The organism is Pseudoalteromonas sp. C2R02 (genome assembly GCF_018860845.1).
Lineage (GTDB): Bacteria > Pseudomonadota > Gammaproteobacteria > Enterobacterales > Alteromonadaceae > Pseudoalteromonas.
In genome coordinates, this window is record NZ_JAHKQC010000052.1 from 1 (window position 1) to 57,671 (window position 57,671).

General features: G+C 33.5%; 58 protein-coding genes and 1 pseudogene (1 of these 59 running past the window's edge). 30 read left to right on the forward strand and 29 right to left on the reverse strand.

The annotated features are described in order from the left end of the window. The 4 genes from KO527_RS24025 to KO527_RS24040 form a co-directional block, all read right to left on the reverse strand. Positions 1 to 247 (reverse strand): hypothetical protein (locus KO527_RS24025; protein WP_216042778.1); only part of this gene is annotated, 247 nt, incomplete at its 3' end. Between the two features lie 568 nt (positions 248 to 815). After that, entirely contained in the window at positions 816 to 1,061 is a 246-nt protein-coding gene (locus tag KO527_RS24030; protein ID WP_216042779.1) for a hypothetical protein, read from the reverse strand. 707 nt (positions 1,062 to 1,768) lie between these two features. After that, the gene (locus tag KO527_RS24035; protein ID WP_216042780.1) at positions 1,769 to 3,754 is read right to left on the reverse strand and encodes a hypothetical protein; all 1,986 of its coding nucleotides are present in this window, start codon (positions 3,752 to 3,754) and stop codon (positions 1,769 to 1,771) included. A gap of 509 nt (positions 3,755 to 4,263) precedes the next feature. Beyond that, entirely contained in the window at positions 4,264 to 5,076 is an 813-nt protein-coding gene (locus KO527_RS24040) for an enoyl-CoA hydratase/isomerase family protein (RefSeq protein ID WP_216042781.1), read from the reverse strand. Positions 5,077 to 5,220: 144 nt separating this feature from the next. Between KO527_RS24040 and KO527_RS24045 the strand changes: the two genes are divergently transcribed. Then, positions 5,221 to 6,171 carry a LysR family transcriptional regulator gene (locus KO527_RS24045; protein ID WP_216042894.1) on the forward strand — a complete coding sequence of 317 codons (951 nt, stop codon included), beginning with the start codon at positions 5,221 to 5,223 and terminating at the stop codon, positions 6,169 to 6,171. 409 nt (positions 6,172 to 6,580) lie between these two features. Here the strand turns inward: KO527_RS24045 and KO527_RS24050 are convergent, their stop codons facing one another. Continuing rightward, a complete protein-coding gene (locus KO527_RS24050; RefSeq protein WP_216042782.1) occupies positions 6,581 to 6,952 on the reverse strand; it encodes a DoxX family protein in 372 nt (123 codons plus the stop codon). 100 nt (positions 6,953 to 7,052) lie between these two features. Here KO527_RS24050 and KO527_RS24055 point away from each other — a divergent pair, with 100 nt between their 5' ends. Together KO527_RS24055 and KO527_RS24060 are read left to right on the forward strand one after the other, a co-directional pair. Continuing rightward, entirely contained in the window at positions 7,053 to 7,928 is an 876-nt protein-coding gene (locus KO527_RS24055) for a LysR family transcriptional regulator (RefSeq protein WP_216042783.1), read from the forward strand. A 78-nt stretch (positions 7,929 to 8,006) separates the two neighbouring features. Next, positions 8,007 to 8,357, forward strand: a complete 351-nt coding sequence (locus tag KO527_RS24060) for a VF530 family protein (protein ID WP_042146365.1) — start codon at positions 8,007 to 8,009, stop codon at positions 8,355 to 8,357. 702 nt (positions 8,358 to 9,059) lie between these two features. Here KO527_RS24060 and KO527_RS24065 read toward each other — a convergent pair. Next, entirely contained in the window at positions 9,060 to 9,872 is an 813-nt protein-coding gene (locus KO527_RS24065) for a sulfite exporter TauE/SafE family protein (RefSeq protein WP_216042784.1), read from the reverse strand. Between the two features lie 391 nt (positions 9,873 to 10,263). On the opposite strand from KO527_RS24065, the gene KO527_RS24070 reads away from it, so the two are divergent. The 3 genes from KO527_RS24070 (at position 10,264) to KO527_RS24080 (ending at position 13,578) form a co-directional block, all read left to right on the forward strand. Then, entirely contained in the window at positions 10,264 to 11,241 is a 978-nt protein-coding gene (locus KO527_RS24070) for a DUF1852 domain-containing protein (RefSeq protein WP_216042785.1), read from the forward strand. A gap of 25 nt (positions 11,242 to 11,266) precedes the next feature. Beyond that, positions 11,267 to 12,295 carry a methionine synthase gene (locus tag KO527_RS24075; protein ID WP_216042786.1) on the forward strand — a complete coding sequence of 343 codons (1,029 nt, stop codon included), beginning with the start codon at positions 11,267 to 11,269 and terminating at the stop codon, positions 12,293 to 12,295. A 233-nt stretch (positions 12,296 to 12,528) separates the two neighbouring features. Further along, entirely contained in the window at positions 12,529 to 13,578 is a 1,050-nt protein-coding gene (locus tag KO527_RS24080; protein ID WP_216042787.1) for a hypothetical protein, read from the forward strand. A 61-nt stretch (positions 13,579 to 13,639) separates the two neighbouring features. Here the strand turns inward: KO527_RS24080 and KO527_RS24085 are convergent, their stop codons facing one another. Then, positions 13,640 to 14,248, reverse strand: coding sequence for a heme-binding beta-barrel domain-containing protein (locus KO527_RS24085; protein ID WP_216042788.1), 609 nt, complete (start codon positions 14,246 to 14,248; stop codon positions 13,640 to 13,642). A 354-nt stretch (positions 14,249 to 14,602) separates the two neighbouring features. Continuing rightward, positions 14,603 to 14,902, reverse strand: coding sequence for a hypothetical protein (locus KO527_RS24090; protein ID WP_216042789.1), 300 nt, complete (start codon positions 14,900 to 14,902; stop codon positions 14,603 to 14,605). A 174-nt stretch (positions 14,903 to 15,076) separates the two neighbouring features. Between KO527_RS24090 and KO527_RS24095 the strand changes: the two genes are divergently transcribed. The 5 genes from KO527_RS24095 to KO527_RS24115 all read left to right on the forward strand — a co-directional run bounded on the left by KO527_RS24095 (position 15,077) and on the right by KO527_RS24115 (position 20,013). After that, positions 15,077 to 15,646, forward strand: coding sequence for an SGNH/GDSL hydrolase family protein (locus tag KO527_RS24095; RefSeq protein ID WP_216042790.1), 570 nt, complete (start codon positions 15,077 to 15,079; stop codon positions 15,644 to 15,646). Positions 15,647 to 15,697: 51 nt separating this feature from the next. Then, positions 15,698 to 16,075 carry a DoxX-like family protein gene (locus KO527_RS24100; RefSeq protein ID WP_216042791.1) on the forward strand — a complete coding sequence of 126 codons (378 nt, stop codon included), beginning with the start codon at positions 15,698 to 15,700 and terminating at the stop codon, positions 16,073 to 16,075. Positions 16,076 to 16,134: 59 nt separating this feature from the next. Then, complete coding sequence (locus KO527_RS24105; protein ID WP_216042792.1) at positions 16,135 to 17,973, forward strand: monovalent cation:proton antiporter-2 (CPA2) family protein; 1,839 nt, start codon at positions 16,135 to 16,137, stop codon at positions 17,971 to 17,973. 19 nt (positions 17,974 to 17,992) lie between these two features. Continuing rightward, positions 17,993 to 18,424 (forward strand): GNAT family N-acetyltransferase, encoded by a 432-nt coding sequence (locus tag KO527_RS24110; protein WP_216042793.1) that lies wholly within the window; start codon positions 17,993 to 17,995, stop codon positions 18,422 to 18,424. A gap of 275 nt (positions 18,425 to 18,699) precedes the next feature. Beyond that, on the forward strand, positions 18,700 to 20,013 hold the full coding sequence (locus KO527_RS24115; protein ID WP_216042794.1) for an erythromycin esterase family protein: 1,314 nt from the start codon (positions 18,700 to 18,702) through the stop codon (positions 20,011 to 20,013). 184 nt (positions 20,014 to 20,197) lie between these two features. On the opposite strand, the gene KO527_RS24120 is transcribed toward KO527_RS24115, so the two are convergent. From KO527_RS24120 to KO527_RS24135, 4 genes are all read right to left on the reverse strand, one after another. Then, the gene (locus KO527_RS24120; RefSeq protein WP_216042795.1) at positions 20,198 to 20,488 is read right to left on the reverse strand and encodes an antibiotic biosynthesis monooxygenase; all 291 of its coding nucleotides are present in this window, start codon (positions 20,486 to 20,488) and stop codon (positions 20,198 to 20,200) included. A 26-nt stretch (positions 20,489 to 20,514) separates the two neighbouring features. Next, entirely contained in the window at positions 20,515 to 20,934 is a 420-nt protein-coding gene (locus tag KO527_RS24125; RefSeq protein WP_216042796.1) for a nuclear transport factor 2 family protein, read from the reverse strand. Positions 20,935 to 21,077: 143 nt separating this feature from the next. Beyond that, entirely contained in the window at positions 21,078 to 22,937 is a 1,860-nt protein-coding gene (locus KO527_RS24130) for a methyl-accepting chemotaxis protein (protein ID WP_216042797.1), read from the reverse strand. Between the two features lie 217 nt (positions 22,938 to 23,154). Beyond that, entirely contained in the window at positions 23,155 to 23,913 is a 759-nt protein-coding gene (locus KO527_RS24135; RefSeq protein WP_216042798.1) for a transporter substrate-binding domain-containing protein, read from the reverse strand. A 212-nt stretch (positions 23,914 to 24,125) separates the two neighbouring features. Between KO527_RS24135 and KO527_RS24140 the strand changes: the two genes are divergently transcribed. Beyond that, the gene (locus KO527_RS24140; protein ID WP_216042799.1) at positions 24,126 to 25,652 is read left to right on the forward strand and encodes a hypothetical protein; all 1,527 of its coding nucleotides are present in this window, start codon (positions 24,126 to 24,128) and stop codon (positions 25,650 to 25,652) included. Between the two features lie 90 nt (positions 25,653 to 25,742). On the opposite strand, the gene KO527_RS24145 is transcribed toward KO527_RS24140, so the two are convergent. Together KO527_RS24145 and KO527_RS24150 are read right to left on the reverse strand one after the other, a co-directional pair. After that, on the reverse strand, positions 25,743 to 26,423 hold the full coding sequence (locus tag KO527_RS24145; RefSeq protein WP_216042800.1) for an SDR family oxidoreductase: 681 nt from the start codon (positions 26,421 to 26,423) through the stop codon (positions 25,743 to 25,745). Positions 26,424 to 26,501: 78 nt separating this feature from the next. Further along, positions 26,502 to 27,344, reverse strand: a complete 843-nt coding sequence (locus KO527_RS24150; RefSeq protein WP_216042801.1) for a hypothetical protein — start codon at positions 27,342 to 27,344, stop codon at positions 26,502 to 26,504. 166 nt (positions 27,345 to 27,510) lie between these two features. Between KO527_RS24150 and KO527_RS24155 the strand changes: the two genes are divergently transcribed. From KO527_RS24155 to KO527_RS24175, 5 genes are all read left to right on the forward strand, one after another. After that, positions 27,511 to 28,419 (forward strand): response regulator, encoded by a 909-nt coding sequence (locus tag KO527_RS24155; protein WP_216042802.1) that lies wholly within the window; start codon positions 27,511 to 27,513, stop codon positions 28,417 to 28,419. A 238-nt stretch (positions 28,420 to 28,657) separates the two neighbouring features. Then, entirely contained in the window at positions 28,658 to 29,293 is a 636-nt protein-coding gene (locus KO527_RS24160) for an RNA polymerase sigma factor (RefSeq protein ID WP_216042803.1), read from the forward strand. Next, positions 29,277 to 29,672: a hypothetical protein gene (locus KO527_RS24165; RefSeq protein ID WP_216042804.1), complete on the forward strand. Its 396-nt coding sequence runs from the start codon at positions 29,277 to 29,279 to the stop codon at positions 29,670 to 29,672. Before KO527_RS24160 ends, KO527_RS24165 begins: the two co-directional genes overlap by 17 nt. Next, a complete protein-coding gene (locus tag KO527_RS24170; RefSeq protein ID WP_216042805.1) occupies positions 29,650 to 29,940 on the forward strand; it encodes a hypothetical protein in 291 nt (96 codons plus the stop codon). The genes KO527_RS24165 and KO527_RS24170 overlap by 23 nt, the downstream gene beginning before the upstream one ends. Then, positions 29,933 to 30,388 (forward strand): DUF3106 domain-containing protein, encoded by a 456-nt coding sequence (locus tag KO527_RS24175; RefSeq protein WP_216042806.1) that lies wholly within the window; start codon positions 29,933 to 29,935, stop codon positions 30,386 to 30,388. The genes KO527_RS24170 and KO527_RS24175 overlap by 8 nt, the downstream gene beginning before the upstream one ends. 25 nt (positions 30,389 to 30,413) lie before the next feature. On the opposite strand, the gene KO527_RS24180 is transcribed toward KO527_RS24175, so the two are convergent. The 3 genes from KO527_RS24180 to KO527_RS24190 all read right to left on the reverse strand — a co-directional run bounded on the left by KO527_RS24180 (position 30,414) and on the right by KO527_RS24190 (position 32,666). Next, positions 30,414 to 31,346, reverse strand: a complete 933-nt coding sequence (locus tag KO527_RS24180; RefSeq protein ID WP_216042807.1) for a hypothetical protein — start codon at positions 31,344 to 31,346, stop codon at positions 30,414 to 30,416. A 166-nt stretch (positions 31,347 to 31,512) separates the two neighbouring features. Continuing rightward, positions 31,513 to 32,151 (reverse strand): EF-hand domain-containing protein, encoded by a 639-nt coding sequence (locus KO527_RS24185; RefSeq protein ID WP_216042808.1) that lies wholly within the window; start codon positions 32,149 to 32,151, stop codon positions 31,513 to 31,515. A 110-nt stretch (positions 32,152 to 32,261) separates the two neighbouring features. Beyond that, positions 32,262 to 32,666 carry a hypothetical protein gene (locus tag KO527_RS24190; RefSeq protein ID WP_216042809.1) on the reverse strand — a complete coding sequence of 135 codons (405 nt, stop codon included), beginning with the start codon at positions 32,664 to 32,666 and terminating at the stop codon, positions 32,262 to 32,264. 172 nt (positions 32,667 to 32,838) lie between these two features. Between KO527_RS24190 and KO527_RS24195 the strand changes: the two genes are divergently transcribed. Together KO527_RS24195 and KO527_RS24200 are read left to right on the forward strand one after the other, a co-directional pair. After that, the gene (locus tag KO527_RS24195) at positions 32,839 to 34,446 is read left to right on the forward strand and encodes a hypothetical protein (RefSeq protein ID WP_216042810.1); all 1,608 of its coding nucleotides are present in this window, start codon (positions 32,839 to 32,841) and stop codon (positions 34,444 to 34,446) included. Positions 34,447 to 34,617: 171 nt separating this feature from the next. After that, entirely contained in the window at positions 34,618 to 35,349 is a 732-nt protein-coding gene (locus tag KO527_RS24200) for a transporter substrate-binding domain-containing protein (protein ID WP_216042811.1), read from the forward strand. A gap of 39 nt (positions 35,350 to 35,388) precedes the next feature. On the opposite strand, the gene KO527_RS24205 is transcribed toward KO527_RS24200, so the two are convergent. From KO527_RS24205 to KO527_RS24235, 7 genes are all read right to left on the reverse strand, one after another. Beyond that, entirely contained in the window at positions 35,389 to 36,210 is an 822-nt protein-coding gene (locus KO527_RS24205; protein ID WP_216042812.1) for a transporter substrate-binding domain-containing protein, read from the reverse strand. 81 nt (positions 36,211 to 36,291) lie between these two features. Continuing rightward, on the reverse strand, positions 36,292 to 36,696 hold the full coding sequence (locus KO527_RS24210) for a VF530 family protein (protein WP_216042813.1): 405 nt from the start codon (positions 36,694 to 36,696) through the stop codon (positions 36,292 to 36,294). A 75-nt stretch (positions 36,697 to 36,771) separates the two neighbouring features. Continuing rightward, on the reverse strand, positions 36,772 to 38,040 hold the full coding sequence (locus KO527_RS24215; protein WP_216042814.1) for an ATP-binding protein: 1,269 nt from the start codon (positions 38,038 to 38,040) through the stop codon (positions 36,772 to 36,774). Continuing rightward, the gene (locus KO527_RS24220) at positions 38,041 to 38,742 is read right to left on the reverse strand and encodes a response regulator transcription factor (RefSeq protein ID WP_252734095.1); all 702 of its coding nucleotides are present in this window, start codon (positions 38,740 to 38,742) and stop codon (positions 38,041 to 38,043) included. It lies immediately after the preceding gene. Between the two features lie 84 nt (positions 38,743 to 38,826). Then, positions 38,827 to 39,825, reverse strand: a complete 999-nt coding sequence (locus KO527_RS24225; protein WP_252734097.1) for a hypothetical protein — start codon at positions 39,823 to 39,825, stop codon at positions 38,827 to 38,829. A 117-nt stretch (positions 39,826 to 39,942) separates the two neighbouring features. Continuing rightward, on the reverse strand, positions 39,943 to 40,665 hold the full coding sequence (locus tag KO527_RS24230) for a response regulator (protein ID WP_216042815.1): 723 nt from the start codon (positions 40,663 to 40,665) through the stop codon (positions 39,943 to 39,945). Between the two features lie 31 nt (positions 40,666 to 40,696). Beyond that, entirely contained in the window at positions 40,697 to 41,971 is a 1,275-nt protein-coding gene (locus KO527_RS24235; RefSeq protein ID WP_216042816.1) for an ATP-binding protein, read from the reverse strand. Positions 41,972 to 42,164: 193 nt separating this feature from the next. On the opposite strand from KO527_RS24235, the gene KO527_RS24240 reads away from it, so the two are divergent. The 6 genes from KO527_RS24240 (at position 42,165) to KO527_RS24265 (ending at position 49,976) form a co-directional block, all read left to right on the forward strand. Then, a complete protein-coding gene (locus tag KO527_RS24240) occupies positions 42,165 to 43,673 on the forward strand; it encodes a S41 family peptidase (RefSeq protein WP_216042817.1) in 1,509 nt (502 codons plus the stop codon). A gap of 163 nt (positions 43,674 to 43,836) precedes the next feature. Continuing rightward, positions 43,837 to 44,307: a hypothetical protein gene (locus tag KO527_RS24245; protein ID WP_216042818.1), complete on the forward strand. Its 471-nt coding sequence runs from the start codon at positions 43,837 to 43,839 to the stop codon at positions 44,305 to 44,307. 145 nt (positions 44,308 to 44,452) lie between these two features. Next, positions 44,453 to 45,232 (forward strand): transporter substrate-binding domain-containing protein, encoded by a 780-nt coding sequence (locus KO527_RS24250; RefSeq protein WP_216042819.1) that lies wholly within the window; start codon positions 44,453 to 44,455, stop codon positions 45,230 to 45,232. Positions 45,233 to 45,635: 403 nt separating this feature from the next. Further along, positions 45,636 to 47,012: an AlkA N-terminal domain-containing protein gene (locus KO527_RS24255; RefSeq protein ID WP_216042820.1), complete on the forward strand. Its 1,377-nt coding sequence runs from the start codon at positions 45,636 to 45,638 to the stop codon at positions 47,010 to 47,012. Continuing rightward, positions 47,012 to 47,548, forward strand: a complete 537-nt coding sequence (locus KO527_RS24260; RefSeq protein ID WP_216042821.1) for a methylated-DNA--[protein]-cysteine S-methyltransferase — start codon at positions 47,012 to 47,014, stop codon at positions 47,546 to 47,548. The genes KO527_RS24255 and KO527_RS24260 overlap by 1 nt, the downstream gene beginning before the upstream one ends. Before the next feature lie 181 nt (positions 47,549 to 47,729). Beyond that, positions 47,730 to 49,976 carry an ABC transporter substrate-binding protein gene (locus KO527_RS24265; protein WP_216042822.1) on the forward strand — a complete coding sequence of 749 codons (2,247 nt, stop codon included), beginning with the start codon at positions 47,730 to 47,732 and terminating at the stop codon, positions 49,974 to 49,976. A gap of 65 nt (positions 49,977 to 50,041) precedes the next feature. On the opposite strand, the gene KO527_RS24270 is transcribed toward KO527_RS24265, so the two are convergent. From KO527_RS24270 to KO527_RS24285, 4 genes are read right to left on the reverse strand one after another with little or no spacing between them, the layout of a single operon-like run. Beyond that, positions 50,042 to 51,280: a HAMP domain-containing sensor histidine kinase gene (locus KO527_RS24270; protein WP_216042823.1), complete on the reverse strand. Its 1,239-nt coding sequence runs from the start codon at positions 51,278 to 51,280 to the stop codon at positions 50,042 to 50,044. Between the two features lie 2 nt (positions 51,281 to 51,282). Next, positions 51,283 to 51,966: a response regulator transcription factor gene (locus KO527_RS24275; protein WP_216042824.1), complete on the reverse strand. Its 684-nt coding sequence runs from the start codon at positions 51,964 to 51,966 to the stop codon at positions 51,283 to 51,285. 9 nt (positions 51,967 to 51,975) lie between these two features. Further along, positions 51,976 to 53,394, reverse strand: a complete 1,419-nt coding sequence (locus KO527_RS24280) for a glycosyltransferase family 39 protein (RefSeq protein WP_216042825.1) — start codon at positions 53,392 to 53,394, stop codon at positions 51,976 to 51,978. Continuing rightward, on the reverse strand, positions 53,387 to 54,400 hold the full coding sequence (locus KO527_RS24285) for a glycosyltransferase family 2 protein (protein WP_216042826.1): 1,014 nt from the start codon (positions 54,398 to 54,400) through the stop codon (positions 53,387 to 53,389). The genes KO527_RS24280 and KO527_RS24285 overlap by 8 nt, the downstream gene beginning before the upstream one ends. A 131-nt stretch (positions 54,401 to 54,531) precedes the next feature. On the opposite strand from KO527_RS24285, the gene KO527_RS24290 reads away from it, so the two are divergent. From KO527_RS24290 to KO527_RS24300, 3 genes are all read left to right on the forward strand, one after another. Beyond that, complete coding sequence (locus KO527_RS24290; protein ID WP_216042827.1) at positions 54,532 to 54,909, forward strand: GtrA family protein; 378 nt, start codon at positions 54,532 to 54,534, stop codon at positions 54,907 to 54,909. Between the two features lie 147 nt (positions 54,910 to 55,056). Further along, positions 55,057 to 55,311 carry a DUF2960 domain-containing protein gene (locus KO527_RS24295; protein WP_216042828.1) on the forward strand — a complete coding sequence of 85 codons (255 nt, stop codon included), beginning with the start codon at positions 55,057 to 55,059 and terminating at the stop codon, positions 55,309 to 55,311. A 466-nt stretch (positions 55,312 to 55,777) separates the two neighbouring features. Then, on the forward strand, positions 55,778 to 55,951 hold the full coding sequence (locus tag KO527_RS24300) for a hypothetical protein (RefSeq protein WP_216042829.1): 174 nt from the start codon (positions 55,778 to 55,780) through the stop codon (positions 55,949 to 55,951). Positions 55,952 to 55,980: 29 nt separating this feature from the next. Here KO527_RS24300 and KO527_RS24305 read toward each other — a convergent pair. Next, positions 55,981 to 56,261: pseudogene (locus tag KO527_RS24305) on the reverse strand (pyrimidine/purine nucleoside phosphorylase). Between the two features lie 261 nt (positions 56,262 to 56,522). Here KO527_RS24305 and KO527_RS24310 point away from each other — a divergent pair. Both KO527_RS24310 and KO527_RS24315 read left to right on the forward strand, forming a co-directional pair. Continuing rightward, positions 56,523 to 57,455 carry an acetoacetate decarboxylase family protein gene (locus KO527_RS24310; protein WP_042146191.1) on the forward strand — a complete coding sequence of 311 codons (933 nt, stop codon included), beginning with the start codon at positions 56,523 to 56,525 and terminating at the stop codon, positions 57,453 to 57,455. Positions 57,456 to 57,471: 16 nt separating this feature from the next. Then, positions 57,472 to 57,671, forward strand: the start of a protein-coding gene (locus tag KO527_RS24315) for an NAD(P)-binding protein (protein WP_216042830.1). The gene runs 1,978 nt beyond the window's last position; the window shows 200 of its 2,178 coding nt (coding positions 1-200); the start codon lies at positions 57,472 to 57,474; the stop codon falls past the right edge of the window.

The window sequence follows — 57,671 nt, forward strand, 5'->3', positions numbered from 1 at the left end:
AGCAAAGTCTGGGAAGTCCATACATAACGTGCCCCCAGCCGTCATTGACACTCGCAGAATCTACAATAATTGCACTTTTAGTCTGTGGTTTAGTTACGTATTTGAACCCTCTCACATTTGCATCTCTGTACCAATCAATAGCATTAGTGGATCTAAAATCATAATATACAGACTTGTTGTGGCCCACCCATTCAGCACATTTCCACTCTTTTGCTTGTGTATTAAATGAAAGTGTTGTGCACAGCAATACCGAAGCTAAAGTCAGGTTTTTACAGTTAATCACTTTATAGTTTCCTTACATTATGAATTACCTTGTACCCATAATCATAACATGTCATTTTTTAAATTTCACTTTTTATGTAAATCAATGCTATATCCGTAGCTATATATTTTTTAGTTTAAAACTTTTTTAGGTTATCGCAGACTGATTTTATGAAGTCTACTAAATATCGTTATCCATACTGTTAAGTTGGATAGACTATGTGGATATGTAACTATTTAAGCGTCTAGTGAAGTTAAGGCATCTTAGGTGGCTGATTTTTAGTATTAAGTGTGTTTGAGAAGTCTAAAAACTAGTTTTCAATAAGTAACAAGTACAAAATATACAAAAAGAATCCTGAAAGTCCAAAAAGCACTATTTCAATTGAAATATGGCCTTTTATAAAGTATCCGATGACAGTCATTAATAGAGAGCTTAAAAATGCTTTGATTGAAAATTTAGGGTTACTTTTTATGACCCTAAATGTAACCGTTAACAAGCTATTTGCTGTACTTAAAACAAGGTATGCTAGAAATAATACTAGAAAAAATTCCATTTATATAATCTCACCGATTAAATAAGTAAATATTCCACTGCTAAAAGTAATTTCAACTTGATATGGAAGTCCAAATAGATAACTTAGCATCCCCGCTGTAATGCTACCAATTACAAATCGGGCTGCCCTTAAAGGGTGATTATTAAAAGCTTTTTTTAGGAAATTAAAAGGTAAAGTAATTAAATCGATAACACCCCTAAAAATAATCATTGATAAAGATAATAAAAAGCCTGTAATTGGATCCATATTTTAATACCTTATCATGCGTAGTTTATTCTTGCATTGATGTAAACCTGAGCTTAATTGATTGTATTTAAAACTCATTGTAGGTACAAGGGCTGGTAATATAATCTTGTGTTAATATGTGGTACAAACTATATTTATAATTTAACGGTAAAAGGACTTACGTTATGAATATTGAATACCCTCCTATTATCTTGGTTAAAACTTGGCTGTCTCTTAGAGGGAAAAACCATTCTGATAAGGTACGTAATAGAGCTAATCAAAATATTATTAATGTTTTCAAAAGTTTGGAATGTGAATTTTCTTTCGTTTTCATAATCTGTTGCAAGTTATTTTTCTGAAATTGAATCTGATTGTGAGATAAAAACATAAAATTCAATAAGCTAGGAGTTCGTTGTTTATTGCGATTGTGAGCAGGCTTAAAATATGAGTGATTTTTTTATGCTTCAAAGAGCCAAGTTTTTGAATAAAAATTAATTCAGGATTTTGAAAATGAAAGAGGTGTGTACTAATTTGAAGTATGCTCGATTTATAGTGGATAACAATCAGATATGAGCGACTATCAAGTAATTTATAGTCGCTCTTCCTTAAAGTTAATGTTCACTCTTTTGTGAATCGAAGAAGTTTTTTTATAATCTCAGATGGCTTTTTTCAAATAGTTCTTGAGTGACAGAGTCCTCCATCGATATACACATTATATGGGTAAGGTATTAGTAAATAAATTTTCTGCCACTCCCGTGATGGCTTTCTCCATCTTTAGGGAGTAAACGAGTATCACCTTTACGCTTTAATGTTAAAACTGGTTTGACTGAAGTTGAATTAGTCGCTTCTAATTGTGTTATTGCAAGGTTTTCATTCCAGGTTTTATTTGGATCAAATGAAATTGGTGCGGGTAAAGCATTAATAATGTTAGCCGCTTCAGTATATTCTGGCAGTATTCGTTCTACTACAAACTTCACTCTTGGCTTAATTCGTTCTTCACCTTCTCGGCCACGTTGCCCCCAAACTAACTTACTATAATTGGGATCACTAACTGCGACATCTCGACTCACGTTATAACGAGCATGCATCATAAAGGCATCAAATAATACCGCGTAGTCTTCACGAGTAGAACTATAACTATAAAACTTCGGGGCGCTTTCTGTTTTAAATAGATTCGCGACATCTTCCATTGAGTATCCTTTTTGCTCTTCAGTGATCAGACTTGGATCTTGAAAGCGAACTTGACCTAGCTTAGTCATTTCGTTTTGTTCACCTGAAGCCCAACCATAATCCAAAGGCAGCATACGTTGTAAATCATCTGATTGAATTTTTTTGCTGTTATATAAGTCACTAACAATATTTACTAATGTATCAGAACGTTGTAATTCAGCCCAACTATCACTTGGAAAGAAATCATTTGCATGTGCTAACTCATGGTATAACAAAGATGAAAAGTCATACAAGGAGGCTGATAAACTGCGCTCTAAGCGATAACTAATAGGGGCATAGTAGCTTGCATATTCGTTGTTTTTTACATAACGCCATGGCATTTTAAATTGTAATTCATTACCAAAATCATTTCTAAAATCAGGTGCTTGATTGATAGTGTCACGTTGCGTTGCTGTTTCCCATAAATCATTTGGGTCTAAATAAATAGCACCAGTAGTTGGGTCATAAAACGACGGGCGAATATCATAAGAAAGAACAATAGCAGTTGTGGCTCTTAGCAAGTTTTTGAAGTCATTGTGTTCATTATCATAGGTTTCTAAAAACTTTTTAAACTGATCTCCCATCCATTGATGTGAAACCACTACTCTATCCATTATTTGGTCTACAGTCGGCGCATCGCTTACATGTGCAATTAAAGGCGTTTGATTTAGCGTACAAGAAGTTGCATACAGTGCCTTATTTGAATACACGCAATCAACTAGCTGTTGTCCTGCTGTAGAGTTTGGGTTATATAAAAAAACATCTGCAACTCTTTCATTAAATGGTGTTTTTTGAGAATTAAGCTCAACTTTTGTAGTTGTATTTTCTACTAAAATAGCGATGTCATCAGATACAATATCCCCATTGATGCTGCCAGAGACCTTAAATTGTAAAATTGTATCTTTATCTATCTCTGGTGCGTCAAAAAAGACAGCCACTTCTCCATTAGTATTATTTTCAGTAAATTCTACCGTAGGGCCTTGTATTTGGCTCCATTGCAATGAATTTGGTGTCACTTTTTCACCGTTATCATTTAAACTAGCATACGAAATGAGAGATACATCATTGCCTTCAATTACCGCATGTCCTAAACGAACCGTCAATAATGATTGCACACTTTGAACTGAAAAGTTATATGTTAAAGTTTGTTCTGAACCTGCATCATCGGTGAAATTAACTTCAAAAGCGTAATCTCCAGCTACTAACGGAGTAAAACCAACAACCTTGCTGTTTTTGGCATAAAAATTAATTGCTTTACCACCCGTTTGTGTCCAGTTAATACTAGACACTTTGTTATCTGGTGTATGCAATACTAATTCCGTCGATTGCCCAACGAGTACTTCTTGTTCAACCTGAACAATACTCGGCTCTACAGTTGAAATAGGTGAAGGTGTAGGTGCTGGAGTCTCAGAACTTGTACCACCTCCACCGCCACAGGCGGATATAGATAAGATACTTATAAGTGATACTGCACTCAAATTTAACTTGTTGTTTATCTTTATCATATTTTTAAATACTTCCTTTATTTATCAAGGTATTAGTTTTATTTTTCAATTATTTGAGCCATGTTAATATATTGAAGAGTCTTTAACTAGATAAATTAGGAACATGGACTTTTATCGAGAGATAAAATAAATAATAAAGAAAATGTGACAGTCATACTTTAATCATTGATTTTAAATGTATTTAGCTTAAAAAATACTGCAATTAAATTCATACTGGATGATTACTTTTTTGCTCATCATCTATATGAGGCTAAGCCTGAGGGAAGGAGCATTCTAGACAGAATTCAGGTATTAATACTATAAATTACAATAATTTCAATAAGGTAATTCTAGATATCTCGTTTTGGGTTTAAATGGGGAACCACTTAATGAAGTTAAATTTAGATACAGTGGTGGTCGTTACACAGAGTTATTTACAGGGTCCAGTTAACTTGCCACGATCCTGTAAATAATATCTATTTTGATGCTGTATATCTAAGTTTAAAAATCTATGATTTTAAATACTATATTTACTTAGAAAGTTCCGCTGCCGTATCAATAAATATTCCCTGAATATCTCTCGCTTCCCTTTCTGTTTGGCCGCCATGCTTTAAAAAAGCAGCAATAATGGTTTGTGTTTTTTCTTCTTTAGCACGCTCAAGAAAGTATCGTAACTCTAGCTCAGCGCCTGCTTCTTCATCTTTTATTGAGGCTGAAATAATTTCCTTATACATCTCGATATCACGAACTTCCCAGGCACTTACCAATGAAAGTAACTGTTCAAGGAAAGTATCTAGCTCAATTTTAGGCACAAATTGGGTAATGATATTTAGTGCTTCGGCTTGTTGTGCGGTGAAGTCTGCGCCTGTTAGTAATGCTTGTAATGCTTTTCCCTTACCTAAGCGGCGTGCAAATTGGACTGCACCTTGACCACCTGTTGGGATATTTATATATAACTCTGGTTGAGCGAATGCTGAATTTTCGGTTGCGTATGCCAAATCACAAGCCATCACAAACTCATTGCCACCGCCACGAGCCACACCATCGATCACTGCAATTGAAAGTTGTTTCATTGCCTTAATGTTAGTAATCATATGATTGAACTCAATTGATGCTGCCTGCCCCCCTTGGCTTCCATTTATAACGTTTAAATCTAGATGAGCAATAAAAAATGTATCATGGAATGATTTAAAAACAACCGCTTTAATCTCACGATCATCTTTGAGTGACAAAATAAAAGCGTTAATTTCATTGATTAAATCTATTGTCAAAATGTTCACTGGTGGATTTTTGATTAGAACGGTAGCCACACCTGCTTCTTGGGTTATTATTAATTTAGACATTGTAATTTTCCTATTTAATTAATCAGAGCAGCGCAAGCGATTTGTCACTGCGAATTTATGAAGCTATTTTAAGAAAATATTTGGCATCCAAAAACAAGGTAAAATGAACTATAATGGTTCCAAAAAGGAATCAATGAGGTGTCTATGGATCTCGCCAGTCGATTATTACTTTTACTCGAAGTGTCAGAGTTGGGTAGCTTTGCAAAGGTTTCGGAATATAGAAACGTTAATAGATCAGCCATATCTAAACAAATAAATAAACTTGAGCAAGAGCTTGGCGTCCATTTGCTAAATAGAACAACCCGCTCACTGTCACTAACTGCCGCTGGTTCCGAAATGGTGAATCAAGCAATAAATTTAAGAGAGCTACTTAGTAACTCAAAACGTTTAGCTCAAAATTACCATAGTGAACCTCGAGGGCAGCTTAAAATAGCAAGCTCAACTTTGTTTGGTCGCCAATATGTTCAACAAGCAGTATTGGAATTTCAAAGCTTATATCCTGAAGTACAAATTGAATTACTCTTGGAAGATCGTTTGGTAGATGTGATTGCTGAAGGGTTTGATATCGGTTTTCGTATTGGTGAACCTAAAGAATCAAATTTGATTTCAAAAAGAATTGCACGAAATAGGTTATTAATTGTTGCCTCACCTCGCTTTATTGAGAAATATGGACAGCCTGAAACTGTACCAAAGTTAGAAAGCTTGCCCGCTGTGGTCTATTCTGCACCTGGTTTGTTAATAGATAAAATAAAATATCGAGACTCCTTGGGGACTGAGGAGTTCATTAATTTAAATAAAACTTATAAAGTTAATGAAGTTGAGTTATTAATTAAAACAGCTTTAGCTGGCAATATGTTAACGGTTACAACGGCACAAATGATAGAAAATGAAATATTACAAGGAAAACTTGTGCCGATCATGACCCATCTCGACTTGGTCGATTACGGCACTTTTTATGCCGTATATCCTCACAGGGATTCTCCATTGAAAACAAAACTTTTCATCGAAACTCTAATTGGGGTTATTGGCGACGAAATACCAATATGGGAAAAGCGTATTCCTGGTTTTGAAAAAATGTATGGCAACACGCCATAGAGTAACCAAATTTAGGTGTCACACGTTATCAATATGGTCATTTTGATTTTTGAGAAAAGTAAAAATATACGATAATGTAAATAATGAGCCTTCTTCAGGCTCCTTATAAAACTTAAAACATACCGTTATTATGAGCCATACTGATGGGATCTCTTGAATAACATCCCAATGTTCGTCGACTTGCCCTATTCTAGATGTCATTAATCGTATTGGAGATAAATTGAGCCGTCACAATAAATAACTATTCAATATAGTTAAAAGTCAAAAAGTACAGTGTTAACAGCCCTTTATTGGCACGTTTACTCAGTGCGACTCAGTTCGTTTTGCTCGGACAAAATTTAGGAGCTAATTGACAGCCGACACTTGCTTGCCATTAAGCAAAAAATTTGAAAGGGCTAGAAATACTAGATCAAATTAAAAATTCAAGTAGAGCTTGATTAGATAGTGATAATGCTAAAGATAATAATAGAGTAACAATTGCTGGCATAGCATCTTTAATTGTATCAAACTTTAGGTGAAAAAATATCGCACCTATTGAGGTAAAAGCAATAGTTGCAGCACCTAAACTATTTAAGGTTTTGTGATCAAATATAAGCGAAGCCACCAGTAAAATAGCTGCTGACAATTCAAGGATTCCAACTAAAAACATATGAACACGCCTTAGCCCATATTTATTAAAGAAAGTGAGTTGTGTTTCAAAAATAAACTTCTGCCAACCTGTAATCTTAATTGAACTTGCAAGGGTAAAAAAAAGAGCTAAAAGGACAGTAATAATGATCATATATATTCTCCTGTTTGTTTAATTAATGATATTTAACCATTTAGAATCTGTCTGATAAATGCTAAGTTTGTGATTTCTGGTATTCCCAATTGGAATGTATATGGACAAACTAGAGTGCATTAAGCTGTTTAGTTGCGCTGCTCGACTAAAAAGTTTTACAGCAACAGCAAATGAGCTAAATATGACACAAGGGGCAGTCAGCAAAAGAATTGCTTGGTTAGAGAGAAATCTAGGCTTTACTCTATTTCATAGAAACCCACGTAAAATTAGCCTAACCAACGCGGGAGCAGAATATCTTACTTTTTGCCATGAGCTGATTGAGAAAATGACTATTACTGAACAGCTGCTAAAAAATGAGCTTAGCCAAGTGGTAGGGATACTTAAAATATCAGCACCATCCGCATTTGCTACTCAGCGACTTGCTTACCCTATTAAGGAATTCTTACGGGCAAACCCAGAGCTTACGATTGATATTTCAGTCAATGACAGACAAGTAGACCTTTATAATGATGATATTGATATCGCTATTAGGGCTTCTTACCTTAAAGATTCAGGACTGAAAGCTAAAAAGCTACTCAATCATAAGCTTTGTTATTTTGCATCGCCTGACTACCTTAAGGCTAATGGTAAACCACGTCACCCTGATGATTTATCAAAACACACTTGTATTACTTATTCTTTAAGTAACCCATCAAATGCCTGGTATTTGAATAATCAAAAAATTATAGTGCCGGAGTTGATCTCTAGCGACAGTCCTGAAATGATTGCGAAAATGGCCGTGTTAGGGTGCGGCATAGCTGCTATGCCAAAATGGATGGTTCAAGAATATCTTGATTGCAATCAGCTTATAGAATTATTTAAAGACGATGAAAAACTTTCTTTACCTATGTATGCTGTTTACAAAAGTTCAGATTATCTTCCATTCAGAATAAGAGCATTCATCGACTTTTTAGCTAATTATTTTGATTCAGAATGAAGTTGAGTATTACACACGTAAATCTGACAATATTTGGGAAACTTGTTACAATACTTTTTTTTTGATTTTAGGTAGACAATGAATAACAGTAATGACCCACTACACGGTGTGAAACTTGAAGAAATTTTAACCAAACTGGAGAAAGAAATCGGTTGGGCTAAAATGGGTGAGTTACTTAATATCCGTTGTTTCATCAACAACCCGCGTATGAAATCAAGTTTAAAGTTTTTGCGTACAACTCCTTGGGCACGAAGTAGAGTTGAAATTTTATACCTCAAAACATTTTGTAGTAAACATAAAGAAACTGGGAAATTAATCAGAGCAATACTTGCTCAGAATTCTCAAGTAGCAGTAAAAAAATCTAAAGTAGCAGAAAAGACTTCCAATAAGCCAGATTCCTTTGTTTGGCAAACACCGAAAAATAAATAGACTTATGCTGAAGACGTTAGTGATTTAATTTACTAACGTTAACTGTCGCTAGCGAAAAAGAATATGATCGTCATATCTTTTTTACGAGATGTCATATTATTCTCTAGCTAAACGTATTATCTTTTAACTAGAGTCGCCTAATCTATTAGACCATATTAATCGGAACAGGCCTTACTACTGCGCCTTTTATTTACAAAATAAAAAAGTAAAGTTATCACTATTGAAGATACTAGATATGCGGGAAAAGTTGTTTTTAGCATTAATAATGCACTATCAACTCTCTGCTCTTCATGAAGAAATGGCTTAGCCTGTAAATTAAACGAAAAATTATAGATAGCAAAATTTATGATGAAAGTAACAACAGCTAGACTGAGGTAAGTAATCAGTGTTTTCATAAGCGTCTATTTAACCTCCCAAAACCATATTTCTCGAGACTCATTAAAATCACTCACTCTATTAAAAAGCTCAAGTATGTTTCTTGTGAACATTGATGAGCAAGTTATTTCATCTTTATTCCATAGGGCTATATGGTCCTCACTTTGATTAGAGAGAGGTTCATTTAAAAGCCTGTAAAATTAATCAGTTTGAATTTAAGTACTGTTACAGCTGACAATTTACAGGCGTTTAATTATTTTAACAATTTTATCTAGCACTTAAAGTTTCCACAAAAAATTTATTTGTGGAAACACCGTCTACTCCCTGTTAACTCACAACCATGCTTATAGCTGTCACCAATAATAATACTGAGAAGATTTTTTTGATTAAAGGAACCGGTAAAGAATGTGTTGCTTTGGCCCCTAGAGGCGCAGTGAACCAAGAAGTGCACACAATACCTAGTAATGCAGGTAAGTAAACAAACCCTGCAAATCCGTCTTCTAAAGAAAAATGACTCATACCTGAGCTGATGTAACCAATTGAGCCAAATAATGCGATAACGATACCGCAAGCAGAGGCACATCCTATGGCTTTTTTCATATCAAGTGAGAAAAACGTTAATAAAGGCACCAATACTGCACCACCACCTATGCCTATCATGGCAGATAACCCACCTGTAATAGTAGTAAAAAATGTTAATGCACCTTTGTTTGGCATTTTACGTTCAACAGATGAATCACTTTTAGTGCTGCTGTAAAACATCTTTATTGCAATGAGTGTCACGCTAACAGCAAACACTAAGCGAACAATATTTTCAGGTAATAGTGAGGCCATAAAACCACTTATAAGTGCACCAAGGGCTACACCTGTCATTACCCAAGGGGCTAAATCCCATGGAACATTGCCATTTTTATGATGGGCGATGGCTGAAGACGTTGATGTAAATAATATTGATGCTAATGATGTTGCAATTGCGACTATCACGACTTGTTCGGCCGGTAAAACCGCTAAGTACAGTAAAATACTACTTAAGATTGGAACAATCACTAATCCACCACCAATACCAAGCAGCCCAGCTAAAAAGCCAACGCCACTGCCTAGCAACGCACAGTATATAATTAACATCAGTAGGTCATTCATTCAGATCATCTCTCTAATAATTTTGCCCGATATCATAGCAACTTACATGATAACTACTTAGCTTTTTGATAAAGATTAGCCTTGAATAATACTCATGTTTTATATGAAGAAAACACATGCTTGTACATTTTAACCACACCCATCTAGACGTCTTTACGTTTTATGGCTTGGAGTTTGAATCCGTTTTGTAACTCAATACGCGCTTTTGAATTTTTCTCACGTTTCATGTGAAATTAAACCGTTTTTATTCATCCATAGTTACACGTATAAATATAAGCAGTTCTTAGACTTAAGCTTAAGCCATTAGGCACAATCAAAAAATCAGATTGAAAGGTCGATGAAGATTAAAAATAAACTTATGTTTTATAAAAGCGAATTGGACACCAACATCATGAATAAAGATTTCACATTTAAAATAAAAAGCCTCAGTCTCGATGAAAACTATCATCCATCAGACAGCACGCGTATTACAACTAACTTTGCTAACTTGGCTAGAGGTGCAAGCCGTCAACAGAACTTACGTAATGCTTTAAATATGGTAAATAATAGCTTTAATGCGTTAGCTAATTGGGATAACCCTAAAGGCGATCGTTATTCTGTAGAACTTGAAATAATTTCTGTTGATATGGATATTGATGGTAGTGGTGAAACTTTCCCATCCATCGAAGTTTTGAAAACGAACATTGTTGATAATAAAACGAATGAACGTATTGAAGGCATTGTAGGTAATAACTTTTCTTCATATGTGCGTGATTATGATTTTAGTGTATTACTACTTGAGCATAATAAAAATCAAGCGCAATTTAGCATTCCAGATGACTTTGGTGTTTTACATGGCAAGTTATTTAAGTATTTTGTTAATTCAGATGCTTATAAACAGTATTTTAATAAGCCGCCAGTGATATGTTTGAGTGTTTCAGATAATAAAACATATCAACGTACTGAAAATCAACACCCTGTATTAGGTGTTGAATACTTGCCTAATGAATCTTCTTTGACTGAGCAATATTTCAAAAAAATGGGTTTGCAAGTGCGCTATTTCATGACGCCTAACAGTGTTGCACCTTTAGCTTTTTATTTTTTTGGTGATCTATTAAACGATTACTCAAATCTAGAGTTGATCAGCACGATAAGTACGATGGGCACATTTCAAAGGATTTACCGACCTGAGATTTATAATGCTAATGCTGTTGCCGGAAAGTGCTACAAGCCTAACTTGAAGAACTTAGACCATTCACTTACTCAAATTGTTTATAACAGAGAAGAGCGTAGTCAGCTAGCAATAGCCCAAGGTAAGTTTGCAAAAGAGCACTTTATCGAGCCATATCAAACTGTATTAGAACAATTCTCTGCTAATTACACGCTATAATTAATAAGGTATAACGGTATATATTATGAAAACATTATTACCAACTTCAACAGCTGGCAGTTTACCTAAACCGGTTTGGCTTGCACAACCAGAGACGCTTTGGTCACCTTGGAAATTGCAAGGTGAAGAATTAATTACGGGCAAACAAGATGCATTGCGTTTGTCATTACAAGATCAGCAACAGACTGGTATTGATATTGTTAGTGATGGCGAGCAAACGCGCCAACATTTTGTGACGACATTTATTGAACACCTCAACGGTGTTGATTTTGAAAAGCGTAAGACAGTTAAAATTCGCGATCGTTATGATGCAAGTGTTCCAACAGTTGTAGGTCCTGTATCACGTCAAAAGCCAGTGTTTGTTGAAGATGCTAAATTTTTACGAAAGCAGACCAAGCAACCAATTAAATGGGCATTGCCAGGCCCTATGACGATGATAGATACGCTTTATGATGACCATTATAAAAGTCGCGAAAAACTCGCTTGGGAGTTTGCTAAAATACTCAATCAAGAAGCCAAAGAGTTAGAGGCTGCTGGTGTTGATATTATTCAATTTGATGAGCCAGCGTTTAATGTATTTTTTGATGAGGTTAATGAGTGGGGCATTGCATGTTTAGAAAGAGCGATAGAAGGTCTTAAATGTGAAACGGCGGTACATATTTGTTATGGCTATGGCATTAAAGCCAATACAGATTGGAAAAAAACGTTAGGTTCTGAATGGCGACAATATGAAGAAGCTTTTCCTAAATTGCAAAAATCTAATATCGATATTATCTCGTTAGAGTGTCACAACTCTCATGTACCAATTGATTTACTTGAACTTATTCGTGGTAAAAAAGTAATGGTCGGTGCTATTGATGTCGCAAGCGATATCATAGAAACACCAGAAGAAGTCGCTAATACGCTACGAGCAGCACTTAAGTATGTAGACGCTGATAAACTTTACCCTTGTACCAATTGCGGTATGGCACCTTTATCTCACGAAGTAGCAAGAGGTAAGCTCAATGCTTTAAGTGCCGGTGCTGAGATTGTTAGACAAGAGCTTTTAGCTTAGATTTGCCAGATCTTTGTTTTGTGTTTTAACACATTTCAAAGATCACACCGCTAATATTATGAGTGCATTGATTTACCATAAGATTATATTTTATCTTGGATAGAATATTGAACGAGAACCGTTTTATTAAAATAAATGTTTGTTATCGTTTTTTGATATCGAATTTCATAGGCAATCAATATATTCTTTAACCAATGATTTCTGATAAATGATAGGTTAAGGAAAGCTAAATAATGAACTTTAAAAAGAAAATATGGCTTCTCTGCCCTGTTATTGCTGCTTTTTTGATTTGGCTTAGCTACACAAATGATAATAATATCAATCCTCCTACACAAGATTTAATTATTCCAGAAGAAATTGACGAACAAAAAATTATTGATGAGTTTAATATTCATCAAGCTGAACAACCACTTATTGAACAAGTTGTATATGAAGAATACATGCTAGAGCAAGATTATATTGAGCAAGATAACTTTAACCCTAGCTTATGTGATTTAACACAATGGAAAGAATATCAAAAAGAAGCGCTACCAGAAGTCATAAATAACCTAAGTGATGAATATCAACCTTATAAAGTAGTTGTCAGCGAAGACTTCATTATTACTATGTACTCTGCCAATATGACATCATATTTTGAAAAACAATTTACTTTATTAATGAAAGGCGTACTGGCCTCATATACAAATTATTTAAATATAGATCTGACTAATAAAATTCATCTACATATGATTATTTCACAAAATAGGCAATCGTATTTAGTACAAGCTGGCATTGATGGCTTTAACCCTAGTCGTTCGCAAGGTGTGTATTTTGGTCAACGAAATCTTGCTTTTGTGAGTTATCACAATGAAGAACAAGCAATAAAAACCGCGATACATGAAGCTGTGCACGCTATAAATTTACATTTAGTAGGCATTACATCTCGCTCTTTTAGTGAAGGAACAGCTGAATTTTTTGAAGACATTTCTATGACAGATGAAAACCAATTTCATGTATTAATTTCAAATAAAAAACTAGCAACAGAACCTTACTTATTTAGTTTAATAATAAAAGACGATGAGTGGAAAAACTTAGATATCCCCAAGCTTTATTATAGTAGCTGGGCATGGTTAAGTTTTATGATGATGGAGTTTGATGCAAAATCTACTCTTCAGAGCTACTTGGTTAAAGAGCAAGAAAACTTGTGTCGTGCATTATCTGAAGAAGAAGTACTTTCTCTTTGGCGGGAAAGTTACATTCAATTTGAGTCTGACTTTTGGACTTGGTTAGATCTAGATTATTGATAGTAACTATCGGCATAACTCATTAATGATGTTATGCCTATAGTAAGTTAGTAATTAAATATTACTTTTCAACTTTTACAAGTGTACCTGAATCAGTATGACCAAAAGGCTTGCCGTAAATTTCTAGGTTTGTTACTTGTGAGTAGCTTAATTTGTTGTCAGAGATTTCGATATTCATTGTGAAACCCACTGTTTTTGCATTTTTAGTCATATAGCTTGACTCTGCTACACCTTTAGCTGGCGCTGTAAGTGTCATTTTACTACCTGCTTTACCTTCAGCTACTACACATGTTGCACGTGGCACACAAAAAGAGTTATAAACAGTTTTGTTTTTTGCATCATAAATAAAGTAACCACGTTGGTCGTGAAACTTATTACCTGTGCTTTTTTTAAATACTTCTTGCTTGTAGTAAACGGCTGTTAAGTATTGGTCGCTTGCATTTGTCGCATCTGCTGCAACTTCAAATGTTATGGTTTCAAAATAAGCTTCAACTGCCGGGCCGCCCTTACCTGCTTTAGAACCTTCTTGACCAGGTGCCATATCAAAACCGCCTGTTGGCGCTGACTTCCATGAACCAATCAGTGGTTTTAATGGACCTAGCTCTAATTGAGCTTGAACATTAAGTGATAGACATAATGCTAAAAAGGGAATTGATGCTAATTTATTCATGGTATTGCTCATTTGGTAATTTAATCGGCGCGCAGTATAGTGCAGTGGTATTTGAATATATAATGGCTTTAATCGATGTGTATCATCGATTAAATTGGATTGATTATTACAGCCTTAGTAATAGGGTAAGTTAGTGGTAACTATTGCTTTTTACTTTGTTTTATTTGAGGTGGGTGTTACTTCTTGAGTGTTAGTTTGTTATGTGATGCCTATTTGGTTACAGATTAATCTTTTATAAATTCCCAAGTATCTGCACCATCAAATAAAGGAATACTGACTGTTTCAAAACTCGAAATGTCATGACAGTAAATAAAGTTGTTATAGTTTATGAAAAAGGATTTATTAGAATGTGTATTATATGTCTAAGTCTATATCAATTGAGCCATCTTTCCCTTTAAATATACGACCTAATATTCTGAATAACCAAAATATAAGCTCAATGGGAAACTCTATTATTAATTCAAGTACATCTAAGAAATGGTTTTCTTGCTCTCTTTGTCCACGCTTTTTACTTGGCCAAATCAAAAAAGCGGTCGTAAAACTTAAAATTGCACCTAGAACATATTCCCATTGGTTCGTATTAAAAACTAAATATATTAATGTAATACCAAATATAAAAAATATAAGCGCTATCGACTCTCTCATCACTTCCATGCTTATCTTCCTTAGGCTTTTAAACTTATCACTAATAACTAATATCTATGAAATAGTTACTGAATGATTTAGAGTTTAAGAATGTACCTTATTTATAATAAATAAGTAGAGATATATTATTATCTTGAACTTCTGGTTAGACGACATCTAAATTTAAATAAATTAAGAGTAAATATGAATATTTCATTAATTGGTGATTCTATAAGAATGCACTCGCAAGATTATACGGTTGAAAATTTACCTACAGATTGGTTTATTAACTTTCCTCTAGAAAATTGTGAGTCATCAAATCAAGTTGTTACTCATATTTCAAAGTGGCTCTGCGAACCTTGTGACATTATTCATATCAATTGTGGTCTGCATGATATCAGATTTAATCAAGGTGCAAGTCAAAAGGTGTCTTCAGTAACGAAATATCAAGCTAACTTAAAAATCATATTCGATTATTTATCTCGCTTAAATTGCAAAGTTATTTGGGCAACAAGCACGCCATTTAATGAGAATGTTCATAATCAACATAAAGAATCTAAACGCTATTTAGCTGATGTTATTGAATATAATCAAGTGTCTTGTAAGCTGGCTCGTGAATATGATTTTACCATAAATGATTTATATGAGCAGTTAACTGATATAGGTTACAACAATTTATTACTTGATGATGGATTACATTTTAATAAATCCGGTAACGCCTTAATTGGCCAGCTTGTTTCAGAATCTATTTGGACGTGTAGCCGTTATAAATAAAATATTCAGATATAAATTTCTGTGATAGTTAAGCTTTAAAGGAGCTTTATCGTGTCTGCAATACAAATTAGCCGATTTTTATTAAGCTTTAACTGGATTTATCATGGCCTTTTCCCTAAGTTAATTCATATCGCACCGCTTGAAAAAGCCATGACAGCGAGCATGGGTTTTGCTGATGAAACTTCTTACCTCATTACTAAATTAGCAGGTGTTGGCGAAATTATTTTTGGCCTCGTTATTTTCTTTTTTTATCAGTCTCGATTTATTTTACTTAGCAATATAATCGCATTAATTGGTTTATTATTGTTTGTTGCTTTTCTGCAGCCTCATTTACTAATTGAGGCTTTTAACCCTGTGACCACTAATATTTCAATGATAGGTTTTAGTTTGATTTTATTTAGTAATATAAAACAGATTAACAATAAGTAAATTAAACACTAAGCTGTAATAAGAGTTCGAAATATACACATTAAAGGTGATGTTTTATTATGTTAGAGATGGCGGTAATTTATTTAGTCGCAGCAATCATTGCGGTACCCGTTGCAAAGCGCTTAGGTTTAGGCTCAGTTTTAGGCTATCTATTAGCGGGTATTTTAATAAGCCCTAACCTTTTAGGATTAGTGGGCGATCAAACCAGCGTAATGCATTTTGCTGAATTTGGTGTTGTTATGATGCTGTTTTTAGTTGGTTTAGAGCTACAGCCTGCAAGGCTTTGGAAGTTACGGCATTCCATTTTAGGATTAGGGGGATTACAAGTTATTCTGACTACAGGAATTATTTTTTCTGTTTGTTTTTATACATTAAATTTAGTTTGGCAAACATCTCTGGCTATCGGTCTGATGCTTGCTTTGTCTTCTACCGCAATTGTTTTACAAACCTTAACTGAGAAAGGGTGGATAAAACAAGATGCTGGGCAAAATTCGTTTTCAGTTTTACTTTTTCAAGATATTGCGGTTATCCCTATTCTTGCCGTTGTACCTTTACTCGCTTTTAAAGATATTACAACGGCAAGTACAAATAACCATAACCTGATTGCACACTTGCCTGTTTATGGCCAAGTTACAGTATCGCTTGTGGTAATCGCATCTATCATCCTTGCTGGTAAATATATCTCCGCGCCATTATTTCGCTACATAGCAGAAACTCGCTTAAGAGAGATTTTTACAGTAACAGCTTTATTACTTGTCATTGCAATTGCTTTAATAATGGAACGTATTGGTTTATCGCCTGCACTTGGTACCTTTTTAGCCGGGGTGGTATTAGCTGAAAGTGAATTTAGGCATGAGCTAGAAGTTGATATAGAACCCTTTAAAGGATTATTACTAGGGCTATTTTTTATTACTGTAGGGGCATCAATCGACTTCCCGCTACTGTTTGATAAATTTGCGTTTGTTTCTTTAGCTGTATGTGGACTGATCTTGATAAAAGCTTGTGTTTTATTCTTGCTTGCTAATATTTTTAAAATGAAATCAGATCAAAAGTTATTGTTTACTTTGGCGTTAGCACAAGGTGGGGAGTTTGCGTTTGTGCTCTTATCTCTTACAAGTGGATTGTTAGTTACAAGTCCTGAACAAACTAAGTTATTAACCTTAATCGTTGCAATATCTATGCTGTGTGCACCTTTAATTTTAATGATGTATGAAAAGTCATTATCAAGAACAACTAATAAAGCACCAGAATTTGATGCTGTAGAAGATATGGAACCTACTAAAAATGTGATTATTGCGGGTTATGGTCGTTTTGGCCAAATAGTTGGCAGACTGTTAACTGCTCAAGGTTATCATTTATCTATTTTAGACCATAGTCCAAGCCAAGTTGAGTTATTAAGGCGGTTTGATAATAAAGTATTTTATGGTGATGCCGCTCGCCAAGATTTACTTGAAGCCTCAGGTGCCAAAGATGCAAAAATTATTGTTATTGCCATAGATGAGCCAGATAAAACATTAGAAATTGTCGAGTTAGTTCATAAACATTATCCAAAACTTAAAATATTCGCCCGTGCGACTGATAGGCGCCATGCTTATGAATTAATGCATTTAGGGGTAACTTGCTTTAAACGTGAGACTTTTGATTCTGCAGTCAATTTAGGTATAGAAGCCTTAATGGTTTTAGGCAATGATAAAGCAGATGCAACTAGAGCCGGCAAAATATTCACAGAACATGATAATGAATCTTTGAGGATTTTAGCCGATGTATGGGGCGATGATAAAAGTTATGGCATAGCCGTAAAACAAAGAATGGAAGACTTAAAACAAGTGCTCGATAACGATAAAACACAGAAAACTAAGCTGAACTCTTGCCAGCAACAATCAAAACAAAAACAGTAATAATGTATATAAGGGTTTTATGACAGACGATAACAATACCTATAATTATAAGGTTTATTTTGATGCGCCAAGTGTTGAAGAATTTAATAAATTAAGAAATATCATAGGTTGGGGAGATATTGACTTTGATATGGCTCAATTGAGTTTAGATAATAGTCTTTTTCATGTAACCATAAGAGATAATAAGCAATTGATAGCCATGGGTCGTATTGTTGGTGATGGCGCTATGTATTTTTATGTTCAAGATATAGTTGTTCATCCCGAATATCAAAAACGCGGTTTAGGGCATAAAGTAATGCAGTATATTGAAAGTTACTTATCTGGTACCACTAAAAAAGGCGCCACGATAGGTTTACTTTCAGCTAAAGGAAAAGAAGGCTTTTATGAACGTTTTGGTTATATAAAAAGGCCAAATGACATATTAGGTAATGGCATGTGTAAGTTTATTTAGGCTTTTTAAGGAGAGTCTAAAGGGGGGCCAATATCAAGAGAATAATGATGCTTTAAATTAGATGATTATTCTTAAGCTATTTTAAAAATTGTTATTTAGTTAATATAAAGAACAGTAATTTGGGTACAATAATAACCAACGAATTAAGAAATAAATAAAAATAACATCCTCATTTGGGTTTTCTCCTAAAAATTAGCAATATGTATAGCTTAGCTTAAAGTGACTTCTTAAACTTATAATTGAGCAATCAGGAAATATGACAAGGATTTAGCAAAATGAGTCAAAATATAAAAGTAATAATATTTTTATCAATCACTATGAGCTTATTTGGTTGTGGCTCGGGATCTAAGTCTGATTCAAAAAAGAATTCAGGGATTAATAGCAACAATCCAGACTACGAAAAATATGTTGCTGAAAATCATTCTGAAATAACCTCATTAATAGATGATGAAAATTATGATGATTTACAACAGCTAAGTGAAAAAATTGGCAGTCATCGAATTGTACAATTAGGTGAAAGTACGCATGGTTCTAAACAAATGAATCAAGTTAAAACCCGTTTAATAAAGTACTTACATCAATATCATGATTTCAATGTTATCTCATTCGAAAGCTCAGCATTCTCATGTAACATGCAATTAGAAAAAAATGAAAATATTGATGCAGAATCATTAACCAAAAGCTGTGTTTATGGTATTTGGCGTACCAAAGAAGTCAAAGAGTTATTTGCTTATATTTTACAAACTCAATCAACGGATAGGCCTCTTCATCTTTCTGGCTTTGACATTAAGTTTAGCTCTAATAGCGATAATAAAGAAAACTTGATCGAATTTTACAGTAAAACTGCTGAGCAATATGGATTAATAAATTCTGTAGATATTGATGGATTTGCCGAATTAATAGTTTCTTATAATAATGCCAGAAAAGGATGCTACGTTAATGATAATTCGCAAGACTGTGCATTTTTAAAGAACAGCTATTCTGATTCTCGAGTTAGCATTGAAGTTTTCCGTGATAGCTTTCTTGGTGATGAACCGCAATTACAACTTGCGCGGATTATTGCTAACTCTTATCTTTTTTTGATTGAAGAAACCTCTCAAAGCTCCATTGATGTTGCGATTTATATTAGAGATCAAGGGATGGCTGAAACTTTTACAGAGCTAGCAACTTATTATTGGACAGAAGAAAAAGTGATAGTTTGGGCGCATAACGCACATGTAGCCGAAAGTAATTATAGTCAAGATAGTGAGCTAGGTATGGGCTATTATCTTGATGATTATTGGCAAGATGAACTATATACAATTGGCTTATATATGATCAAAGGTGAAAGTGCTAATAACTATAAAGAAAGTATTAAGGTTACTAGCCATGCTATCAACTCTCTAGAAATATTAGCTCAATCTGTTAATAAAGGTATTATATTTTTGCCTTTCACATCTAAAAATGAGCCAGGAACAGAAGATGATTGGCTACATGTTGAGGCAACAAATAAACATTGGGGGGTTCGGAATCAACAAACTATTTTAGCCGATGCCTATGATGCGGTAATCGTTATTGAAAACTCCACTATCCCTGATTATTTGAATTAGCTTATTTATTAAATGAAAGGTATAAATTTTTTAATTTATACCTTTTGAAATAGCTTTCCAGATGAACTGCTAACTTGGTCAAATTTAAACTATAGCAGCATTCATTATTGTTGAGTGTGAATAGTGGGGCAATGCAGTCCAAATAGTGGAAAAATACAATATCGTAAAAGTCATTAAAAATAGATTAAACCACTTCATTAACCTCTAATACCTGATAGTGCCTTTCTACATTCTTTGTAACATTCCCCCATTTTGATTGCTTAACCCTTTGCTGATGAATTTCAAATGCGGCTTGGTTTATAAATTCTTCATATACATGAAATTTATTACGGTTGCTGTTATCTTGGGTTACTTTAAATACAAGGTTACCTGAGTCATTTTTAGTTAATTTTATATGTGTTAACAGGGCTGTCTTTACAGCTTCCAAATCTTCGTTAGGTACTATGATATAGCCTTTGAGTATGATTTTAGGCATGTGCTTTTCTCCAAATTAAAGGCTAGTTACTTTTGTATTTTTGTATATACCTTATTTATTATTTTCCATTGGCCATCATTTTTGATTAAAGTGAGATAATCAATATACATCCAAGTGCCCATATCCCAATGTGCCTTTACTAAAGCGGCATCATTTTCTATATCAATAGATATGATTTTAGTTGTATGTTTTCCTGGCTTATCGGTACTAAAAAAGCCAAGGAAAGTTTTCATATCATATCTTTGTAACTTACCATTTGAGTTACCTTGTACTAATGCGTCTGAATGAAAGGCTTTCGAAATCATTTGTGAATCACCTAATACACTACCTTTAAGGTAGTTGTTAACCGTTTTTGTAATTGCTATTTTAGGTGTTTCATCGTGGTGGCTGACATGGGAAAGGCAATTAAAGCTAACAATAGATAATAATAAAAAGAGTAATTTCATTAAGTAAATTTTGTATGGATTTTAGGGATTAATACCATAGCATAAAGAGAGATATTTGAACTAACTAATAAGTTTTAATTGGAACTTGTGCATAAAAGAGATTTATAATCACTTCCGTGTGATTGTTTAAATGGGAGTTTTTATCAAATAATAAAGCGATCTAACTCTTTACGTAAGATGTTAGATTGATTAGATAAATCTTTACTCATTACCTGTGTTTGCGCAACTGACTCTTCAGATTGTTCAGCAACATCTCTGATTGAAACTACATGTTTATTAACTTCAGATGCGACTTGGCTTTGTTCTTCAATCGCAACAGCAATGGCGGTATTCATATCATTAATGCTTGAAACATCTTGATTAATTTCAGCCAATAAGTGCCCTGCTGAACTTGCTTGTTTTGCGCTTTCTTGTCCTTGTACTAAACACTCAGCCATAAGCATAACAATGGTTTTTGTTTTCTCTTGCAGTGTATTAATTATTTTTTCAATTTCTTGAGTTGAATCTTGGGTGCGACTGGCGAGTGTTCTTACCTCATCTGCAACAACAGCAAAACCACGGCCCTGCTCTCCTGCTCTAGCGGCCTCAATAGCGGCATTTAGTGCAAGTAAGTTGGTTTGATCAGCAATGCTACGGATCACATCTAACACGCTTGCTATGGTTTCACTATCTTTAGCAAGTTCTTGCACAGAAGTTTCTGAGCTGTTTAATTTTTCGGATAAAACTTCAATTTGAAAGATGGTTTGATCAACTGCACTTTTGCCATTTTCAGAGTTTTTAAAAGTGACCTTAGCTTTATTTGCGGCTTCATGTGTATTGTGTGCGATTTCTTCGACAGTACATGCCATTTGAGTTGCAGCAGACGCAACCATATCTGTCTCTTGTGTTTGAGAAGCGATCCCCTGATTTGTGATCTCTATGGTATCCGCCAAATGTGCAGTTGTGCTATTTACAGAGCCAACAGATTGATCAACTTCTTTAACTAAGTTTCTAAAGTTGCCTATCATGGTGTTAAATGCTTGAGCCATTTCTGACAGTTCATCTTTTGTATTGGTATCCACTGTGATGGTTAGGTCATTATTAGTGGCTGCTTTTTCTATCGAAGCCTTGAATTTCGTGATCGCAGTTAAAATACTTTTACTATTTAACCAGGCAAAAGTGATTGAAATAATTAATACTAAAATAAATAACAGGTAACCTAAAACCTTATTTTTTTGTGCATTATCAGTTATCACTTGGTCGCTGATTTTTAATAAATCATTCAGTACATCATCTACTTGATGTACTAAGCTTCTCATTTTTTTTTGTAATCCACTATTTTGATTTAATCCTAAAATGGCTTGTTCATTAACTAAGTTTATAAATGCAACTTGATAATTATCAAGGCGTTCAACTATTTCATTTTTATCATAGGCTGCTAAATCACTGCTTTTTACCTCTAAACGCATTTTAGATAGGTTGTTTTTAAAACGTTTGACATATTTTTGATCTAAGCGAAGCATAAAGTCTTTTTCATTTCTTCTTAGTTGTAGCATTTGGGCTAATAATTGATAATTTTGAGAGCCTAAAATAGATTCAACTTGATGAACTTGGCTTCTGAGTTTGCCATATAATCCATCTTTAGGATGTAAACCAATACGCTTTTGTGACGTTACAATTTGATTAAAATAATCATCATATTCATTCAATATTTTTTGTAATGCATCGATTTCTTTAATTGTAATATCTTTATTATTAAATGATTGTTTTAGTGTCTTAATTCTTTGCTCTAAACTTGTAATTCGAGAAATAAATTTTTCTGTATATTTTAGGTCTTTACGTAAGAAAAAATCTTTTTCATTACGTCTTAACTGTAAAAATGAAGATTCAATATCTCCAATTTGTTTAGTTACTTGTAAATCATCATGAAACGATGAAGAAGCAATAGATGCAAGTATTAACATGGCAAACATACTTACAACTAATATCGCTGTATTTAAAATTAACTTATGCTTTATTAACATAAAATTCCTTGAACATATTACGTACCGATAACGGGTGACCAATAAAGGCGGGATTGTATACTATCTGTCATTAAAGTGTAATATTTCTTTAATATTAAATGTTTAGTGATTTTATGAGGCAAGCGTTTTTGGGGACGATTAAACTTTGTGTATTAATAAAGTGGAGGATGACTTTTTCATAGTTAGTGTTTGCTTATCCATAAGGAGGGCAAGCATTTTATTGAGTAAATCCGAGTTGATTGAGGTAATTCTGATATACCATTTGGTATTTACCACTATTTTTGTACTTGATAAGCGCTTGATCAAATTCATCACAGTGCTTTTGTTGATTAAATCCTATTGAACTAGCAACAGGTGGAAAAATATCATGAATGTCAAAGTCGTTTGCTTTAAGACCATTTTTAGCATGATTTTTTAAGCTATGTAAAAAAATATACTTATCTCCAATGCTGACATCAACCATACCATTTGAGAGTAATTTAGCTTGCTCCAATGGTTGTGCTACTTCTTTATAGTGTTTACTTCGCAATACAGCTTGTTTGTATTCACTGCCTAATAACAATATTGCTCTTTGATAAGAGACTACTGACTTTTCGTTTAGATCTGATATTGAATTAATTGTGTAATATTTTGATTTAAGTGATATAGCGACATCTGAATATGCAAATACGGGTTGTGTTATACATCCTTGAATTTCTTTTTGAGTAAATATATTTGCTGCACCGTCTATGGTGTGAGCATTGAGTTCTCGTACTAATCGGGCATTAGAAAACATGTAGCGATAGTTAATTTTCCTGTGTGGCAGATAAGTATATACACCATCGATTAAATCTTTAAAGAGTGCGGGTTTTCCTTGCTCTGAAAACAAAGGTTCAAAATTCCCAAGTGCAATAGTTAAATTTTTAGCTTGAAGGTTTACTGAAAAAAAGCATGTTGTAAGCGTAAAATAAGAGGCCAATTTAGTATTTTTTTTCATTTGTTCATCTGTCCCTGATCTAATACTAAATGCGTATTATTATCCATTCTGCCGTAATATCAGTTGATTTGTAATCTTTTTTTGATTAAAAGCTAAATATTAAAGAATTAATTGCATTTCATATGCGATAAGTTAAGGTTAAGAAAGTGTTATTTAATAGCATGTGAAGTTCATATAATACGTACCGTTTAGGCTGTAAGCAAAATAACGAAATGAAAAATAATAAAAACAAATGGCAATTGTCAACATATCAAACTCAAAGGCTTTCTGCGATCCCTAGCATGGCGAGTGCTGTGTCTAAAAAAATATCTTCTTTTATGTCTGCTCATCGAAAAATGGTTGATGAAGCAAGTACTTTTTTTACTACATATAAAAGTGATTTATTAAAGCTCAAAAAATTAAAGAAAAACTTAGCAAATTATAGTGAACAGATAGATATCATTAATGACTATAAAAAGGAACACGGTAAGTTACCACAAATCGTTAATCAAAATTCTACGGATAAATATCTCTCTCAGCTATACAAGTTAGAACAGCAATTAAAAGCAGAATATAAATTATTGCACTCTAAAATATTACAAGAAAAAATCAATCGTTTTGAAGCATTAGACCACTTAACGGATAATATGCTTGATTTACTTAATAATCAGCGCACTTTTAGTCAATTTTTAGGCACTATTGTTTTATCTACACCGCTTCCGGATGAAGAGGTTCGTTGTATTAGAAATGAAAAATTTAAACCTATTTACATTGCCGGGTTAGTTGTTGCGTTATTTGAAGAGGTGAGGGTCACTCGAGATTTTAACAATGCATATCTAAATGAAACGATGCAAGATATGTTTGATAATAATACTGATAGCTTTATGGCATTAGAGCAAAATGGGCTATCAAATGAAGTAATGGCACAGTATAGAGAAGATGTTTTAAAACCTATCGCGAAGGCTGCGTTGTTGCATTCTATAGGGAGCTACGCACCTGAAGCACAGGAGATTTTTGCAGGCGATCGCTATCGGATGCTAAGTGTGAAAGAAAGAGCTAAACTCATTGAGACTGTGAGATTAAAATCAATTGATTATTTTAAATTTGGCATAGGGATCCCGCAAAGGAAAGCCAACACTCAAGAAGAAAAACTCGAACATACACAATTTGAACAAAAAAAATTGTCTTTTATATTATCTTTTTTTGAAAAAGATAATAATGATAATAGTGAATTGCATAAGTTGCTGCGCATTCCACTTATTTACTCTTCTTTTATGGTTTCAACTAAACCTGAGTTTAATTATAAAAAAATATATACCGCATATGATACTTTGAAAGAAAGTGCGATGAATAAACAAACAGATCCAATTTTTACTAACTTGTTTTTATCTATGGTCGGGTATTTTCCACTTGGAAGCGGAATTTATTTTATAAGCCAAGAAACACATGTGATAGAAAAAGGCATTGTTTCTTCGTTATATCCAGAAAACCCTCATGAGCCTATTTGTAAACAAATAACCCGCCAACAAATAAAATCTATGAGCCAAAAAGAGGTGATAGTTTCACCTAATACGAATGTTTTTTTTGCTAAGACACGATTGAAATCGGAGTTTGAACCTGAATTTTATACCCTCAAATATAAAAATACTTATACTTGGAATGCAAATGAAGTATGGGAAGTACAAATCCCTGCTTTAGAGTTTTGGCGAAAAGATGGTACGCGTAAAAATAATAATCAGTTAATTAATCGAACAACTTAGCCTAATACCAATTCCGATAATAAAATGACCAGTTAATTAACGGAAATGGTATCGTTAGTTAGCAAGTTAGCAAGTTAGCAAGTTAGCAAGTTACCAAGGTAATACTTCACCATTTGAATGTCTAAATACGCCTGAAGCTTTCAATGTCAGTTCATCAATTAATTGTGTAATGCGTATTGCAGCAACATCTGCACTGATATCGCCATTATTGTTCACCATATCTGTTTGTACATAACCTGGATGGTAAATGCCAACCGCCACTTTATCTTGCTCTAAATCTTTAGCTAACGACATTCCTGCAGCATTGAGTGCCGCTTTTGACATTCTATAGCCATATCTTCCGCCTGAACCATTATCAGCAATAGAACCCATTCGTGAAGTAATTAATGCAATTTTACTTCCAGAAGTTAAATTATTTAATAGTGACTGGCATACCTTAAGTGGCGCCACAGCATTTACTTGAAATTGCTCATAAATAGTATCTAAATTTAAGTTGTCTAAGCTTTCATCTCTTAAAATACCGGCGTTATTAATAAGTACATCTATTGTTTGTGCGCCAATAGCATCACACATAGATTGTATCCCTGATTCTGTTGCTACATCGACGTTTTCAACGATTTCAACATTTTCATTTGCTAGCGCATTGAGCTTAGCTGAAGACTGTCGACATAAGGCAATAACTTTGCTGCCTTGGTTAGCGTAAATACTTACCATAGCTAGGCCTATTCCACGATTTGCGCCTGTGATCACAACCGTTTTTACTGCTTTCATATTACCTTTCCCTATCAGTTTTTATTCTTAAGTTTATAAATATATTGGTATTAAATATAAAAATACAATTCATCGATGTCATTTTTGTTGCTTTATGGTTAATTTATTTTTTTGTATTTCTTCTAGTTGTTTTATTGAGTCTAAAAATTTACTTTCTATAAAGTCTTTTTCTTTTATTATATGGGCAGAACGCTCATTAGCATCATTTAATTCTTGCTCTAATTTTACTACTTTCTTCTTTAATACATCTGATTGTGGCGCTTTGTTATTACCTGCAAGCTTTTTATTTTTTTGTTTTAAAGTTTCAAGCTCTTTTCCTTGCATTATAAGCTTACTTTTATAGTCACTCGCAGCTTCAATTAATTGTTGCTGCTGTGCTTTATATTTTTCTGCTTGAGCAATGAGCGCTTCATTATGTTCGGCATCTAATTTTTGTTGCTGTGCATCAATTAAAAACTGCTCTTTCTCTTTTTGTAATGATTCAACGTGATCATATTGTGAATACAGTTTACTTTTTGTGTGTTCTAGTCGCTTTTTACTTGTGACTAGTTCTCCTTTTAGCTTTTTGATTAAAGCTCTAGATTTATGTAACTGCGATTCTAATTGTGTAATTTTCTCGTCACTGTCTGGACTTGAACTATTTGCATGTAATAACTTTAATTGATTTTCAAGAATTTCGTGAACATTCATAAGTTCATTTAAAGTCGTGGTATGCTTATTTACTGAGTTGAGCTCATCATTAAGTGATTGCTGATAAATAGGCAAGTATTCATCTTTACCTAAATGCGTTGATAGACGATTTACTGATTGAGAGACGCATCTAAATTCTCGAAACATGAAAAATAAAATCAAAAACCAACTTGTGATCACGACTAATCCAACATCAATCGCTAAGATTTCCATTACTCTTTCTGGCAACATATGATTCTCCAGTTAAAGATAATATTTTAAGCTGTTAATTTATATAGGTTATATTCTAGAAATAAGTCAGGTAACTTGTTGTTGAGTATAGCTGCAATTGAAATTACTGCCTATACTCAAATATTGATTCTATTGCATATACCTTTTTTTATTAAAGCAGGATTTTATGAAAATATTAATTGTTGATGATAGTTTAGCAATGCAAGCAATTGTTAAACGTGGTTTAGAAAAGTTTGGGTATAAAACTTTAGATATAAAACAATCATCAGGTGCACTGGAAGCATTGAATATTATTGATGAATGGAAACCTGAAATTGTACTGTCTGATTGGCATATGCCAGAAGTGTCTGGTTTAGAATTATTAAAGGAAATAATAAAAAGAGAGTTACCAATTCAAACTGGATTTGTAACAACTGTAAATGATGAAGACTTGATATCTCAAGCGATTGAATGTGGAGCATGTTTTGTTTTAAGCAAACCATTTGAAGACGAAGAATTGCATAAATTGATTTTACCTTTAGTTCAAGGCGCCAATGAAAGTCAGAGGCTACTTAATGACGAAACTGATGAATTGGCAGCAAGTAGTGATCTTGTTTTGCCAAAATTAAGTCAATTAGAAAAGGTAATACATCGTTTTTTGAGTGAAAAAGTTTATTTAAAAGAAGCTGCCATACAAAAGTTTTCAATAGAGAAAAAAATACCAACTGTTTTGGCGTTATTTGAAGATGTTGAGAGTCAAAAGATCCGTGCTTTGGCTATTTTAGATCTTTATGCCGCCTGTACTTTAGGTGGCATCAAATGCGATATGCCTAAAGCGCAGATTATGAAAATGATCACTGATAAAATGTTGACTAAAAAGATGTTAGATAGCTGTGAAAGTGTTATGTCTGATTGTGCGTTTGCATTCTTAGATCGTAAAACACGTAAAAATTTAAGACTAAAAAGTGTCAGTTTTACTTCTCAAAGTTTCCCTAAATTAGAGGTGTTATTTCAAAAACCGGCTTCTCAAAGAGTTGATATTCAATGTGACTCAGACGGTTTCGACACAAGTTATATAACAGTATTAAGTTCGTAAATTATATTTATTTAAATATTTCTTTTGGCATTTTATGTTATTTTTATTTAATTAAATAACGATATAAAACAGTTTTCTAGAATTTTTTGCCAATGAATTTATGGATAGTTCTACCAAGTTATTTTAAAGTTCCTCTGAATATTTTTAAATGCTCTGTCAACCATCCTGTTATTTAAGCGTTTTAAACAGTAGTAGTTGAAATCAATTCGATAAGACACTTATTGTAATTACGGCATTTATGGATCAAAATTGTAATCGAAACATTAATTTATATGGACATCACGCTATTCCTTTAATGGCAGATAATTCTGAACCAATACAAAAAGTTGCCGAGCTTACTATGGAGGCTTTTTTAATGGATATTGAAAAAAGAGCATATCATATGGCTTTCTTTGCGTGTGGTACCCATGCTGATGCACTAGATTTATTGCAAGATAGCATGATTAAATTGGTGACTAATTATAAAGAGAGGCCATCAAATGAATGGAAGCCACTGTTTTATAAAATATTACAAAACAGAATTAGAGATTGGCACCGACATCAAAAGGTGAGAAATTTAGTATTTTTCTGGAAATCGAATACCTTAGATGATGAAACTGAAGTTTTTTCATCACAAGTTGATTATTCAAATCAATTAGCAACCCCTGATAAAGAATTTGAAAAATCAGCGCAACAAACAGCAGCGCTAACACATTTAAAACAATTATCTGCTAAGCAGCAGCAATGTTTTTTATTACGTAGCTGGGAGGGGCTTTCAGTAGCTCATACAGCAGAAGCAATGGGGTGCTCTCAAGGGAGTGTTAAAACACATTACTCTCGTGCTGTAACAAAATTAAAATCGTTAATGGAAGAAGATCATGACATCACCTTCTAAAGAAAATCAAAATGATAAAACGGCTAAAGCACTGAATCAGGCGTTAGATGCTTCGGTTAAGAACTTATCTGCAAGTGTTGTAGCTGATTTAGAAAAAGCACGTAATACCGCTTTAATGAAAAGCGCTGTAGGTAGCGATAAAACATCAATTTTTACGTTATTGAACCTGATTTTTAATAATATGATGTTTAAAGTGGCGGCGCCAATAGCTGCTGTTATTTTAATATCTTTAACAACTATTAATCAGCCTAAGTCAATTGTGCCTGAAATACCTCTGGCTATGATGAGTGATCAGGTTCCAACTGAAGATTTAATGTTATTAGAAGAATTAGAGTTTATAACTTGGCTGGCTGAAAATGAACAAAACGCACTGTTATAGCATATTATTTGTTATGAGCTTTACAGCACATACAGAGCCTAAAAAGCCTGAGAAAGTGCCTGATATGGCTTTTTTTGAATTCTTAGCTGATATGGTTGAAGTAGATGGCGAATTGGTTGGGCCACTAGATTTAAAATCGAGTTCAGCCAATGTTTTACCAAATACATTGAGTAATAAAGTTAAATTAAAGTTAGATAAAAATGAAACCAATAAAACAGATGTTAAAAATTCTAAAAAAAATACTTTGGAGGATAAAAGTGATGGCTAAACTAATCTTTGTTACTTTTTACTTATTTATTTTTATGCCCCAAGTTAATGCACTTGAGTGGAATAAGTTAGACGCTGAGCAGCAAAATGTTTTAAAACAATTTTCATCTAATTGGGATCAATTACCAGCGGATAAACAAGAAAAACTACAACTGGGTGCAACTCGTTGGATTGAAATGGATGCACAAAAAAGAACAGAAGTGTTAAATAAGTTTGATAACTGGCAAAAGCTTGATCCGCAAAAGCAAACAAAGTTGAAACAGCAATTTGATAAATTCAAACAAATACCAGCTCAAAAACAGCAACAATTAAGAAATGCTCACAAAAAATTTCAACAATTACCACAAGAAAAGCAACGTAAATTAATGGAAAAATTTAATAAGCGTAATATGAAAAAAATGAACAAAAAAACACAAGATAAAATGAGACAAAAAAATAGAGGGCACTAATGCCCTCTATTGCTTTATTAAATTGTTAAAATATATAACCTAAACTGATTGACCAGGTATAAGCATCGTAATCACTTGCAATATTTATCGAGGTATCAATATCCACCGACCATGCATCATCAATATCGTAAGAAGCATAAAGTGCAAATTGACCATAACTATCATCGCCAGAAATTGAATTTAGTGCTGCGGAGTTAGTTGTAACATTTCTTGGAGATCCATTTTTCCTTGTATTTACATTCCTGCCATTACGAGATATTAACGCCGAGTCACCTGATACGAGATAATTCCATGTTAAAAGCCCACCTAGCATAAGGCCAGTCTCATTTTCTAAAGGGATATAATAAGCAGCAGACAAGCTTGAACTGATACTCGATGAATTTCCTGAACTTTTCTCTGTTGTGACTTTTGGAGGAACACCTTCATCTTGCTGCGCTTTCACTTGGTATTTATCGAAATCCCAATCACTATATAAACCGCTAATTAAAAGACCGTAAAACCAATCATTTTTAGCAAACCCATAACCAATTGAGCCGCCAAAAGACGAAGAATCAATGTTTTCATTTTTTATGTTTTGCTTTCGTTTAAGACCTGATATTTTCGTATCTACTTCAGATTGGCTGTAATTTGTAGAAAATGACCAGTTATCTAAATAGTAGCTTAAGCTTGCACCAGCTGTTGAAAGCGTTACATCTGTATTGACCCTGTTGTCAAAGTTCTTATCACCTTGCCAATTTTGATAATTCAATCCCATACTGAAATCATCAGTTAAATTGGTAGAAAAAGAAATTGCATTGCCTACTGGAGTGAGAGTGACAGTTTCATCTTGCAATTGGACTTGGTATTCTTGCTGACCATAGCTGATATCAATACTTGCGGCATTTGCATGATTAGATATGGCTAGTAAAAAGAATGACAGAATCGTAAAGGGATATTTAGTTGTTATTAGACACTGCAAAACAAGCCTTACATATTAAAATAGAAGTATATGTTCTCAGTGTAACTAAAATTAAGGAAATAATGTGGCCAAATGAGAAATAATAATTAAAGTGTAGCTATTAATGTAAAAAAGCAGCTCTGAGCTGCTTTGGTGAATTACAAATATTGATAAGGGGTATTAGCTTCTAATCTTCGTCAGTTAATTCTTGAACGCATTGACGAATCGCTTTTTTAGTGGCTTTATTAGATTCAGATGCTGCTGTAAATTCATCTAAGTTTACTGAGCTGCTATCGTCAGTATCCATGATGTCAAAAACAGATGTCGCTTTAGTTTCCATCGCTGTTTGTAGCTCAGGTAAATCAATTGTTCCATTTGCATCAGCATCGGTAATCTTAAACTTCTCTTCCTTAGATACAAAGTTATCAGCTGATGGTACGATTATATTATCATCACCTGTCTCTGCTTTTAAATCACTGACACATAAAACGATTTCATAGGCTATTACTGATAAATCAATCGCGTTACCATGCCTGCCTTGACTAAATTCTTCTAGAGATAAAACGCCATCTTGATCAGTATCTTTTCTGGTTAATTTTTTTTCTGCTTTAACAGTGGCAGGATCTGTCATTTCAGCTAACGTGATTTCACCACTTTGATCAACATCTATTCGATTGAATTTTTGTTCTGCACTATATCCAGGTTTGCCTTGCTTACCACCTTTTCGTTGTTTCTCGGCTAATACTTGTGGCGCAGATAAAGCTGCTGTTACTGAAATTAAACCTGTTAGTACTGCGATATTGAGCTTTTTAGTTATTTTAGTCATTTGGAACTCCGTTGGGGGTTATAAGTGATTTCAAATATTAAAACGCATCCAATGCAGTTCGGTTGACAACAGATGGTTAATTATTTCCATTTTATTTTTAAGTAACTAAATTAACTCGAAAATATAGTTGTTTGATTTTGTATTACACTGTCTATTGCTTTATTAACGACTTGATCAGCAGAGTTTGCCATAAACAAACCACTTTTCGTGAAATCGGCGATCCAACCATAATGTGTACCTTCAACGGTAAAGTCATGTGCTTTGGTTCTTAATTGTTCTAGGTTTTGTGCGAAGTGGTTTTCTAAGGGTTGTGTATGAAGAGGATCTTCTGTGGGCCAGTGATTAATCCCTGCGCCAAAATTGTATACCTGAGATACACAGCTTTTAAAGGAGTTTGAATGTAATTCAATGCTTCCTGCACTGATACACCAATGAGACTCGGCATATTTAATTTCAACGCCACTATGATGTATACGAATTCTTTCTAACATTTCTAATGTTGTAATTTCAGACATATATTTCCTTATATAGCCTTATTGCATTAATACTATTCTGGTCCAATAATCGGTAATTTACAACTTGTTTTGTAATCCTTTGCAATTCTTTGTAGTGGCAGCCCAATTTTGACATTTTTTAGACTTTCAATTGAATAAACTGCCAGCAACTTAATAAAAGAGCAATTTATTTATGAAATTTCAAAAAACACTTTTAGCCTGCGCTGTATCAGTATTTTTAGCAGGCTGCAGCAGCGATGATGACGATTCAAGTAAAGATCCTATTGTGCCTGAGCCTACATCACTAAAATTAGTTGTACCAGCTGAAGGTAAGTCAATGGTAGAAGATTTTCCACTTGCTATGTATGTCACTTATCCTGAAGGTGAACAAAAAGCCTCAGCTATTACAAGTATAGATGTGAACTGGCCATTTGTTGATGTTTTCCAGTCAAGTGTTGAATATGGCTATATTGATGGTGATTCAGATGAATTATTTTATCATTCAGTTGAAAATATTCATGATGGAGCAAAAAATGCGACAGATTTAGAGCGTCAAGACGATATTTTATGGTATGTAACAGGTGACAACATATTAAATCGTTATAACAGAGCGCAAGATGAATTAGTGACTTGGCAAGTATCTGAAGATAGCGTATTTACCGAACTCGCAATTGATGAAGAAGGTGAAGAGCAAGTATGGCTATACGATCAAAGTGCACATCAATTGGTGATTTTTAATGCTGTTGATGAATCTTCTCAAGTAATTGCTTTAGAAGGTGATATGTCTGTTGAAGGTCTAGCTGTATCTGAAGATAATTACTTAATATTAGCTAAAGAAGCAACGCAAGGTGTGGTTTTACATTACAGCTTAGCAGATACCAATCTGACATATGCTGATTCTTGGTATATTGAAGGGTTTGGTGCTGCACAATTTAATGATATCGGTTTAATGCCTGATGGTCGAATTGCTGTAAGCAATGATGATACTGAAAACAACTTAGTTTTTGTGATGGATAAAATGGCACAAATTGGCGTGGGTCCTATTGAGGATAGCGGTGAACTTGAAAAAGTAGCTGAGCATGCCTTAGAAGAAGTGGTAGTACAACCTTCAGGTATTTGGGCGTTAGCAGATGACAGTTGGATGATAATCACAGATCAGGCTGAAATGTTTGCGATGGATGCTAATTTCAAGGTAACCGAAAAAGTTAATATTGAATTTGATAGCATTAACTGTAATCAAGGTTGTACTGAAGCAATCGTTGGTCGTGATAATGAGTTTTTTGCGATGACTGATGGTGGTTTAATTGGTCATTTTACTAAAACTGATAATAGTTATACTTTAGCAAAAGAATATCAAATAAACGTAAAAGATGGAGAAGGTGAAAGTTATAGCTACTCAGGTTTAGGTTATGATGTCTCAGCGCAAGAGTATTATTTAGTGCCTGATCAAAATGATGAAGAAACGATAGATGAATTGATTATTTTAAACTCTGATTTTACGTTAAAAGAAAGATATGACATTACTTACTCTGGTGAAACTGAGGGCAGTATTTTTGAATATGACGCCCAAGGTGTTCAATACCATCAAGGTAATGTATATGTTTTATCAGAAAAGTTTACTAAATTAATTAAGCTAAATTTAGTGGGTGAGATTGTAGCCGTATATGACTTAGATCATGAAGATGTGTCAGATCCCAGCGATATAGCATTAAAAGACGGTCAAGTTTATGTATTAGGAGACCATGAAAATGATGAACCTGTACCACCACTTTCTGTGTTTGATATTGTCGAGCATGACTAATATTACATAAAGTAATTAACTTTAAGCCGCTGTAGAATATATAGTGGCTTTTTTTATTATGATTATTTGGAATGTTTATGATCTCTAATCTGACGGCATAAATCTTTAAAGTGGTGCAAATGCAGAGTTGTTACCTATAATCAAATGAATTGAGGTTATTCTGGTTGAATTATGCGCTTCGTGTACATACTTTTTCTCTTACTATTAAGCTGTAAAGGCATTAGTTGTGAATTAAATGTTCGTTTAGAACAATATGCACCAGAATCATATAAAAATATTGAAAATAATTGGTTTGGCATAGATATGGAGCTAACCCAAGCGCTGTTATCCGAAGCAAACTGTCAATTTAAAGTACATGAATTATCGTGGGGGCGTGCATTAGTTATGCTTGCAAAAGGCGATATAGATATGGTACTTAATATGTCAAAAACACCTCAAAGAGAAACAATATTTCATTTTATCGGTCCAATTAGACAAGAGGAGATTGTTCTGGCTACAAAAAAGGGAGTTGACCTGAATTTAACCAATATCGAAGATTTAGCGCACTTAAAAAAACCTATTGCAGTTCAGCGAAATGCCTATTATGGAAAGCATGTACAAAATTTAATAAAAAATAAAAATTATGCTCATATGTTTATATTTGTGACAGATAACCAAACAAAAATAGAACAATTAAATAAAGGTAGAATTATTGGATTTTTAGAGGCAAAACGAAATATTATTAATGGTATTTCTAATGATAATACTTTCCAAAATATCACTTACCAACCTTTAGCAATCCACACCAATCCGGTATTTTTTGCATTTAGTAAAGCATCCATCAATGGACCTTTATTTTATCGTTTACAGTTAGCTTTTGAGCAATTAATTGAAAAGGGAATCATCGTAAAAATAGACAGTTAATTTTTCAATATGCAAGCTAGCCCTGAAATAGAAGTTCATTTATTTAGGCATATCTAAAGTGAGTTTTGTTCGAGTATCGAGTTGTAATTCTTGCTGTAAATCCCCCCAATGTCTTTTTATTAATTTATCTATTAAACCTGATTGTTCGGCTTTGCTTAATGCTTTTTCTAATACTTCAGCCAGTTGATGATTATCTTTTTTTACATAAATATAGCTATCATTTTTATAGCATAGTAATAAATTTTGTTCGATTTTAAGGTTTGGATGTTGTTTAGATTCGGCCATGATTTCGTTTATACCACGTGAAAAATAATCTATGTGTCTTTTGCCACTTGCTAGCATAGTATAAATTTTTTGACTATCACCTAGAAACTCAAAATATGGCAAATTATTGTGGCGCCAAATATCAATATCAAACCAGCCATCACCAAATGCACCCACTAAATTTGTTTTGCGAAACTCTTCTATATTATTGATGTTTTCAAATGCATGTTGATTTTTATTTTTAATCAATAATATTCTTTGTGCTATGAGCCCTTTACTTAAACCAATATTGACACGAGTAAAATTTTTGTCTCTTAATGGTGTTTTTAAACGCCACATTAAGGAAAGTTTATCTTCATTTAAATATTTTTTCTGTCTTTGCGTATTAGAGATACCAAGATCGTTTAAAGTGACCAAGTAACCTTCATTTTCAAGGGAGCGTTTTATGAGCTCAATATAATAATTACGATTTTCATGATTACGACTTGAAATATTGAGAGTAATACTAATTTGTTCTGAAAAAGCGGCTATAGGGCTGAAGGAGAGCCATAAGAAGATAAAAATAAAGCAACTATAACGTGTAATTCTTACAGTCATAAAAGGCAAACCTATAATGGAATTTATCTCATATAATTTCCATTATAGTAAGGAATTACCTTTTATCGTTTTAATATTGATTTATTGACCCCAAGGGTTATCAGGTGTTGAATTAAATCTTCTTGCTGCTTTTGTTTTTTTCTCTTGTAATTTTTGTGCCTCATCAAGGCTTAGATTTGCAGGGCCTCGGGCTTTATGATGTGATGGTACAATCCGATCTCTTGGAGGGAGTTGGAATTGTTCATCATCTGCTTTTGGATACCCTAAAAGCTTATACATATAAAAAGATTCTATCTTTTCTTTAGCCCACTCGGTCTTACGTAAAAATTTTAAACTAGATGCAATGCTAGGATTCTTTTTAAAACAATTAATTTGCAAATAAGCATGCATAATTTCCCAACCAAAATGATCAACTAGCTCATTTAATATTGTTTCTAATTTAACACCCTGTAGCGGGTTGTTTTGATAAATTTCTTTTGAGTCCATACGGTTCTCTAGTTAAGCTTTTAATGTATCTATCTATGGATTATAAATTTACTCTAAGCCTTTAGATAGCATTAATTATAAGTTTAATGGTATTTTCATTATGAATCTGGCACCACCTAAGGAACTTGGCTCGAAGTATAAATCGCCATCATGTAAGTTAGTAATTTGCTGAGCTAAAGATAACCCTAGGCCATAACCGTTATGACGACTATCGATTTGGTAAAAAGAGTCAAATATTTTATTTAATTGAGAGTCGTTTATTCCAGGACCATTATCATCAATATATACACATACGTTTTTTTCATAAGTTGATACTGAAACTTCAATAAGTGAGTCACCATACTTAATTGCATTATGTATTAAATTTTTAATGACTCGGCGTATTAAATTTTTATCCGCTGTTATTAAAGTATTAACTGAAGCGTCATGCTTAAAACTAATACTTTGATTTGTAGTAGGTAATAAATCATCTATGACATCTGTGATGACATTGTTAAGTTCAAAGTTTTGAAACTTAATCGTTAATTCAGCACGTTCAGCTTGCGCATATTGCAATAATTCATCTACAAGGTCTTGTAGATTAAATAAGTCCTCTTCAATACCTGAAATATACTTTTGTTGCTTAGGCGTAGCATTAGCATCAAGCAGCTCTAATTGCATTTGCATTTTAAAAATAGGGGTTCTTAATTCATGGGCTATATTATGGCTGAGCTGTTTATGGCTTGAGAGTAAACTTTCGATTTTTGAAGCCATTGTGTTAAACCTTAAGTTGAGATTACCAACGGCTAAATTAGCTGAAATAGGCGCTCTTACGCTAAAGTTTCCTTCGCCGAACTTTTCGGTTGCTTGTTCTAGATATTTTAGTTTATTACCTAAAAACTTCATCCAAATAAATGAAATGACAGCCAATAATGCCAGCATTAAACATATAATGGCATATTCAATCATGATATCCACTTTAACGAGTTCATGCTCCTCATTTTCTGATATTGAAAAATACTGTTTTGGCTTAAAAGCCCAAAAGTAAGCAAGATCATTATCATCAACCCAAACCTTTTGTTTCTTTAGATTACTTTGTACAAAGTTAGGTATTTTATTGTATTCAATTTCAGTAATGATGATTTGATTAAGTTCTGCAATTCTTAATAGCTTTTTATTAATGTGTTGTTTGGGAATATAAGGAGTGAGTTGCTCGAGTAATTCTATCTCAGCTTCGAAATTTTTAGCTTCAATTATATTATCTACATCAATTAATAAATATGTATTAATCCAATGGGCTGAAAATACAAAGAAAATAATCGTAGCTATTAATGCACAATACAATGAAATAAAGAGTCTTTTCATTTAATTAGACCAGTAATCAGGAACAAACATATAACCTTTATTTCTAACAGTAATAATTCCTTTTGGTCGATTTGAGTCATCTTTTAATTTTTTGCGGATCTGGGCTATTTTATTATCGATAATACGGTTTGTGCCATCATACTCTAAGCCTGTGAATGATTTTTGTAATTGCTCTCTACTTAATGCAGTATCTGGATGTGATACCAGTTGCCACAACAATGCGAATTCTGAAGGCGTTAATGGCACGAGTTGTTCGTGTAAAGTACAGGATTTAAGCGCATTATTTACCGTTAAACCCCCTGAAATAATTTCTTTATTTATATCGCTGTTTATTTTTTTGACTGTTCTTCTCAATAGCATTCTGATCCTAGCTAATAACACTCTAGGTTGAACAGGTTTTTGTACAAAATCGTCTACCCCTATCTCTAATGCTGCGACCTGATCGATATCATCACCACTTGCTGTTAGCATTAAAATAATGCCTTGGTATTTATTTCTTATTTCTCTGCAAATACTTAAGCCATCAACTTTTGGTAACCTTAAATCTAAAATTATTAAATCTGGTTGGCTTACTATGATGCTATCGGCCGCATCTTCACCACTGGTCAGCACTGTAGTTTCAAAATCAAACTCAGTGAAATAGTCATTTAATAAGCTTGCGAGCTTTAAATCATCTTCAACGATAAAAATGCTTTGATTCATTATAAATTTAACTTTGTAGGGAATATTGTTAAGTTTAACTTAAGTGATGTAAAAGGTACCATTTCAAATAGTACCTTTGTTAGATTAATCAGTGATTAATTGATATTTATCTAACTCTGCTTCAGACATGATATGTACATTATCAAAAGAAGCGGCATTGATAGTATAAAAATAAAACTCTGGACCAAGCTCGTTACCTAATAACTCTCTGAAAAAAGTCAGCTGTGCGCCATGACCAGGATGATCTTTACCAAGTTGATCTGCTGGTTTTCCTGCTTCACAACACCACGAATGGACTCCTAATTTACCACCAGTTTCATATTTTCTTTTAAAACCAGAAACAAATAAGTCTACACCACCAGAATAAGCTTCACCATCACTAGGCATATAAGTTGTTAACTGTGCATTTCTGATTGAGCGTCCAGTATGCATATTTATAGCATCGTTTACGGAGCCATCAATGCTGATGAATTTTATTGTTTTAATACTTGGATTTTGGTTAATTAATTCATTGATCTGAATATAAGTTTTTGAGCCAAGAGTACCGCTTAAGTAAGCCATATCACCTTGTATCGTTAACTCACTATTACCACCAGAAATAAGAGATTCATTAAATGTTAAGCTCACATTAAATAAACTGTTTGATTGTGCGTCAATTAAGTCCCCAGAATAAACAAAATTTTCATCTTGCTCAGTGATAGAGAGATTTGATGCAGAATAACTTGCGGTGATTGAATTTTCTAAATCATTAATATTTGTCGCTTCTAAGACAGTCAATGAATTGATAGGCGCTTCTTTATCAAAATCAAAACCTATATAAACAACGCCTAATTCAAATTTAGCTAAAATGATATTTTCATCCATATCAAAGTCTATCAACGATAAGCTGTAATCAACGCCTTTAAATTCAAAATTGAGAGCTTGTTGTTGTGATTGATAGTTTTCGATATAAGCAGGTACATCGGTAGGCTTAATATGATGTACTTCTGCGATTTCAACTTCTTTCTTTTTATCAGAGCCTCCACTATTACAGCCAACGCTGGCCATTAAACTAACAAATATCAAAGGGAGTAATTTTTTCATGACAATACCTAAGTTTACAAACTGTATTAAAGAGGTGTCATTATGATTCGGTAAAAATGTAGTCGGTAGATGCAGTAAGTACGGGAATGTAACGAAAACCGTTACAATTGTAATGTGTTAATGCCAATTATCAGGCACAAAAAGATACCCCTGGCTGCGAACTGTGATAATTTTACTAGATAAAGAGCCGCTATCACCGAGTTTTTTTCTTAAATTCGCTATTTTAGTGTCTACTGTACGATCCATACCATCATACTCAATACCGCGAGTTGCTTTAAAAATAAAATCTCGGGAAAGAACTTCTTCAGCATGGTTTGCTAGTAATAGTAATAAATCATATTCACTTGTTGTTAGCTGCATTTTTTCATCATTTAATGTGACTAGCCGTTTTTTAGTGAAAATAGATAACTTACCAAAATGTAAATCAGATACCGAATGCACTTCATCTGATGATGTTTGTTCATTTGTGTTGGATATCATAGTTATTTTTCTTAATTGCATTCTTACACGTGCTAATAAAACTCTAGGCTGAATGGGTTTTATAATAAAATCGTCAGCACCTAATTCAATACCGGTTACATGATCAATATCATCTTCACTGGCCGTTAAGAATAATATGCTGCCTTTATATTGTGCTCTTATTTCTCTACAAATTGTTAAGCCATCTTTGCCTGGCAGCATTAAATCTAAAATCACAATATCAGGTTGATTGGTTAAAATTGCTTTTTTTGCTAGCCGACCATCAGCTATAACCTCAACTTGAAAGCCTTGCTGCTGCATGTATTTTTGAATTAAACTTGAAAGCTTGTCATCATCTTCTACTAATATAATTGTATTCATAATCTAAAACTTAAATTGGTTTATTAAAAATTCACTTACTTGGCCAACTCAATATAAACCTAGCACCGCCGATAGGTGATTCATCTATTGATACGCTACCGCCATGTCTAATAGCGATTTGTTTTACGATTGCCAAGCCTAATCCATAACCACCCGTTTCGCGGGTTCTACTATCATCTAGGCGCTTGAATGGTTGAAATATATCAACTCTGCTCTCATGAGGTATACCAGGTCCATTATCATCGATAAATATACTTGTCAGTTTTCTATCATGTTTAATATGTATATTGACAGTATCTTGTGTATATTTTTGAGCATTTGTTAATAAATTACCGATAGCCCGTTCTAAATTTTTAGGTTCAAAGGGTACTAAATCATATTTTGTTGATTGTTGCTGATAATTAATCTTCACTTGACTATTAAAGTGTCGAGATCGGATCACATTATTAATGCAGGTGTTTAATGAGTTTTGTTGTAATTGAGTTGCGATAGGGTCTCTATCAAATTTAGCAAAAGTGAGTAACTCATCAACTAGATCAGATAATTCATTGAGATCATCTGAAATACCAAACATATATTCTTGGCGTTGTTTGTTTTCTTGTTCGTTATACAGCATATCGAGTTGGAAGCGGATCCGCGCCATAGGTGTTCTTAGCTCATGTGCAACTGCATTAGTTAAGTTTTTGTGGCCTTGCACTAGTAGTTCTATTTGAGTCGCCATTAAATTAAACGAATGATTTAGCTTCCCTACCCTATGCCTTCCTTTTTGTGATACTCGAACAGAAAGGTTTCCTTTACCTAATTCTATCGCTGCTTTATCTAAGCGTTTTAATTTTGTGTGGAATAATAATACCCATAAAAAGATCCCTAAGGCTAAAAATGGATAATAACCACTTTCATACCAATACTGATATTCAGTGAGCGGTTCGTAGGTATCCATAGGGCCAATTCGTACAACTAAATCAGAGTCTTGAAATCGATAATATAGCAAGTCGTTATATTCATCTGCGACATAAATTGAATCATGGTCAAATAACTTAGGATCAAAATCAATATTATTTATGTTAAACATTTTTAGTGGCGTATTAGATTGGCGAGGAAAATTTTCGATTGCTTTATCAAACGCCTGTTCATCAAGAGACTTATGTAAATTCTCCATAAGGTAAAATGCGCCAATATAATCATTCGTTTTATCAATGACCATCATGTCACTTAACCAAGTTTCAACACTCATATCTGCGACAAAACTGTATGCGCTAATCAAGCAAAATAAAACGACATAAAAGCTAACAAATAATCGCGTCATAAAAGGGATTTAAAATTTAGAAATAAATACCCAAAGACTAACCTGTATTATTTTTTATCTCCAGTAGAGTTTTGTCTAGTTTTGTCTTGATTTACAGGCGATTTTTACAATTACAGACAATTTCTCAACGGAATATAAAACTTTATTAAGTCATCATAGTCTTGTTAAAAATTACTCACAGACAAGGATAATCATGATAAATATGAAAGGTAATACTTTAGTTATAAATACAATTAAGTGGTCATTTGTAGCTGGCTCTATCGCATTATTGAGTGCTTGTAATGATTCTGATAGTAAAAATAAAAGACCGCTGATAGCTGATATTGAAAAAACAGAAATAGGGGTTTGGAGTGCACCTGCTTATGGTTGGGTTATTGATATACAAAATAGTAGTTATAAATTTTATCAAACAACTTCTCAATATTGTCATGAGTTCAAGCTTGATGAATCTACTTTGTCTTATGACAGTTTAATAAATAGTATTGCGCTGTCTGATGATAAAGATAGTTTGATATCGACCATAGGTGGCATCAAAACTCCCGGAGTTGAAATGACTCGAGCATTATCATTACCAAAGAACTGTATTGATAATGTATTAAAGCAGCAAGGTGAAGAAGGTTATGTTTTTAATCCAGAACAAGACTTTGAAATATTTTGGCAAAACTATAAAGAGCACTATGCTTTTTTTCATATTGAAAATGTAAATTGGGATGAAATTTATCAAACATTTGTTACTCAAGTGTCTGCTACAACATCACAAGAAGAACTGTTTGAGGTTTTTGCTCAAATGATTGCACCATTAAAAGACTTTCACGTGGGGATCGAAAACGAAAAAATTGATGAAGAGTTTAGTGTATCTCGAAAATTGGAGATGCAAGATATTGCTTTAGCTGAATATCTAGAAATGAACGATTTAGATGATATTGATACTCAAGCACAATTCTTAGATTTTATTGATTATTACGAACAACAATTTGCAATAATGATAGCCACTATTGGCAGCTATTTAGTACAAGATGATGATGTGAAGCTAAATGAAACAGAGACTTTAATCTGGTCAAAAACGCCTGATAATTTTGGTTACTTATATATAGAATCAATGGAGTTAGCTGAAATTATTGAGCATGGTGATACTCAAGCGGATAAACTAGCTTTATTAGAGCTGCAACTAACTGAGATTTTTACAGATTTAAAAGATACTCAAGGTTTAATGATAGATGTCAGATTTAACGGCGGAGGTGATGATTTTGTAAGTCAAAAAGTCATGAGTTATTTAATTGAAAATAAGATACATGCGTATAGCAAACAAGCACGCTTAGGTGATGCTCGAACAGAGTTACAAAAAGTGGAAATTCACCCTAGAGAAAACTTTTTATACTCTATGCCTATTGCATTATTAACCAGTGCCGATACCAGTAGTGCAGCTGAGATTTTTTCTATTGCTATTCGAGCGAGAGATAACTCTGTTTTAATTGGACAATCAACGGGTGGTGGTTTGTCTGATATTTTACCTAAATCTTTACCTCATGGTTTGCAATATAGTATTTCTAATGAATTTTATATTAGTCATGATGGATTAGAATTTGAAGGTAGTGGGGTCCCAGTTGCGATAGAAAAACCATTTTTTACTTTAGAGCAACGTACACAAGAAAAAGATTTGATAATTGAAGCTGCGATTGAATGGCTGCAGAGTCAAAGTTAATAAAGTTAGGACGCTAAACTTATTAGGCCCCTATATTTATAACTGTAAAGGGGCTTTACTGCTATCAGGTATTTATTTTGTTGCAAAAAGGCACTATTTAAACTGTTGTTGTATCTATATTATTAAACCTATCGCAATTGTCATTTTTTAAAAGGAAATTAACATGACAAGCATCTCTAAAATAATAACCTCACAGCCTACTTTAAATAACCTTGTTAAAGATAAACCTGTTCCGTCAATTAAAATCTCGAGAGACGTTCCAGTAAACTTAGTAACAGCAAATACTTTGCAGCCTGATAATGTTGTAATTTCTAAAGAATCTCAAGAAAAAAATGCTTCAGAAACTAAGGCTATAGAAGATAGTGAAAGTAATCAAAGTAAAGAGACTCCGGAATTAACACCAGATCAACAAGCTAAGTTAGAAAGAGATCAAGAAGACAATGACCTTGATAAAATAATACAAGAACTAAGCGTTAAAATTATGGAGTTGAGTTTACAAATTGAACAGCTAAAAAGTAAGGAAGATACTGAATCAGTTAAAGAGCGAAAAGCGTTAGAGATAGAATTAGCTTTAACTAAAGGTCGATTAGAGGCAAAGTTAAAAGAAAAACTAGATACAGCTAAACTGAGTTAAACAGTAATTTAATAATGTTAATTTTTACTTTTATAGAAATTCAAGCTCTTAATTCTGAAAACAGCTTGTCGATTACTAAGCTAGTTTGCTTTTAGATGTCCTATTTGTATACTCAGTTTAGACATGCTTTTATATTGGTTTGGTAATGAAAATATTAATATTTCTAGTCCTTTTTCCAATCATTAGTTTTGCTGAAACATTATCGGTGGCCTTGTATGAAAACCATGATGATTATTATAAATATTCGAGATCATATAAGTTAAGTTGGGATCTTCTTAAATTAGCGACAGAACAAAAAGGCATTACTTTAAAAGCAGAGCCGTATTTATGGCTTAGAGGCTTGAACTCTGTTGAAAGTAATAAGGTAGACGCGCTACTTGGAGTTTCCTTTTCAGAAGACCGAAAAAAAATTGGATATTTCAGTCAACCTTTATCTGTAGATCGAATTAATTTATATTCAAAACAATCAAAGTCTTTAACTTTAGAGCAGTTAATTACAAAAAAAGTATTGGTCGGTGTGACAACTAAATCTATTGGAGAAGAACTTGCTAATAAACTTGGTTTTATGCAGGTTTATCGAAAAAGCAGCTCCTTCAAAGTTTTTGACTTATTAATCAAAGATAAAATTCAATATGCGATATTTTCAGGCTCAGTCGCAAATAAGCATTGTATGATCATGGAACTTGAGGTATTAAATGAAAGTTGCATGACTGCTATGCAACCTTCTTTAGCAACGACAACTATGCATGCACTATACAATCAAACATCGAGAGTAAAAGGTATTGCTAAAGAGATAGCCTCAGCTATAGATAAATTAATTAATAGCGGCAAAGTGAAAGAGCTATTCTTGGAGTCTAATTATAGTGAGCAGGAGTATAAAGATTGGGTTAAACTCAGAGATGACTGGCTTAATCAAAATAATTAATAGTAGGGACCTACTGGTAGTTTGCCAATCTCATTTTCTTAGTATTTAAATAGCTTTTGATTTGAGGTATAAAACAATGTATAAAATGTAATCAAATAATAATTATAATATAGAGACTGTTATGTATCGAACTTTAATAGTATTAAGTGCATTATTTTTATGTTCATGCTCCTCAGTGACTGTTGGTAACGGTCAGAGTAAGGTGATAATTAAGTCAGAAAAGCCTTTATGTAATTTGAAAAAAACAGATGAAAACTGCCGATTAAATACTGACTATGCAAGGCAAAGTTATTATTTATAAATTTTAAAGTGGTAACTATTTTTATAACCACTTCCGTTTCTGGCTAGAATTAAATATTCACTGGGTTATAGTTGCCTTAAGAGTAATTTAATTGAAGCTAACATGTTAAACCCGCCTTTAAATAGTGAGATTTGCCAAAAAGCGAGAATGTCACGAGATCCGCGTTTTGATGGTAAATTTTTTACTGCAGTAAAAACCACAAAAATATATTGCCGCACAATTTGTCCTGTTTCTCCACCGAAAGAAGAAAATGTGATTTACTTTGCTACGGCGATAGAAGCTGCTTCGGCGGGTTTTCGTCCATGTTTACGTTGCCGACCAGATAGCGCGCCGGGATCTCCGGCTTGGAAAGGTGTTAGCACAACGTTAAGTCGCGCTATTAAGCTAATTGATGAAGGTGCATTACAAAACGAGACGCTGCAGGCATTAGCTGAACGTTTAGGTATAAGTGATCGATATTTAAGAGATCTTTTTAATAAACATCTAGGCACTTCTCCTAAATCATATGCTTTATATCAGCAGTGTTTATTTGCAAAACAATTATTACATCAAACAAAGTTGCCGATCACAGAAGTTGCGCTTGCCAGTGGGTTTTCGAGTATTAGGCGTTTTAACGATTGTTTTATATCACAGTTAAATTTGACGCCTTCTCAAATGCGAAAGTCTAGTACCGAAAAATCAAGTGAGCTTGCTCTTAAGTTGTATTATCGCCCACCATACGATAGTAATTTTATGCTTTCCTTTTTTACAAAACGCAGTATTGAAGCGCTTGAATGGGGAGATGACAACTCTTATGGGCGCACCTTTGAGTTCAATGGTACTCAGGGTCGTTTTACTGCTAAACATATCAAAGATAAAAATAGATTTGATGTGATAATTGATTTAAATGATATAAAACACCTTAAAGCGATAGTGAATAATATTAGACGCATTTTAGACTTAGACGTTGATTTGGATTCAGTTGAACAAAACCTTAAAGAGAGTTTTGATGGTCAATTACTTATCAATACAGGTGTGCGATTACCGGGTGTTTGGAGTATGTTTGAAGCTGGTATTAGAGCTGTTTTAGGACAACAAATTTCTGTCGTTGCAGCTAAAAATCTTGTTACGATTTTAGTTGCTAATTTAGGTGTTGCTATAGGCGATAAGTTTTTATTTCCAACACCGCAAGCTATTGCCAATAGTGATTTGAATTTTTTAAAAATACCTGGCTCACGAAAACAAACACTCAACAATTTAGCTAATCACTTTTTAGTGAACAGCGAACCCGAAGCGCCTCATAATTGGTTAAAATTAAAAGGTATCGGGCCTTGGACTACAGATTATGCTTGCATGCGAGGTTTAAGTGATCCTGATATATTTTTAGGTGGTGACTTAGGTGTAAAAAAAGCCATCGGCAATGCAAACTATAAATTTGAGCCAGAGCAAGCCTCACCTTGGGGTAGTTATTTAACTTTTCAATTGTGGAGTCAGTTATAATGTTTACTGATTATATGAATAGCCCTTTAGGCTTAATAGAAATAAAAGCGTCTGATATTGGCATCACTCAGGTTATTTTTTGCGGTGATGATTTAAAAACATCAACGAACAGCAATGAAACAATAGATGCTTGTAAGCTGCAATTAATCGAGTATTTTAATGGCGAAAGAAAAATATTTAATTTACCACTAGATCAGCAAGGCACACAATTTCAAGAATCTATCTGGCACTGTTTAGTGGATATCCCATTTGGCCAAACTATGTCTTATGGTGACATTGCACATAAAATCAATAATCCAAAATCTGTGAGGGCTGTTGGTGGTGCAAATGGTCGTAACCCTATTAGCATTATCGTGCCCTGCCACCGCGTAATAGGTGCTTCAGGTACTTTAACGGGATATGCTGGCGGTATAGAGCGAAAGTTATGGTTACTAAAACACGAAGGCATAGTAGTTAAAAACTCTAAAGGAAATGCCAAGCTGGATATCAATAACGTGCTTAGTTTAAGGCAAGATAAAACGCAGTTTTTGAAATAATGTTTGATTTAGGTTTTATTATTACATAAGCAACTTGATTCGTAGTCTTAACAAATGACATGAAATATATAAAACAATATCAATTAATTAGCATTAGCTATTTATATATCATGCGTAATATTGATATTAAACTAAGCTATTATAAATGAATTCATAATTTATATTTTTTATGAAAAAGCTTTTGTATATTTTAATTCTACTATTTTCAACTTCACTCATTGCAAATGAAAAAATTGTACTGAAACTAAAGTGGTTTCATCAATTTCAGTTTGCAGGTTTTTATGCTGCTAAAGATAAAGGTTTTTATGACGAAGCAGGGTTTGATGTTGAAATTCAAGAGAGAAATATTAAGTCCAGTGTGATAAATGATGTGCTAGCAGGTGATGCAGATTTTGGCATAGCAGATTCTTCTATTGTGATGCAGCGATTAAACGGTATGCCAGTAGTAATTGCTAGTACTATTTTCCAAACGAGTCCTTTAGTCTTTTTATCTTTAAGTGATTCAAATATTACAAGCCCTTATGAGCTAAAGGGGAAGAAAATTATGTTTCAACGTAATTTTGATGATGCCTCTTTACAAGCTTTATTACAAATGTTTGATATTTATCATAATGATTATGAGTTCATTAAACATAACTTTGATGATTGGGCTTTGACTGATGGTACAGCACAAATAATGTCTGCATATCGGTCAGATCAACCTTTTAGATATCAAAAAAAATCAATATCTACAAATATTATTGATCCAGCAAGTTATGGTATTGATTTTTATGGTGATTTAATTTTTACGACTGAAGAGAGAGCTAAAACCGATTTAGATGGCATTAAGAGGTTTGTAGAAGCGACTCATAAAGGCTGGTTGTATGCGTTAGATAATCAACAAGAAATAATAGACCTTATAGCTAATCAATATAATTCTAAATCTTCAATAGATGAAATGATTAAAGAAGCAAAAGTGACTCAGAGTCTAATTAAGCCAAAACTATCTCCTATTGGTCATATATTCCCGCAAAGGTTTCAACGAATAGCACAAATATATCGGAATTTAAAAATGGCGCCACTTGACAGTAATGTAACTGGTTTATTTTTGAGTGATTATGAAAAACCTCCATATGAATTAGATGCTCGTATTTTGTATGTATTATTGTTAATTATGCTGCTTTTTGTTTGTTATTCCATATTTCAAACTCGATTTAACCGGCATTTACAAAAAATAGTATTGCGACAGACCGCAAGATTAGAAAAAAGTAATCAAAAGTTAAAATGTCATAATGAAGTTTTAGAAAAGCAAAAAAAAGAGGTTGAGCAAGCAAAAGAGCTGGCAGAAGAAGCAAATAAACATAAATCTTTGTTTTTAGCCAATATGAGTCATGAGATCAGAACTCCAATGAATGGCGTCTTAGGGACTATTCAGTTATTACAAGAAATGCCACAATCAGAAGCCGCAAGTGACTTACTTAACAAAGCAATGTTTTCTTCAAAGACTTTGCTTACGATCATTAATGATATTTTAGATTTTTCAAAGATAGAAGCCGGGAAATTAGCATTAGAGCCCGTTGAATTTAATTTAGATCATCTAATCGACTCTGTTTATGCATCCTTAAAAATAGAAGCTGTCAATAAAACCATCGTGTTCAAATTAATAAAAGGTGCCAATTATCACAATGGTTGGTTTGGCGATGATATTAGGGTAAAACAGGTTTTATTAAACATAAGCGCTAATGCAGTGAAGTTTACAGAGCATGGTGAAGTGATTATTACTGTAGATACTAATGAACAAAATAAGCTTGTTTTCAATATTAAAGATACTGGAATAGGCATGTCTGAAGATGCCATTTTATGTTTATTTGAACGATTTGAACAAGCTGATAATTCTACTACCCGAAAATATGGTGGTACGGGGTTGGGGATGGCTATTTCTAATAGTTTAGTGGAGTTAATGGATGGCGAAATTGAAGTCGATAGCGAAATCGATAAAGGCACTGTTTTTACAATTACTTTACCTTTAAAAAAAATAAAACTATCCAAAGCGCATAATGATAACTTATTAATCGAGACGCCTTTATTAAAAGAGCACTGTATTTTATTAGCTGAAGATAATGAAATTAATAAAGTGATATTTAAAAAAATGATGGATAAAACTCAAGCTAAGATAGTGATTGTTAGCAACGGGTTAGAAGCTGTAAAAGAGATGGAAAAAACGCGTTACAGCATGGTATTTATGGATATTCAAATGCCAATAATGGATGGAGTAGACGCATGTAAAATCATTAAATCTCAATATCCAAAGACTCCTATCATTGCGTTAACTGCCAATGTAATGAAAAATGAAATAATGCACTATATGCAAAATGGTTTTACACAACATTTGGGCAAGCCAATCAATATGGAAGCGCTTTATCAATGTTGTCGGCGTTATTTAAAGTAATATTAAAACATAAATTTATTTTATATGATGTTTAGACAAGTTTAATACCTCTTTAGATTGCTCTTTTAATTGAATTTTACACTGGCTATACAGCCTTGTGTTTCATTATTTTCTAACGAAAACTGCCATCCATACTTATTGCAAATATCCTTAACTATGGTTAAACCTATGCCAAAACCTTCGTATCCTCTAGGTTTATTATCTAGCCCTATCCCCGTATCAATCACATTAAGTTGGTTTGTATCTATAAATAGGCTTACAGTGCCTTGATAAGTACAATTAATAGCGTTGATCAGTAAATTTTTAAGTACCGCGTTAAATAATGTTGAATGTGCCTGGATTTTAACATTATGTTGCAATTGTAATGAAAACTGCGTTTGATTTGCTTCTAATAAGTGGTTAAGTTCAGCCACTTGATTAATAATATAATCTTCATCTATTAAAAATGCTTCGGCCGCTAATTCATCGTTTCTCGCTAATAATAAAAATGTATTTGTCAGTTGCTCCATTTCATCAACCGCTGTTTTAATTCTTGATGATTGCTTTTCTACTGCAGGCAGTTTTTGACGTTTTAGAATACTTAATGTGCCTTTAATTACGGTCATTGGAGTACGTAATTCGTGACTGACATAACGTGTAAATGCTTGCTCTCTGGCTATTGATTGACTTATTTTAATACGATATTCATTAATAGCATTTCGGATCTGCTCTAATTCTTTTGAGGAAGTGCCAGTTACTTTTAGCTCAGAAAAATCAGTTATGCACTCTTGTTGTAATTGCGTCGCTAATTGCACAAAAGGTGAGCTTATGCGTCTAGCAAGTTTATTAATAAAACCCGCTGAAATAATAAATAAAATTAAACCCGTTATAAATACCGCCCCTTCGAGTAAAATAAACATGCCATCACTCCACTCAATAGCATCAATATTTTCAACTGCAAATACATTTATTTTTCCTTTGGGACTGCTTATTTGTTTGCCAAATACAGCAAATTCACTTTCATCTTCAAAATGATAACTTTGTATTCCAGTCCAATTAGTTGTAATTCTTCTTTGTATCTGAAGTGGTAAATGCTCAAAGTTGTCATAAATAGTTAAAAGCGGATCTATTACTATAGTACCAGTTTTGCCTTGTTCATAATGATTGAAATGATGAGGTGCCGTGATCACTAATCTATGCATACTATTTTTATTTTCAGTCACTAAAATAGTAGCTTTGAACATTAGTGCGTAACATATAAGTAAAGTGGCAGCACCGAGCAAATATACTCGAGAGATTTTTTTACTTATAGGTAAATATGGCATTGTTATTCCTCTAGTTTATAACCTGTTTTAGGCACTGTTTTTAATATTTCATTCTCAAAGGGTTTATCTAATTTACTACGAAGCTGGTAAATATGTTTTCTAAGGATATCTTGGTCTGGTTGCTCATCAGGCCATAGCAAGTGTTCAATTTCTTCTCTGGTCGCAACAACTGGATGTTTTTCCATCAGTAATTTTAAAACCTTAAAATTACTTGGGTTTAACTTTATATTTTGACCTGAACGTATTACTTGATGCGAAGATAAATCCATTGTTAAATCGCCAACTGTTAAAGATGTTTTAAACCCTGAGCCTTTTGTACGGCGAATAATAGCTTCAATTCGAGCTTCTAACAGCTCTAAGTCAAAAGGTTTAACCACATAGTCATCAGCGCCTGTTTTTAACCCTGTGAGCATATCTTGGTTTGTATCTCGGGCTGTGAGCATTATGATTGGTGTATCATTACCTAATGCCCTTAACTCCTTACAGACGCTTATGCCATCCATCCCTGGCAGCATAATATCTAAAATAATACAATCGTAGCGGTTTTCTTGCGCGAGTTGAAAGCCTAAACTGCCCGTCGGTGCATAATCAAGAACATATTCAACGCCTTCAAATTGTGCACCTTCAAAGTAGTCATAAACGACTTCTGCAACTGCTTTACTATCCTCTACTAATAATATTTTCACTTAAAACCTCTACTTTGCTAAACACCTTAAAAGCAGGCGTTTCTTTGTTTGTTGCGTTATATCACATAGAGTCTCTAATTGTGGTTTTAGTTCAGCAAAATCTTGATGTTTTATTGCTAAGTAGAACTTTTTTTCGATTTTAAGCATATCTTGTAATTTAGTTTTATCATTGAGTAATTGTGCTTGACCTTTTGAATAAAATTGCGCTGAAAAAGGCCTTTTTTGCCAATAATATAATGCTGAATTTTGGTATCGAGTTAGGTTGTCACCTAATAGCGCTGATTCTGCTGTTTTACTTGTGTAACTATTTGAAACAGCGAATAAAGCAATCGCAACTATGACTAAAGAAAGCCAAGCTGAAACTAACATTTTTTTACCAAGCTTAATATTATTAGCACATAAAATTGCCATAGCAGCAAAGCCTGGGAGCACATAGGCTGCTAATATATTTCCGGCTAACGTGAAAAGCAACATAGGTGAAATCATCCAAATTAATAAATAACTATTAATATTAGTTTTTCCTGTTGTATTTTCTTTTTTTGAGAATAGGTATTGATAAGCTTTATGAGTCAAAATAAATGACCAAGGAAAAGCCATGGCTAGCCAAAATAGCCATATGGTGCCTTTAGCTTCTTTGTGTGCACTACCGTATAAATCACCTTGCCATCCTGATACTAAAAATCGTTGTATATGCTCTCCCCATAAAAAATACTCTAAAAATCCTGGTGTTTTCATTTCGGCCAAAATATACCAAGGTAAAGAAAAAGCTAAAAATAAAGTGATCCCACTAAGCCAAGGCAGTGCTTTTAAGGCTTGTATAAAACACTTCTGCCAGATAATCCAGATCACTAAAGGTATACCAACAATAACCACTGCCACAGGGCCTTTTGCTAACATACCTATGGCTAAAGCAATGAAAAATAAGTTACCGTAAAATGCTTTTTCACCATATTTAAATGCTTGCCAATAGCTACTCATAGCTAAGGTGATAGAAAGCGTTAATACTGCATCTGTCATAACCATACCAGTCGCAATTACAAAACCTATACTACTTATTAGCACTAAACACGCCGCTATGGCTTTTTCTTTACCTAACGCTTTATTAGTAAGTTGAAAAACTAAAGCTAAGGTAAGTAAACCACATAAAAAATGTGGGAGTCGCGCGCTAAATTCTGATACGCCAAATACCGTAAAACTGATCACGCTTAACCATGCATAAAGTGGAGGTTTGCCCCAAAAAGGGATATTGTAGTCAAATTGTGGGGTGATCCAATCTCGCGTTTCAAGCATGATACGGGCAATTTCTCCATATCTGGCTTCTGTTGTATCGTATAAGGGGTATGCTCCTAGGGATGCGAGTCTAAAGGCAATAAAGGCTATAATTAAGGCGATGGCAGATTTAGCAAATATGCTTAAGGACTTAACCATGATCTGCCTCCTGATGTTTTGCTTTAGTGCTATGGCTATCCATTACTAAATAAACTGGTCGTCCTTTTGACTCTACAAAAATGCGCCCAACATATTCGCCTAATACGCCAATCGCAATAAGTTGTACTCCGCCTAACCATAACTGCACTATCATCATTGATGGGTAGCCAGCAACGGGGTCACCTAAAATTAAAGTTTTAAACATAACAAATACACTATATAAAAACGCACCCATTGAGATGCTAGCACCTAACCAAGTGGCTATTTTGAGTGGTTTAACGCTAAATGATGTAATGCCAGATAAACCCAGCTTCACTAATTGAAGAAATGACCATTTGGTTTCACCAGCAACACGTTCTGGGCGTTCAAATTCAAGGTTAGTTTGTTTAAAACCAGGCCAAGCCATAATGCCTTTCATATAGCGATTACGTTCAGGCAATTTTTTTATATGATCTATAACACGGCGGCTTAGCAATCTAAAATCACCCACATCTTTTTCAATGGGCACATCTGAAAGGGCTGCAAGTAAACGATAATAAATATGTGCTGATGCTGTTTTAAAACGAGACTCGCCTAAACGCTCTGTACGTTTCATATTAACGACATCAAAACCTTCACGCCATTTAGCTAACATTTGAGGTATAAGAGATGGTGGGTCTTGCAAATCGGCATCAAGTAAAATAACTGATTCACCCTTTACCAAATCAAGCCCTGCTGTCATAGCGGCTTCTTTGCCAAAATTTCGGCTCAAATTTATGCGTTCTATATTAACTATATCAGATTTCAAAGACTCTAGAAGTGACCAACTATCATCGGTGCTGCCATCATTTACATACAGTAGCTCAATATTCTCATCTGGCAGACTTGCGGCGACTTTACATACTTCATGATGAAAAGTTGTCAGCATTTCAGATTCATTATAAATAGGCACTAAAATACTTAAAGTGATGTTTTTTATAAGGCTTCTTTTTTGAAATAACTGTTTAGGTGCACTAATTAATTGCATTGTCATTCTCATGTATTAATTCAATATGGCTAAGATACACAAGGTAAGGTCTATAAAATGTCATCAATAAAAGTGACATTTTATAGACACCAGTTAGAGCATACTTATTTCTAACAAGATAGAGGTTCAGTATGTTTGAGTTTTTGCGTTTTGCAGCTGTAGGAATAATGGGTTTTATTGCTGATACAAGTAGTTTTTATATATTATTGAATGTGTTTGATTTTGTTGTATTTGATGCCAGATCAATGGCTTTTACTATTGCAGTATTGGTGACTTGGCTTGGTAATAGCTTAATCACTTTTAAGAATGCTAATAAAGAAAAAACATCTATACAAGTTCTCAAATACATTTTGGTTGCCTTGACCGCGGGAGCGGTAAACTTATTTATTTTTAATAGTTTGATTTTATGGGGAATACAAACAGAGATCTCGTTTGTATTAGGAGTATTAATTGGCATGATAATTAATTATTTAGGTGTAAAGTTTGGCGTATTTAAATCGACGCAATAGTACTTGATAATATTAGTGTAGAAATTAGAGACTTTTCACGTTTTAAATAAAACAATCGTAAATAAAAGCTGAATATAGACAGATAAAGGCTTAAAATAGTCATATTAGGACTGATGTTGTTCAGTTTGTTGTTATAGGAACCCATAAATGGCCAGTAAGATCACCTACAAATATAAGAATGTCGCAAAAGAAATCAGTTTTGCATATGACAAATTTCATAATATGCATGAAGCCGTTGCTGCTGAAGAAGGCATAGATTTAACACATTATTTGAAAATGGTGCAAGCAATTGAAATGACCTCAAAAGGCTCTTCAGCAGTGAGAAATTACCGCGATGCAGAATTCATTAAAATGGGCTTTAGTGATCTGTATTTCATTAAAGGCGACCCAAAAGCAGAATAAACACTAAAAAGGGGTCGGAGTTAATTAATACCAATTGCAATAAATATGTGTTCAATCTAAATGGTCTAAATATATAATAGCTGCGTTGCTTTCAATCTCAGTAGCCTGCTATTGCTCAATCAAGTGCCTTGCTCTTGAAAATTTATCCTAATTTATATTTGATTACTTACTTAATAGAATTGGTATAACTATTTTTGCAGTAATTTAATGATTCTGGCCTCAAGCTACGCTAAATTACATGTTAAATCCCCCTATATATTTGTAAGATATATCTCAAATTCACCTTAGCTAGATGCCTGTTAATGATATAAATATTCTCATCGAAAATTCTTATGCACTTAAATTAATTGAATTTTTTATTGAAAAATGCATTGTTACATTTTTATTGCGATAAAATAGGTACTTTTAAAATCTATGGTCTATTCTAAAATCTAGTTAATTAATTTGGTTTTCAAGGAAGAGAGCGATGGAATTTAATCAGCAAGATGTATTTTTAGGGCAGTCAAAGTCTTCGTCAGAAAAAATAACACAGTACCAAGCATGTTTGGATGAGTTTTCTACTTTAGGTTATGATGATCCTTACCTACAAGAAATTAGGTTAGAAATGTCTATTATGCTAAAAAGACAGGCTGTTGAATAGTTCCAACAGCAAATTTTTAATGTCCTAAGTTATTCGTATGTGCATAAATACGCTGTATCGTTTTTCACTGTTACCTTGAATTCTTGATTTGCTAAAATAATAAATGACTCGCCGGTTTTAAAAATACTCTGCTCGACTTCACCTGGTAAGGTTACAATTAATTGGCCGCTGACTATTGTCATTACTTCTTTTTGAGAAGTACCAAAGCATAATCCCCTGCTGCCATCACGCCTACTGTCGAATTTAGCTTATCGCCCTTAAAAGCAATAGATTTAACTTTGCCTTCAAAATATTCATTTACATCAAACATACTCATTCCCAAGTTTATTTTTCATCAAAATATGACTGGAAGATTAAGTGAAATGCATTAAAGGATAAAGTGAATAATTTTAAATTAGTTAGTGAAATATAGAGATATTTGTTAATTAAAAATTTAATTCACTCCGACCCCTTTTTCAGCTTTACGAAATAGTGACATTCTGCGAGTATGAATTGTGACTACCAAAAACATGAATATACAAATGAACTTAAGAGTTAGCCTCATTAATTTTTAGTACAAAGGATAAGTATCATGTCAACAGAACAACCGCCATATGCCCAATTTCCGGGTTCAGTAATAGCTCAACCTCCTTGTAGAATGATAAATGCCAATATGTATGGCTTTTTTATTAAGGGTGATTTAAATAAAATTCAAACCTACTTAGATGAAACTGTAGGTTTAGTACCTGGTTATACTTTTAAAGCAATCAGTCAATATTGCATGTTAACTTTCACTGATATTGAAAATATTAAACCCACCACTGAACCTTGGGCGAGCCAAGGTTATTTTCAAGAAACAGATGTCATAATCTGGTTGCCTGTTGCAAAAATGCAGGGCGATAAAGTAAATCATATTTATTGGTATCCCGCTTTTATTTGTGTCAATAATGTTTATGCACTCATAAATGGGCGTGAAACATGGGGATTTAATAAATACTTGTGTGATTATAAAATGCCAGATATTGGTGGTAGTCCAGACTTTTTTTCAATGACGGTGGATGCCTTTAAAACATTTTCACCAGATACCAAAATGTCTCCTTGCGAGTTATTTAATGTAAAAATGGTGGCACAAGATACCGAAAGCCCCATTGAAAATTTTGTTGATTTAATTGAAGAAGGTATGTCTTTATTAGAAAATGAAATTGATTTTTTTGATTTGGATTTTTCAGTCTATAAACAACTATTAAGTGGATTTATTAATCCGCAAATTGATCAGCTATTATTTAAACAACTGCCTGATGGCTCTGCAACAAATGCAGTGTATCAAGATGTATTGCACTCCCCTTCTGTCATTAAAAAGTTTCATACTGGAAAACTTTATTTCCATGAATTTGAATTTACGTTAAATCAAGTAGATATGTTTCCACTATCGGACATGTTTGGTATAGAGGTGGGAAGCCAAAGGCCTTTATTACCTTTTAATATTCTATTCGATTTTAACCAAGAAGCGGCGATGAGCCTTTAAAGTAAAGGATTATAAAATGACACAAGAAAAAATAGCGATTTTAGGCGGTGGTGTATCGGCCATGACAGCTGCATTTTATTTAACTCAGAAAGAAAATTGGCAAGATAAATACGATATTACTGTTTATCAAATGGGATGGCGTATAGGTGGTAAGGGCGCAAGTGGTCGAAATGTTGATTATGCGCAAAGAATTGAAGAGCATGGCTTACATATATG

Excerpts from the sequence above, each read along its gene's own strand:
- KO527_RS24260 (WP_216042821.1), top strand. The coding sequence starts at position 47,012 with ATGTTTACTGATTATATGAATAGCCCTTTAGGCTTAATAGAAATAAAA.
- KO527_RS24310 (WP_042146191.1), top strand. The coding sequence starts at position 56,523 with ATGTCAACAGAACAACCGCCATATGCCCAATTTCCGGGTTCAGTAATA.
- KO527_RS24050 (WP_216042782.1), bottom strand. The coding sequence starts at position 6,952 with ATGATCATTATTACTGTCCTTTTAGCTCTTTTTTTTACCCTTGCAAGT.
- KO527_RS24035 (WP_216042780.1), bottom strand. The coding sequence starts at position 3,754 with ATGATAAAGATAAACAACAAGTTAAATTTGAGTGCAGTATCACTTATA.
- KO527_RS24060 (WP_042146365.1), top strand. The coding sequence starts at position 8,007 with ATGAATAACAGTAATGACCCACTACACGGTGTGAAACTTGAAGAAATT.
- KO527_RS24080 (WP_216042787.1), top strand. The coding sequence starts at position 12,529 with ATGAACTTTAAAAAGAAAATATGGCTTCTCTGCCCTGTTATTGCTGCT.
- KO527_RS24215 (WP_216042814.1), bottom strand. The coding sequence starts at position 38,040 with ATGAAAAGACTCTTTATTTCATTGTATTGTGCATTAATAGCTACGATT.
- KO527_RS24270 (WP_216042823.1), bottom strand. The coding sequence starts at position 51,280 with ATGCCATATTTACCTATAAGTAAAAAAATCTCTCGAGTATATTTGCTC.
- KO527_RS24300 (WP_216042829.1), top strand. The coding sequence starts at position 55,778 with ATGGAATTTAATCAGCAAGATGTATTTTTAGGGCAGTCAAAGTCTTCG.
- KO527_RS24140 (WP_216042799.1), top strand. The coding sequence starts at position 24,126 with ATGAAAAATAATAAAAACAAATGGCAATTGTCAACATATCAAACTCAA.
- KO527_RS24190 (WP_216042809.1), bottom strand. The coding sequence starts at position 32,666 with ATGTCTGAAATTACAACATTAGAAATGTTAGAAAGAATTCGTATACAT.
- KO527_RS24205 (WP_216042812.1), bottom strand. The coding sequence starts at position 36,210 with ATGACTGTAAGAATTACACGTTATAGTTGCTTTATTTTTATCTTCTTA.
- KO527_RS24175 (WP_216042806.1), top strand. The coding sequence starts at position 29,933 with ATGGCTAAACTAATCTTTGTTACTTTTTACTTATTTATTTTTATGCCC.
- KO527_RS24200 (WP_216042811.1), top strand. The coding sequence starts at position 34,618 with ATGCGCTTCGTGTACATACTTTTTCTCTTACTATTAAGCTGTAAAGGC.
- KO527_RS24255 (WP_216042820.1), top strand. The coding sequence starts at position 45,636 with ATGTTAAACCCGCCTTTAAATAGTGAGATTTGCCAAAAAGCGAGAATG.
- KO527_RS24115 (WP_216042794.1), top strand. The coding sequence starts at position 18,700 with ATGAGTCAAAATATAAAAGTAATAATATTTTTATCAATCACTATGAGC.
- KO527_RS24210 (WP_216042813.1), bottom strand. The coding sequence starts at position 36,696 with ATGGACTCAAAAGAAATTTATCAAAACAACCCGCTACAGGGTGTTAAA.
- KO527_RS24165 (WP_216042804.1), top strand. The coding sequence starts at position 29,277 with ATGACATCACCTTCTAAAGAAAATCAAAATGATAAAACGGCTAAAGCA.
- KO527_RS24110 (WP_216042793.1), top strand. The coding sequence starts at position 17,993 with ATGACAGACGATAACAATACCTATAATTATAAGGTTTATTTTGATGCG.
- KO527_RS24085 (WP_216042788.1), bottom strand. The coding sequence starts at position 14,248 with ATGAATAAATTAGCATCAATTCCCTTTTTAGCATTATGTCTATCACTT.
- KO527_RS24040 (WP_216042781.1), bottom strand. The coding sequence starts at position 5,076 with ATGTCTAAATTAATAATAACCCAAGAAGCAGGTGTGGCTACCGTTCTA.
- KO527_RS24295 (WP_216042828.1), top strand. The coding sequence starts at position 55,057 with ATGGCCAGTAAGATCACCTACAAATATAAGAATGTCGCAAAAGAAATC.
- KO527_RS24240 (WP_216042817.1), top strand. The coding sequence starts at position 42,165 with ATGATAAATATGAAAGGTAATACTTTAGTTATAAATACAATTAAGTGG.
- KO527_RS24120 (WP_216042795.1), bottom strand. The coding sequence starts at position 20,488 with ATGCCTAAAATCATACTCAAAGGCTATATCATAGTACCTAACGAAGAT.
- KO527_RS24135 (WP_216042798.1), bottom strand. The coding sequence starts at position 23,913 with ATGAAAAAAAATACTAAATTGGCCTCTTATTTTACGCTTACAACATGC.
- KO527_RS24045 (WP_216042894.1), top strand. The coding sequence starts at position 5,221 with ATGGATCTCGCCAGTCGATTATTACTTTTACTCGAAGTGTCAGAGTTG.
- KO527_RS24245 (WP_216042818.1), top strand. The coding sequence starts at position 43,837 with ATGACAAGCATCTCTAAAATAATAACCTCACAGCCTACTTTAAATAAC.
- KO527_RS24055 (WP_216042783.1), top strand. The coding sequence starts at position 7,053 with ATGGACAAACTAGAGTGCATTAAGCTGTTTAGTTGCGCTGCTCGACTA.
- KO527_RS24285 (WP_216042826.1), bottom strand. The coding sequence starts at position 54,400 with ATGCAATTAATTAGTGCACCTAAACAGTTATTTCAAAAAAGAAGCCTT.
- KO527_RS24095 (WP_216042790.1), top strand. The coding sequence starts at position 15,077 with ATGAATATTTCATTAATTGGTGATTCTATAAGAATGCACTCGCAAGAT.
- KO527_RS24130 (WP_216042797.1), bottom strand. The coding sequence starts at position 22,937 with ATGTTAATAAAGCATAAGTTAATTTTAAATACAGCGATATTAGTTGTA.
- KO527_RS24170 (WP_216042805.1), top strand. The coding sequence starts at position 29,650 with ATGAACAAAACGCACTGTTATAGCATATTATTTGTTATGAGCTTTACA.
- KO527_RS24065 (WP_216042784.1), bottom strand. The coding sequence starts at position 9,872 with ATGAATGACCTACTGATGTTAATTATATACTGTGCGTTGCTAGGCAGT.
- KO527_RS24195 (WP_216042810.1), top strand. The coding sequence starts at position 32,839 with ATGAAATTTCAAAAAACACTTTTAGCCTGCGCTGTATCAGTATTTTTA.
- KO527_RS24235 (WP_216042816.1), bottom strand. The coding sequence starts at position 41,971 with ATGACGCGATTATTTGTTAGCTTTTATGTCGTTTTATTTTGCTTGATT.
- KO527_RS24145 (WP_216042800.1), bottom strand. The coding sequence starts at position 26,423 with ATGAAAGCAGTAAAAACGGTTGTGATCACAGGCGCAAATCGTGGAATA.
- KO527_RS24250 (WP_216042819.1), top strand. The coding sequence starts at position 44,453 with ATGAAAATATTAATATTTCTAGTCCTTTTTCCAATCATTAGTTTTGCT.
- KO527_RS24155 (WP_216042802.1), top strand. The coding sequence starts at position 27,511 with ATGAAAATATTAATTGTTGATGATAGTTTAGCAATGCAAGCAATTGTT.
- KO527_RS24220 (WP_252734095.1), bottom strand. The coding sequence starts at position 38,742 with ATGAATCAAAGCATTTTTATCGTTGAAGATGATTTAAAGCTCGCAAGC.
- KO527_RS24070 (WP_216042785.1), top strand. The coding sequence starts at position 10,264 with ATGAATAAAGATTTCACATTTAAAATAAAAAGCCTCAGTCTCGATGAA.
- KO527_RS24125 (WP_216042796.1), bottom strand. The coding sequence starts at position 20,934 with ATGAAATTACTCTTTTTATTATTATCTATTGTTAGCTTTAATTGCCTT.
- KO527_RS24290 (WP_216042827.1), top strand. The coding sequence starts at position 54,532 with ATGTTTGAGTTTTTGCGTTTTGCAGCTGTAGGAATAATGGGTTTTATT.
- KO527_RS24105 (WP_216042792.1), top strand. The coding sequence starts at position 16,135 with ATGTTAGAGATGGCGGTAATTTATTTAGTCGCAGCAATCATTGCGGTA.
- KO527_RS24185 (WP_216042808.1), bottom strand. The coding sequence starts at position 32,151 with ATGACTAAAATAACTAAAAAGCTCAATATCGCAGTACTAACAGGTTTA.
- KO527_RS24090 (WP_216042789.1), bottom strand. The coding sequence starts at position 14,902 with ATGGAAGTGATGAGAGAGTCGATAGCGCTTATATTTTTTATATTTGGT.
- KO527_RS24030 (WP_216042779.1), bottom strand. The coding sequence starts at position 1,061 with ATGGATCCAATTACAGGCTTTTTATTATCTTTATCAATGATTATTTTT.
- KO527_RS24225 (WP_252734097.1), bottom strand. The coding sequence starts at position 39,825 with ATGAAAAAATTACTCCCTTTGATATTTGTTAGTTTAATGGCCAGCGTT.
- KO527_RS24280 (WP_216042825.1), bottom strand. The coding sequence starts at position 53,394 with ATGGTTAAGTCCTTAAGCATATTTGCTAAATCTGCCATCGCCTTAATT.
- KO527_RS24230 (WP_216042815.1), bottom strand. The coding sequence starts at position 40,665 with ATGAATACAATTATATTAGTAGAAGATGATGACAAGCTTTCAAGTTTA.
- KO527_RS24150 (WP_216042801.1), bottom strand. The coding sequence starts at position 27,344 with ATGTTGCCAGAAAGAGTAATGGAAATCTTAGCGATTGATGTTGGATTA.
- KO527_RS24075 (WP_216042786.1), top strand. The coding sequence starts at position 11,267 with ATGAAAACATTATTACCAACTTCAACAGCTGGCAGTTTACCTAAACCG.
- KO527_RS24160 (WP_216042803.1), top strand. The coding sequence starts at position 28,658 with ATGGATCAAAATTGTAATCGAAACATTAATTTATATGGACATCACGCT.